The sequence below is a fragment of the Nostoc sp. NMS9 genome (assembly GCF_017114995.1).
Lineage (GTDB): Bacteria > Cyanobacteriota > Cyanobacteriia > Cyanobacteriales > Nostocaceae > Nostoc.
Genome location: NZ_JABXKL010000081.1, coordinates 1 through 57,671, shown reverse-complemented (window position 1 = coordinate 57,671; position 57,671 = coordinate 1). Strand labels below are relative to the sequence as shown.

General features: G+C 42.4%; 58 protein-coding genes and 1 riboswitch (1 of these 59 running past the window's edge). Of the genes, 28 read left to right on the top strand and 30 right to left on the bottom strand.

All coding sequences use genetic code 11. The annotated features are described in order from the left end of the window. Positions 1-759, top strand: the 3' portion of a protein-coding gene (locus HWQ40_RS25985; RefSeq protein ID WP_292783686.1) for an NADH-quinone oxidoreductase subunit M. 738 nt of this gene lie to the left of the window's left edge; the window shows 759 of its 1,497 coding nt (coding positions 739-1,497); the start codon falls outside the window, past its left edge; the stop codon is at positions 757-759. Between the two features lie 126 nt (positions 760-885). Next, a complete protein-coding gene (locus HWQ40_RS25980; protein WP_292783683.1) occupies positions 886-2,193 on the top strand; it encodes a CO2 hydration protein in 1,308 nt (435 codons plus the stop codon). A gap of 135 nt (positions 2,194-2,328) precedes the next feature. Here HWQ40_RS25980 and HWQ40_RS25975 read toward each other — a convergent pair whose 3' ends face one another. The 3 genes from HWQ40_RS25975 to HWQ40_RS25965 all read right to left on the bottom strand — a co-directional run bounded on the left by HWQ40_RS25975 (position 2,329) and on the right by HWQ40_RS25965 (position 4,874). Then, entirely contained in the window at positions 2,329-2,916 is a 588-nt protein-coding gene (locus tag HWQ40_RS25975) for a chromate transporter (protein ID WP_292783680.1), read from the bottom strand. After that, positions 2,913-3,353 (bottom strand): sulfur transferase domain-containing protein, encoded by a 441-nt coding sequence (locus HWQ40_RS25970; RefSeq protein ID WP_292783677.1) that lies wholly within the window; start codon positions 3,351-3,353, stop codon positions 2,913-2,915. The genes HWQ40_RS25975 and HWQ40_RS25970 overlap by 4 nt, the downstream gene beginning before the upstream one ends. Before the next feature lie 258 nt (positions 3,354-3,611). Then, positions 3,612-4,874: an RNA polymerase sigma factor gene (locus tag HWQ40_RS25965; RefSeq protein WP_292783674.1), complete on the bottom strand. Its 1,263-nt coding sequence runs from the start codon at positions 4,872-4,874 to the stop codon at positions 3,612-3,614. A 172-nt stretch (positions 4,875-5,046) separates the two neighbouring features. Here HWQ40_RS25965 and HWQ40_RS25960 point away from each other — a divergent pair, with 172 nt between their 5' ends. The 4 genes from HWQ40_RS25960 (at position 5,047) to HWQ40_RS25945 (ending at position 6,818) form a co-directional block, all read left to right on the top strand. Then, a complete protein-coding gene (locus tag HWQ40_RS25960) occupies positions 5,047-5,406 on the top strand; it encodes a YciI family protein (RefSeq protein ID WP_292783671.1) in 360 nt (119 codons plus the stop codon). 35 nt (positions 5,407-5,441) lie between these two features. Next, on the top strand, positions 5,442-5,885 hold the full coding sequence (locus HWQ40_RS25955; RefSeq protein WP_292783670.1) for a nuclear transport factor 2 family protein: 444 nt from the start codon (positions 5,442-5,444) through the stop codon (positions 5,883-5,885). Positions 5,886-5,907: 22 nt separating this feature from the next. Continuing rightward, positions 5,908-6,318, top strand: a complete 411-nt coding sequence (locus tag HWQ40_RS25950) for a VOC family protein (RefSeq protein ID WP_292783668.1) — start codon at positions 5,908-5,910, stop codon at positions 6,316-6,318. 92 nt (positions 6,319-6,410) lie between these two features. Next, positions 6,411-6,818 (top strand): VOC family protein, encoded by a 408-nt coding sequence (locus HWQ40_RS25945; protein ID WP_292783666.1) that lies wholly within the window; start codon positions 6,411-6,413, stop codon positions 6,816-6,818. 108 nt (positions 6,819-6,926) lie between these two features. Here the strand turns inward: HWQ40_RS25945 and HWQ40_RS25940 are convergent, their stop codons facing one another. The 3 genes from HWQ40_RS25940 to HWQ40_RS25930 form a co-directional block, all read right to left on the bottom strand. Further along, on the bottom strand, positions 6,927-7,367 hold the full coding sequence (locus HWQ40_RS25940; protein ID WP_292783664.1) for a hypothetical protein: 441 nt from the start codon (positions 7,365-7,367) through the stop codon (positions 6,927-6,929). An 83-nt stretch (positions 7,368-7,450) separates the two neighbouring features. Then, positions 7,451-8,305 (bottom strand): DUF72 domain-containing protein, encoded by an 855-nt coding sequence (locus tag HWQ40_RS25935; protein ID WP_292783662.1) that lies wholly within the window; start codon positions 8,303-8,305, stop codon positions 7,451-7,453. A 388-nt stretch (positions 8,306-8,693) separates the two neighbouring features. Further along, complete coding sequence (locus HWQ40_RS25930; RefSeq protein ID WP_292783659.1) at positions 8,694-9,749, bottom strand: LLM class flavin-dependent oxidoreductase; 1,056 nt, start codon at positions 9,747-9,749, stop codon at positions 8,694-8,696. A 240-nt stretch (positions 9,750-9,989) separates the two neighbouring features. On the opposite strand from HWQ40_RS25930, the gene HWQ40_RS25925 reads away from it, so the two are divergent. The 6 genes from HWQ40_RS25925 to HWQ40_RS25900 all read left to right on the top strand — a co-directional run bounded on the left by HWQ40_RS25925 (position 9,990) and on the right by HWQ40_RS25900 (position 17,235). Further along, on the top strand, positions 9,990-11,249 hold the full coding sequence (locus HWQ40_RS25925) for an MFS transporter (protein ID WP_292783656.1): 1,260 nt from the start codon (positions 9,990-9,992) through the stop codon (positions 11,247-11,249). Positions 11,250-11,359: 110 nt separating this feature from the next. Next, a complete protein-coding gene (locus HWQ40_RS25920; protein ID WP_292783654.1) occupies positions 11,360-12,196 on the top strand; it encodes a hypothetical protein in 837 nt (278 codons plus the stop codon). A gap of 519 nt (positions 12,197-12,715) precedes the next feature. Continuing rightward, positions 12,716-13,801 (top strand): aliphatic sulfonate ABC transporter substrate-binding protein, encoded by a 1,086-nt coding sequence (locus HWQ40_RS25915; RefSeq protein ID WP_292783652.1) that lies wholly within the window; start codon positions 12,716-12,718, stop codon positions 13,799-13,801. 62 nt (positions 13,802-13,863) lie between these two features. Next, complete coding sequence (locus HWQ40_RS25910; RefSeq protein ID WP_292783649.1) at positions 13,864-14,913, top strand: MetQ/NlpA family ABC transporter substrate-binding protein; 1,050 nt, start codon at positions 13,864-13,866, stop codon at positions 14,911-14,913. Positions 14,914-15,184: 271 nt separating this feature from the next. Beyond that, the gene (locus HWQ40_RS25905; protein ID WP_292783646.1) at positions 15,185-16,522 is read left to right on the top strand and encodes an LLM class flavin-dependent oxidoreductase; all 1,338 of its coding nucleotides are present in this window, start codon (positions 15,185-15,187) and stop codon (positions 16,520-16,522) included. Positions 16,523-16,689: 167 nt separating this feature from the next. Then, positions 16,690-17,235: a dual specificity protein phosphatase family protein gene (locus HWQ40_RS25900; protein ID WP_292783643.1), complete on the top strand. Its 546-nt coding sequence runs from the start codon at positions 16,690-16,692 to the stop codon at positions 17,233-17,235. 152 nt (positions 17,236-17,387) lie between these two features. Here HWQ40_RS25900 and HWQ40_RS25895 read toward each other — a convergent pair whose 3' ends face one another. The 3 genes from HWQ40_RS25895 to HWQ40_RS25885 form a co-directional block, all read right to left on the bottom strand. Further along, on the bottom strand, positions 17,388-18,599 hold the full coding sequence (locus HWQ40_RS25895) for a hypothetical protein (RefSeq protein ID WP_292783641.1): 1,212 nt from the start codon (positions 18,597-18,599) through the stop codon (positions 17,388-17,390). Between the two features lie 10 nt (positions 18,600-18,609). Continuing rightward, entirely contained in the window at positions 18,610-18,987 is a 378-nt protein-coding gene (locus tag HWQ40_RS25890; RefSeq protein ID WP_292783639.1) for a hypothetical protein, read from the bottom strand. 278 nt (positions 18,988-19,265) lie between these two features. After that, positions 19,266-20,993: a hypothetical protein gene (locus HWQ40_RS25885; protein ID WP_292783637.1), complete on the bottom strand. Its 1,728-nt coding sequence runs from the start codon at positions 20,991-20,993 to the stop codon at positions 19,266-19,268. Positions 20,994-21,549: 556 nt separating this feature from the next. Between HWQ40_RS25885 and HWQ40_RS25880 the strand changes: the two genes are divergently transcribed. The 8 genes from HWQ40_RS25880 (at position 21,550) to HWQ40_RS25845 (ending at position 30,216) form a co-directional block, all read left to right on the top strand. Then, positions 21,550-22,347: a trans-aconitate 2-methyltransferase gene (locus HWQ40_RS25880; RefSeq protein WP_292783635.1), complete on the top strand. Its 798-nt coding sequence runs from the start codon at positions 21,550-21,552 to the stop codon at positions 22,345-22,347. 515 nt (positions 22,348-22,862) lie between these two features. Beyond that, positions 22,863-24,101, top strand: a complete 1,239-nt coding sequence (locus HWQ40_RS25875) for an acyl-CoA dehydrogenase family protein (protein WP_292783633.1) — start codon at positions 22,863-22,865, stop codon at positions 24,099-24,101. Positions 24,102-24,203: 102 nt separating this feature from the next. Next, positions 24,204-25,394, top strand: coding sequence for an LLM class flavin-dependent oxidoreductase (locus HWQ40_RS25870; protein ID WP_292783631.1), 1,191 nt, complete (start codon positions 24,204-24,206; stop codon positions 25,392-25,394). 120 nt (positions 25,395-25,514) lie between these two features. Beyond that, complete coding sequence (locus HWQ40_RS25865) at positions 25,515-25,745, top strand: hypothetical protein (protein WP_292783628.1); 231 nt, start codon at positions 25,515-25,517, stop codon at positions 25,743-25,745. A gap of 348 nt (positions 25,746-26,093) precedes the next feature. Beyond that, positions 26,094-27,167: an aliphatic sulfonate ABC transporter substrate-binding protein gene (locus tag HWQ40_RS25860; protein ID WP_292783625.1), complete on the top strand. Its 1,074-nt coding sequence runs from the start codon at positions 26,094-26,096 to the stop codon at positions 27,165-27,167. A 32-nt stretch (positions 27,168-27,199) separates the two neighbouring features. Further along, positions 27,200-28,234, top strand: a complete 1,035-nt coding sequence (locus tag HWQ40_RS25855; RefSeq protein ID WP_292783623.1) for an ABC transporter substrate-binding protein — start codon at positions 27,200-27,202, stop codon at positions 28,232-28,234. A gap of 61 nt (positions 28,235-28,295) precedes the next feature. Further along, a complete protein-coding gene (locus tag HWQ40_RS25850; protein WP_292783621.1) occupies positions 28,296-28,523 on the top strand; it encodes a hypothetical protein in 228 nt (75 codons plus the stop codon). Positions 28,524-28,773: 250 nt separating this feature from the next. Then, complete coding sequence (locus HWQ40_RS25845) at positions 28,774-30,216, top strand: NAD(P)-binding domain-containing protein (protein ID WP_292783619.1); 1,443 nt, start codon at positions 28,774-28,776, stop codon at positions 30,214-30,216. Between the two features lie 77 nt (positions 30,217-30,293). Here the strand turns inward: HWQ40_RS25845 and HWQ40_RS25840 are convergent, their stop codons facing one another. Both HWQ40_RS25840 and HWQ40_RS25835 read right to left on the bottom strand, forming a co-directional pair. Further along, positions 30,294-30,824 carry a 2'-5' RNA ligase family protein gene (locus tag HWQ40_RS25840; RefSeq protein ID WP_292783618.1) on the bottom strand — a complete coding sequence of 177 codons (531 nt, stop codon included), beginning with the start codon at positions 30,822-30,824 and terminating at the stop codon, positions 30,294-30,296. 39 nt (positions 30,825-30,863) lie between these two features. Beyond that, positions 30,864-31,550: a class I SAM-dependent methyltransferase gene (locus HWQ40_RS25835; protein WP_292783616.1), complete on the bottom strand. Its 687-nt coding sequence runs from the start codon at positions 31,548-31,550 to the stop codon at positions 30,864-30,866. Positions 31,551-31,951: 401 nt separating this feature from the next. On the opposite strand from HWQ40_RS25835, the gene HWQ40_RS25830 reads away from it, so the two are divergent. Continuing rightward, entirely contained in the window at positions 31,952-32,593 is a 642-nt protein-coding gene (locus HWQ40_RS25830) for an HAD family hydrolase (RefSeq protein WP_292783613.1), read from the top strand. Between the two features lie 186 nt (positions 32,594-32,779). Here the strand turns inward: HWQ40_RS25830 and HWQ40_RS25825 are convergent, their stop codons facing one another. Beyond that, positions 32,780-33,472: an HAD family hydrolase gene (locus HWQ40_RS25825; RefSeq protein WP_292783610.1), complete on the bottom strand. Its 693-nt coding sequence runs from the start codon at positions 33,470-33,472 to the stop codon at positions 32,780-32,782. Between the two features lie 321 nt (positions 33,473-33,793). On the opposite strand from HWQ40_RS25825, the gene HWQ40_RS25820 reads away from it, so the two are divergent. From HWQ40_RS25820 to HWQ40_RS25805, 4 genes are all read left to right on the top strand, one after another. Beyond that, positions 33,794-34,891 (top strand): sulfate ABC transporter substrate-binding protein, encoded by a 1,098-nt coding sequence (locus HWQ40_RS25820; RefSeq protein WP_292783750.1) that lies wholly within the window; start codon positions 33,794-33,796, stop codon positions 34,889-34,891. A gap of 186 nt (positions 34,892-35,077) precedes the next feature. After that, entirely contained in the window at positions 35,078-35,332 is a 255-nt protein-coding gene (locus HWQ40_RS25815; RefSeq protein ID WP_292783747.1) for a hypothetical protein, read from the top strand. 323 nt (positions 35,333-35,655) lie between these two features. Further along, a riboswitch (ZMP/ZTP riboswitch) is annotated at positions 35,656-35,740 on the top strand. 37 nt (positions 35,741-35,777) lie between these two features. Beyond that, on the top strand, positions 35,778-36,329 hold the full coding sequence (locus tag HWQ40_RS25810; RefSeq protein WP_292783607.1) for an N-acetyltransferase: 552 nt from the start codon (positions 35,778-35,780) through the stop codon (positions 36,327-36,329). A 92-nt stretch (positions 36,330-36,421) separates the two neighbouring features. Further along, on the top strand, positions 36,422-37,237 hold the full coding sequence (locus HWQ40_RS25805) for a creatininase family protein (protein ID WP_292783605.1): 816 nt from the start codon (positions 36,422-36,424) through the stop codon (positions 37,235-37,237). 61 nt (positions 37,238-37,298) lie between these two features. Here the strand turns inward: HWQ40_RS25805 and HWQ40_RS25800 are convergent, their stop codons facing one another. Next, positions 37,299-37,523: a hypothetical protein gene (locus tag HWQ40_RS25800; RefSeq protein WP_292783603.1), complete on the bottom strand. Its 225-nt coding sequence runs from the start codon at positions 37,521-37,523 to the stop codon at positions 37,299-37,301. 555 nt (positions 37,524-38,078) lie between these two features. On the opposite strand from HWQ40_RS25800, the gene HWQ40_RS25795 reads away from it, so the two are divergent. Next, positions 38,079-39,041, top strand: a complete 963-nt coding sequence (locus HWQ40_RS25795) for a TauD/TfdA family dioxygenase (RefSeq protein WP_292783745.1) — start codon at positions 38,079-38,081, stop codon at positions 39,039-39,041. A 508-nt stretch (positions 39,042-39,549) separates the two neighbouring features. Here HWQ40_RS25795 and urtD read toward each other — a convergent pair. The 13 genes from urtD to HWQ40_RS25730 form a co-directional block, all read right to left on the bottom strand. Beyond that, positions 39,550-40,296, bottom strand: coding sequence for an urea ABC transporter ATP-binding protein UrtD (urtD, locus tag HWQ40_RS25790; protein ID WP_292783600.1), 747 nt, complete (start codon positions 40,294-40,296; stop codon positions 39,550-39,552). After that, the gene (gene urtC / locus HWQ40_RS25785; protein WP_292783597.1) at positions 40,271-41,389 is read right to left on the bottom strand and encodes an urea ABC transporter permease subunit UrtC; all 1,119 of its coding nucleotides are present in this window, start codon (positions 41,387-41,389) and stop codon (positions 40,271-40,273) included. Before urtC ends, urtD begins: the two co-directional genes overlap by 26 nt. 36 nt (positions 41,390-41,425) lie before the next feature. Then, a complete protein-coding gene (locus tag HWQ40_RS25780; protein WP_292783595.1) occupies positions 41,426-42,586 on the bottom strand; it encodes a branched-chain amino acid ABC transporter permease in 1,161 nt (386 codons plus the stop codon). Between the two features lie 154 nt (positions 42,587-42,740). Further along, positions 42,741-44,057, bottom strand: coding sequence for an urea ABC transporter substrate-binding protein (gene urtA / locus HWQ40_RS25775; protein ID WP_292783593.1), 1,317 nt, complete (start codon positions 44,055-44,057; stop codon positions 42,741-42,743). Between the two features lie 493 nt (positions 44,058-44,550). Then, positions 44,551-44,976, bottom strand: coding sequence for an ester cyclase (locus HWQ40_RS25770; protein ID WP_292783591.1), 426 nt, complete (start codon positions 44,974-44,976; stop codon positions 44,551-44,553). Between the two features lie 160 nt (positions 44,977-45,136). After that, on the bottom strand, positions 45,137-46,276 hold the full coding sequence (locus HWQ40_RS25765; protein WP_292783589.1) for an FAD-binding oxidoreductase: 1,140 nt from the start codon (positions 46,274-46,276) through the stop codon (positions 45,137-45,139). A gap of 253 nt (positions 46,277-46,529) precedes the next feature. After that, positions 46,530-47,420: a 2-oxoglutarate and iron-dependent oxygenase domain-containing protein gene (locus HWQ40_RS25760; RefSeq protein ID WP_292783586.1), complete on the bottom strand. Its 891-nt coding sequence runs from the start codon at positions 47,418-47,420 to the stop codon at positions 46,530-46,532. A 4-nt stretch (positions 47,421-47,424) separates the two neighbouring features. Beyond that, a complete protein-coding gene (locus HWQ40_RS25755; RefSeq protein ID WP_292783584.1) occupies positions 47,425-49,470 on the bottom strand; it encodes a bifunctional metallophosphatase/5'-nucleotidase in 2,046 nt (681 codons plus the stop codon). A gap of 182 nt (positions 49,471-49,652) precedes the next feature. Then, a protein-coding gene (locus tag HWQ40_RS25750) for an IS630 family transposase (protein ID WP_292783744.1) occupies positions 49,653-50,608 on the bottom strand; the annotation gives its coding sequence in 2 pieces (ribosomal slippage) (positions 49,653-50,269 and positions 50,269-50,608; 957 coding nt in all). A gap of 609 nt (positions 50,609-51,217) precedes the next feature. Further along, the gene (locus HWQ40_RS25745) at positions 51,218-54,211 is read right to left on the bottom strand and encodes a UPF0182 family protein (RefSeq protein WP_292783582.1); all 2,994 of its coding nucleotides are present in this window, start codon (positions 54,209-54,211) and stop codon (positions 51,218-51,220) included. A gap of 35 nt (positions 54,212-54,246) precedes the next feature. Next, on the bottom strand, positions 54,247-54,630 hold the full coding sequence (locus HWQ40_RS25740) for a type II toxin-antitoxin system VapC family toxin (RefSeq protein ID WP_292783580.1): 384 nt from the start codon (positions 54,628-54,630) through the stop codon (positions 54,247-54,249). Continuing rightward, a complete protein-coding gene (locus tag HWQ40_RS25735; protein ID WP_292783576.1) occupies positions 54,630-54,845 on the bottom strand; it encodes a hypothetical protein in 216 nt (71 codons plus the stop codon). Before HWQ40_RS25735 ends, HWQ40_RS25740 begins: the two co-directional genes overlap by 1 nt. Positions 54,846-54,904: 59 nt before the next feature. Then, complete coding sequence (locus tag HWQ40_RS25730) at positions 54,905-55,096, bottom strand: DUF1902 domain-containing protein (protein ID WP_292783742.1); 192 nt, start codon at positions 55,094-55,096, stop codon at positions 54,905-54,907. 167 nt (positions 55,097-55,263) lie between these two features. Here HWQ40_RS25730 and HWQ40_RS25725 point away from each other — a divergent pair, with 167 nt between their 5' ends. Together HWQ40_RS25725 and HWQ40_RS25720 are read left to right on the top strand one after the other, a co-directional pair. Then, a complete protein-coding gene (locus HWQ40_RS25725) occupies positions 55,264-55,506 on the top strand; it encodes a type II toxin-antitoxin system Phd/YefM family antitoxin (RefSeq protein WP_366934028.1) in 243 nt (80 codons plus the stop codon). Then, positions 55,503-55,811, top strand: coding sequence for a Txe/YoeB family addiction module toxin (locus HWQ40_RS25720; protein WP_292783571.1), 309 nt, complete (start codon positions 55,503-55,505; stop codon positions 55,809-55,811). The genes HWQ40_RS25725 and HWQ40_RS25720 overlap by 4 nt, the downstream gene beginning before the upstream one ends. Before the next feature lie 138 nt (positions 55,812-55,949). Here HWQ40_RS25720 and HWQ40_RS25715 read toward each other — a convergent pair whose 3' ends face one another. The 4 genes from HWQ40_RS25715 to HWQ40_RS25700 all read right to left on the bottom strand — a co-directional run. Beyond that, positions 55,950-56,177, bottom strand: coding sequence for a type II toxin-antitoxin system VapC family toxin (locus tag HWQ40_RS25715; RefSeq protein ID WP_292783569.1), 228 nt, complete (start codon positions 56,175-56,177; stop codon positions 55,950-55,952). Next, the gene (locus HWQ40_RS25710; protein WP_292783567.1) at positions 56,178-56,366 is read right to left on the bottom strand and encodes a hypothetical protein; all 189 of its coding nucleotides are present in this window, start codon (positions 56,364-56,366) and stop codon (positions 56,178-56,180) included. Between the two features lie 8 nt (positions 56,367-56,374). Next, the gene (locus tag HWQ40_RS25705) at positions 56,375-56,641 is read right to left on the bottom strand and encodes a transferase hexapeptide repeat containing protein (RefSeq protein WP_292783565.1); all 267 of its coding nucleotides are present in this window, start codon (positions 56,639-56,641) and stop codon (positions 56,375-56,377) included. Positions 56,642-56,998: 357 nt separating this feature from the next. Then, positions 56,999-57,671: WD40 repeat domain-containing protein (locus tag HWQ40_RS25700; RefSeq protein ID WP_292783562.1), on the bottom strand; the 673-nt coding region annotated here is incomplete at its 5' end.

Here is a 57,671-nt window from a genome sequence, read left to right as displayed (position 1 = left end):
TTAGCAAAGCTGGGAACCTATGGATTGCTGCGATTTGGGTTGGGTATGTTTCCCCATGCTTGGAGCATTATTGCACCGACTTTAGCAATTTGGGGAGCAGTCAGCGCCATTTATGGGGCAGTAATTGCGATCGCTCAAAAAGATATCAAGCGCATGGTAGCATACAGTTCCGTTGGTCACATGGGCTATATTTTGTTAGCTGGTGCTGCTAGTACTCCCTTAGCACTCGTTGGTGCAGTCGCCCAAATGTTCAGCCACGGTATCATCCTAGCCATTCTCTTCCACTTGGTAGGAGTTGTGGAAGCCAAAGTCGGTACACGCGAGTTAGATAAACTCAATGGTTTAATGAGTCCCATACGCGGTTTACCTCTAATTAGCGCTTTACTAGTTTTAAGCGGTATGGCTAGCGCAGGTATTCCCGGTTTAACAGGATTCATCGCCGAATTTATCGTCTTTCAAGGCAGTTTCTCTGTCTTTCCCCTCCCGACAATTTTGTGTGTAGTCGCTAGTGGATTAACCGCAGTTTATTTTGTCATCCTCCTCAACCGCACCTGCTTTGGCAGACTGGATAACTTCGCCTACTATCCCAAAGTTCTTTGGTCTGAGAAAATCCCAGCTTTAATTTTGGCAGCTTTCATCATCTTTTTAGGAGTACAACCCACTTGGTTAGTGCGTTGGAGTGAATCCACAACTACAACAATGGTGGCTGCAATTCCCTCTTGGGAAAAAACTGTCATCTCTGAAGTGGTAAATAATTAAGAGTTTTTAAACGCAGAGAAACGCAAAGTTTAACGCATAGGCGCTTCGCCTTCCCGCAGGGTAGGAGCGCAGAGTTTTTGAATTCGATTCGCTAGAAGTTTACGCAATTGAGTAAATATCATTCCCATGACAGCAATTAAAACAGCAATTAAATTACCTCCTTCAAAACATGAATTTGCTGAAGTAATTCATCGTCTAGAAGCAGGCGGTGCAATGTTACCTGATACTCCAGAAAATTTGATGCAAATCATCGGTTTATATAAAGCTTATGCTGTGCCGATGGATTTTTACTGGCGTGACCTACTTTATATTGCCGAACGCGAATTTTTAAACCCGTTACCGTTCTTTAAATACTTCTTACCCAAAGAGTATTTAGAACGGCATAATCATTACGCTGGCGATGATGCCGATTTACGAATTTGGCGCGGCGAAGCTACTGCACATCCAGAACTTTTGGCATTTATCGAGAAGGGTGAAACTTTTAAAATGCCAAAGTTGTTGCATCACTTGTTGCACGATCGCATTAACATGGAATTTGCTGAAGCTTGTATGCGGGCGATGTTGTGGCACAGAGGTATGGGTGGACAGTTTGACCCTTACCTAGATTCAGACGAATACAAAGCCAACGCTGACCGAGCAATTAAAGCTTACTTCCAAGGGAACCCTGTAATGCTGGGACTTTATAAGCTGTTCCCCGATATGTTTTTGGAACAGTGCCGCCAGATGTCATACTACGCTAATCTGGGCTTATTCTGGGAAGTCATGGCGCCAGTATTCTTTGAAATGTCCGATCGCTATGATGAAGGTACCATTAGCAGTGTTCCAGAGGCGATGAGCTTCTTAGTTAATGGTATATTTGCGATCGCAGGTCGTCCCATTTACCATCACGTTTATATTCGTGGTCAATGCTACGAAATCATCCCCAAATCTAAGGGTTTCATGTGGCTATATGAAGCTGCATTACCCTATGTAGAAGCAGTTTTCTACCGCACTGCACCCTTCCGAGGAACAAAATCTTATAATGCTCAAGCGCGTCAAGTACCAGAAGACCAAAAAGACTTTCACTATGGTATTCTTTACGCTGATGTCTTTCCAGTGGGTACTGCTGGTATTCCCCCGACATTATTAATGCAAGATATGTTGCATTTTTTGCCACCATATCTTGTTGATTATTACAGCCAACATTGCCGGGGCGAAGAAGATATGTTGATTCAGTTAGGAGTTAGTTTTCAACGGTCAATGTACTGTGTCACTTCTGCGGTAATTCAAGCCTTGCGAACTGCACTTTTATATCCTTTAGATGACCAAAATCCCAAGCATTTACAAGCCAATCGAGAGTTTTTTGAAATGCAGCTAAATCGCTTTACCCGTGCTGACTACAATATTCGTGATGCTGCTCGTTTAGGGAGCATTCAAAGTCAAGATTATCGATAAAATATCTCCATCTAAAACCTTTGTAGAGACGTATCACTGCTACGTCTCTACATTCTTTTTTACAAAAATACACTGAAACGAATAAGTGTATAAAGTCAAGCTAATATCTGTTAGTAATCTACAATACTTGCAATTTCATCGAGTGTAGCCCAAGAGTAAAGCAACCCATCCAATGAAGGCGCTACCAAAGACTAGCCATGCAGCATTGATGCGAAAGTGAATGGCTAAAATGGCTGAGACGATCGCGATCGCCAAGCCGAGAAAATCTACAAATGGGTGTTGTAGTAATGTTAAAGTCCCTACCCCCAATTGCAAAGTAGTAACAACCATTAGCGCTACAGCACTAACATTCACAGCATCCAAAAATGCTCTAGCCCAAGAAGAGGCTCGTAAGCGTGGAATTAGGGGATTCAGGGCAGCAACGAAAATAAAAGAAGGTAGAAAAATTCCGATTGTGGCAACAATTGCGCCAGGTATGCCAGCAATGACATAACCGATAAACGTAGCAGTCGAAAGTACTGGCCAGGGGTAAATTGGCCCAGGAATTAGGTTAGTTGCACCCAGCAAATCTAGAAAATGCTCCCTTGTCAACCACTGACGCCGCTTAACCACTTCATCTTCAATCATGGCAATATGAGCAACCGGCCCCCCAAAGCCGATGACGCCCAGTTTAAAAAACAGGTTGGCGAGTTCACCTAAACGACTTGGTGCTGAATTAGTCATTTTTGCTTGGCAATATACTTCTCAAGTAGGAATTGCTTGAGGTGCGGCTGTTCTAAATTTAAACCAAGCTCTTGCGCTTTCTGACTAATTTCCTCATAAGTCAGACTTTCACTAATCGCATTGGCAATCAAGGCAATACCACCAGCCCTTGCTCCAGCAGCACAGTGAATTAAAATTGGTTTGGGTAACTTCTCAATCTCCTGAATTGCTAATTCTGTTTGCTCTTGATTGGGTTCTGAAGGCTTTAATGGGACATTGGCATATTGCAGTCCAGCCGCTTGAGCTTGCTGCTGTTCGTCACTGAGAAAACCTGCTTCATCGGAAGAACGCAGGTTCAGCACTGACTTAAATCCCTCTTGGGCTGCCTGTTTTAACTCCTCAGAAGTTGGTTGTCCAGCAGCGCTCAAGTCGTCACTAACTTTTTTAGTGTTACTCATAATCTTTAAACACACTTTTTCGATAGCTTTATCGTAGTTTATTCTGTAATGGCTGGCTGTATGCCTACTGGGTGCGATCGCGTGAAAAATACTGAGCGACAGCAAAATCTATAACAACGGTTTCATGTTGCTACACTTGAACCGAGCAGACTGGCATGATGAAAGTGCGATCGCATCGCAGTCGGGCATAGCCAGCAAAAGCAGAACGTTTTCGTCAATATAGTAAATAATTCTTCGCCTGTCTGGTGATGCTGGACGTTAGGGCTGAACTTCGCGCAGCCGACGCTCCAGAAAGCGGCGTTCGCTGTCATTAGTAACTAGCATGAGCGCGATCTCGTAGCTCTCTGCAGCTGACGCTGAGGCTCCGATGCGGCGCAGCATCTCGGCACGGGTGGCGTGAAATAGATGGTAGCCATTAAGTTGGGGAGCAAGCCCATCAATGAGTTCGAGGGCCGTCTGAGGAGTCTCTATCATTGAGATCGCCACCGCCCGGTTCAGCGAAACAATCGGCGAGGGCTGCAAGCGTTCGAGCAAATCGTAGAGGCGGACAATTTGTAACCAGTCCGTTTCTTCTGCTTGTGCTGCCTGACAATGTAGTGCCGCGATCGCTGCTTGCACTGCAAAGGAACCAATCTCGCCCCGCAGTGCCTCTTCAACGAGCGGTAGCGCCTCAGCAATCTGCTGTTGGTTCCAGCGACGACGATCCTGATCTTCGAGCAACACCAGATCGCCTGCCTCATCCAAACGGGCATCGCGCCGGGAGTCGTGCAGCAACATCAGCGCCAAGAGTGCAGTCACTTCTGAGGGCGGTTGCGGTGCCATCAACGTCCTCACGAGGCGACCCAGCCGAATCGCTTCTGTGCAGAGGTCAGCCCTCACCATCGTCTCGCCCCTAGTCGTCGCGTAGCCCTCATTGAAAATCAGATAGATCGCCGTCAGCACTGCGTTTACCCGCACAGACAGATCGGTTGTGTCCGGCACTTTATAGGGAATACCTGCATCCCGAATCTTGCGCTTGGCACGCACCAGCCGTTGCGCCATCGTTGCCGTGGGGACGAGAAACGCCCGCGCAATTTCATCTGTCTCAAGTCCGCCCAGCAGCCGCAGTGTCAAAGCAACCTGCGCCTCGATCGCCAGTGCTGGATGGCAGCAAGTAAAGATCAGTCGCAGCCGCTCGTCTGGAATTTCGTCTGTGTCGTAAGTTGGCTCCTCGCGGGTTGGAATCAACCCGGAGGCGGCGTACCATTCCAGTTTTTCCGTCAGCCGTGTCCGCCGTCGGAGGCGATCAATGGCTTTGTATCGAGCTGTTTTGATGATCCACGCACGTGGGAGATCGGGCATGCCGCTGGACTGCCATTGATTCACGGCGGCTATAAAGGCTTCCTGTACCGATTCTTCAGCCACATCGAAATCCCCCACCAACCGGATGAGGATGGCGACGATCCGCCCCCATTCAGCCCGGTAAAGGGAGGCGATCGCTTGGTTTACGTCTGTTTTTGCGTTTGGGATTATACCTGACATAAAAAATTTTTGGCGAGGTGTCGATTTGAGTCAGCACCGTTCGACTTACTAACAAAGGGAAACAAGGGAGGTATACCTTGATCGTACTAAACGATCAAAATTTTTGGTGGAGTGTCGATTTGAGTCAGCACCGTTCGACTTATTAACAAAGGGAAACAACGGAGACAACCCCATGAAATATTTGCTGCTGATTTACCTGGAGGAAAATGCCCTGAGCCAAACCGAACGGGAACATTGTTATGTAGAATCCGCGCAACTGGCACAACAACTTAACTCGAAAGGGCAGTATCTTGCGACCGCCCCGCTCCACCCTGTCGCAACTGCAACCAGCGTTCGGGTGCGCGACGGCAAATCGCTAGTAACTGACGGGCCGTTCGCAGAAACCCGCGAACAATTGGGTGGTTTTTTTCTGATTAATGCTCAGGATCTCGACGAAGCGATCGCGATCGCCGCGCGGATTCCAAGCGCGCGCTTCGGCACCGTTGAAATTCGACCTGTGATTGAAGTTGCAGGCTTGCCAGAGAATTCGTAACTGCACTCAACCTCAACCCAAAAGGAGAGATTGCCATGACAACCAAAAGCACGATCGCAACTAACGAAGTTCAGATTCGCCAACTAATTGCCGAGCAACAACGTGCCATCTGCACCAAGGATGTTGAGCAAATTATGTCCCGTTATGCCAACGAGGTTATCGTCTTCGATGTTAAACCTCCCTTCCAAACCCAAGGAAAAGATGCTTGGGGTCAAGTGTGGTCAGAATGTTTGCCTTACTTCCCCGACACCTTTGAGATTGAAACACGAGACCTCAAAATTACCGTCAGTGAAGACTTAGCAGTTGCACATTGGCTATTTCGCTTCACAGGAACTCAAGACCATCCGGCAATGCAGACGTGGATGCGTGTCACCGCTGTCTGCCAGAAAAATCAAGGCGAATGGCAGATATTACACGAACATCTCTCGGTTCCATTTGATCCAGAGACCTCTCAAGCTGTATTCACGCTCAACCCATAGCCCAATCTACTGAGCCAACGCCATGAAACTCAATCCTTATCTCATGTTCAACGGCAACTGTGAAGCAGCGTTCAAGTTCTACGAACACTGTCTTGGCGGCAAAATTGTCATGATGATGACCCACGGAGATGCACCCTCAGCCGAGCATATACCTGCCGGATGGCATGACAAAATCATGCACGTCTGCCTCGATCTGGGCGATCGCCTCTTGATGGGGTCTGACAGTCCGCCTGGGTATTTTGAAACACCCCAAGGCTTTTACGTGCAAATCAGCGTTGACGAGCTAGCGGAGGCAGAACGCATCTTTCATACCCTGGCAGAAAATGGAAAAGTGAAAATGCCGATCGATCAAACCTTTTGGTCTGTCCGCTTTGGGATGTTGGTCGATCGATTCGGTATTCCGTGGATGGTCAATTGCCAGAAAACTGCTTGACTTGTGGGGAGGTGCTTATAGGCATCTTCCCTGTAAAACCTCAGCGCTTTTTCGCCGATCTTTCACTGTGCAATAATTCAAAAGAAGAACCCATGAGTACTCAAATTTTTGTTAATCTGCCAGTTAAAAACCTCAATCAATCGATCGATTTCTTTACTCAACTCGGCTTTGAGTTTAATTCTCAATTCACTGACGAAACTTCCACCTGTATGATTGTGTCCGAAAACATTTTCGTCATGCTCTTGACCCATGAGAAGTTTAAGACGTTTACTCCCAAAGAAATTTGTGATGCCACAAAAAGCACAGAAGTGCTTGTGTGTTTATCTTCTGATAGCCGAGAACAAGTTGATGAAATAGTTCGCAAGGCTGTCGCCGCTGGTGGAACAACCTACAATGAACCACAAGATCACGGTTTTATGTATGGACATGGATTTGCTGACTTAGATAGCCACATTTGGGAAATTATTTACATGGAGCCAAGCGCAATAAGTCAAGGTTGAAAATGCAATGTTTGAGGAATTCCCATTCAGATGCGATATAACGTTGTACAGCATCTGAATGGGAACCGCTATAGCTGTAATACAAAAATGCAAATACTCCTACCTTCTTCAAATAGCTCTTTGCCGCACATGTCGCCCATCAAACCCTTGCTTAATCCAATTCAGACATTCATATTCAGATTTGAATAACTTTGGAGCTGCAATATTATTCAATAACTCTGGTGGGTAATGGTCATAAAAATATTTATCTCCTTCTTGGAAGATGATAATCAAATTGTTCCGATAAATGTAGCGAGACTTAAAACTATCCCCTCGATGAACAAACTCGGAATTTTGATCGATATGCTCTTTAGCAATATCAATGATATTACTAACGTCACTTCCATAGATTCCTGCCGGATTGTCTGCTTTATGAAATTTGCTTCTGTGCCCAATTTCAGATAGTATTTTATATGAATAAATTTCGTAATTATTCGCCTTACCAAAAACAAATGGAATTATGAGATATCCTTTATATGAGACTGATTTTTCATAAAGAAGACGACTCATCTCAACCTCCTTTTGTGGAATTGCTCTGAAAAAATTCGCTTTAACAGAAAAGTATTACAACACCAATTATCTACTAAATACGATCACCATAAATTGAGTTGATTAGGGGGATGTTCAAGGTTATTCCAAGGTAGGGGTGGAACTAGTGTACCACTTTGTTCCAATAGCTGTTGGAAGTGACGGGCTGTGTTGGGCGATCGCGCTTCTATTGGACAATGGACAAAGAAATAAATTCGCACTCCCATCTGTAACCATTGCTGAATTTGCCTTACCCACTCTTCCATAAATGGCTGATTCACTGATAAATTCGGATGAGAAATAAACCGAATCAGAGTAAAAGGTGCTGTTACACTCAATTGCAACGGTAATTTAGGTTTGCGTCGTTCCGATTGTAATTGGGGATCGTCATCTCCAGTATAAATGGGGCGCGAGTCTAACAGTACCCTTCCGACACCTAACTTTTCTAAAAGCGCCGTCAAATTACTAGCATGGGGTTCCTTGAACCAGTCGGGATGCCGAACTTCCAGCGCTAGAGATGCTTCTGTTCGCGGCCAAGCTTCCAGAAAGTTGGTCAAATCGTCAAGTAATGCAGGTGCATAACTGGGTGGTAACTGGGCAAACATTGGGCCAAGATGCTTACCTAAAGGGCGCATCCCCTCCAGAAATTTTAAAGCAGCTGGTATATAAGGTTGTAGCAACCCTTGATGGGTAATATCTCGCGGTAATTTTAGGCAAAATTCAAAACCTGCTGGTGTTTCGGCACCCCAACGGGTTACAGTTTCTTGGTTAGGCACGGCATAAAAGGTGGTATTACCTTCTACAGTGGTGAAGCGACGACTGTAGAGATGGAGAAAATAGGCAGTGCGAGTGCCTTGGGGATAGAGTTCGCCTACCCAACCTTTATATGCCCAAACAGCACAACCGATAAAAAAGTTCACAGTGCCTAAAAGCCTTGATGTATCATATTCAATTTTACAGGCAGGTTGTAGGGATGGATGAAGCTAGGTCAGATTCCCGATTTGTTAAAATCACAGATTTTTTTCTCAAAAAGCTTGATTGCTTTCTCTTTTCAGTAGATTTAGCAAGCAAAAAGGCATATTGCTTTCTCTTTTCAGTAGATCGCGCATTCATTGTAGATGTCTTATACGACCATCGTTCCTATGCTCAGTTCTACACACTTAAAACCATCACCGCAGAACGAGACAAGTAAAAACCGTTGCCCAACTAACGGGCAATTAGTTAATTATGATCTGCTCCCGGTGTAGCCCAACTAGGCATCGCTCATCACAAATTACCAACCGTTGTCAGGGCGCATTCGGTCAACAACTAAGCAACTTTTTGCAAGTGTTGCACGCGAGGCATAACTTCTTGGGCAAAACGTGTCATCTCCCGAACAAAGGGATTAAATTGCAGCATGAAAGTGTCAATACCTGCATCAACGAAAGCTGCAACGCGAGTTGCAACTGTATCATAGCTGCCAACCAATCCTGCGGCTGTGCCACCATTGCCGCCAACAGCCGGATTTTTAGCGAACAGTTTGAACATGGCGGCTTCTGAGTCAACTCCTTTAGCAACACTTAACTTATATTGTTCTTCCAACTTTTGCAGTGCGATGAGTCGTTCTAGTTCTGCTTGCGCTTCTTCATCTGTAGTCCGGGCAATGACAAAGGCTGACAGACCAAAGCGGACTGGTTGGGGTAGGAAACGTGGTCGGTCCAAAACTTGTTTAATTACTTGGCGGACATCTTCAATCGGCTGACCGTTGATGAAGTAAACATCAGCTTGTTCAGCCGCTAAAATCTGCGCTGGGTCTGATGCTCCTCCCAGGTAGATACGAGGATAGGGTTGAGCAACAGAGAAGGGTCGAAAGGTCAAATCTTGGATTTTGAAATATTCACCCTCGAAGTTCACCCTCTCACCGCTCCACAAAGCTCTAACAACCTGCAACCATTCACCAGAATAGCGATAACGTTCATCATGGGGAGGGAAGGGGATATTAGTACGCTCCATTTCTGGGCGAAACCAAGCACTAATTAGGTTTATGGCAAAACGTCCACCACTTATTGCATCAATTCCCAGGGCCATCTTGGCTAGAACGGCTGGATGAAATAATAAAGGTTTAATCGCGGCGATAATTTCTATACTTTCCGTAGCTTCAGCCAACGCTGCACAAGCTGTCCAAGTTTCCAACTGTTCTAAATCCAGACTACGGGGATTGGCAAGGTGCTGTGCGACTAAGGTTGTGACATATCCTAAGCGTTCTGCTTCTAATACTAGCGATCGCGTGCGTTCATAACTAGCATCAATCGGTTCATCTGGCGTATTGAGAGGGCCAAAGTTACCTCCAACAGGGGCCCAAATACCATAGCGTGGTTCTGACATTTTTACCTCCAAATTAAATGGGGACTGGGGAGATATACCTTGTTTTTTATCCTCACCTATGCAAATCTCATAGTATACTACTATAAATCTATCGATTTACAGTATATTTATTCTAGGTGCAAAAATAGATGGCAGAAGCCAGAAACTCTATCGAGCTTATTGCAGCTGTTAAGCCATTACTATTTCATCCCGCCGTCTTAGCAAAGATGACCTTAGGTATATTAGAGGTATCTACTCAACATGAGTGTGACCCAGAGTTTGCAATCTTTCAAGTCTAGAAACTACCGTCTATTTTTTGGTGGTCAAAGTTTATCTATGATTGGTAGTTTTATGACAGAAACTACCTGTGCATGGCTAGTTTATTCTCAAACAGAATCAGTAGCTTTACTGGGCTTAATTGGTTTTCTGAGCCAGGTTCCTAATTTAATAGTTAGCCCTTTAGCTGGTATTTGGATAGAGCAGTTTAATCGACGTAATATTCTAATTACCGCGCAATTTATCATGATGATTCTCTCGTTAGCTTTAGCAATTTTTGCTTTAACAGGAATAATCAGTATTTGGCAGATAATTTGTGCAAGTATATTGCAAGGTTTACTCAGTAGTGTTGAGATACCTGCTCGCTATGCTTTCATAATGGACATAATTGAAAATAAAGAAGATATTACTAATGCAACCGCTCTCCATTCTTCTTTACTTAGCGGTTCGCGGATTATAGCTCCGGCGATCGCAGGAATTATAATTGCTAGTCTTTCTCCTGGACACTGTTTTTTAATTGATGGTATTAGTTACATTACTATCATTACAGCTTTGTTAGCAATTAAAGTTAACAAGCTAACAATGGTACGCCGGAATTATCAAAATAACATTTGGCAGAATTTAAAAGAAGGCTTTACATATGCTTATTATTTTTTGCCTATTCGCTCAATCTTACTATTGATAGCATTACTCAGTTTTTTGGGAATGCCGTATCTAAGAATTATGCCTGTTTTTGCCATCCAAATTCTTCAAGGAGATTCCACTACTCTGGGTTTCTTAACGGGAGGGTCAGGGCTGGGAGCATTATGTGGTGGCATTTATTTGAGTTACCAAACAAATTTAGTTAGGCTTGGTAAAATTATTGCCTTTGCTCCGGCTATATTTGGTACAGCATTAATTACCTTTTCATTGTCGAGAAGCTTTTGGTTTTCTTTAATGATAGTTCCAATAATAGGTTGTAGCTATATTTTAGAGTATTCATCTAGTAATTCTGTTTTACAAATAATATCAGATGATGAAAAAAGAGGTCGGCTCATGAGTATATATAATATGTCAGTTATGGGAATTATTCCATTTGGCAATTTATTTATAAGTGGATTAGCAAGTATATTTAATGCAACAAATGCTTTAATTTTTGGAGGCTTGTCTTGTATTATTGGTTCAATTATTTTTTACAATATGTTACCAAAAATTGAAAATTTATTGCACCCAATTTATGTTAGTAAAGGAATATTGGATGAATAGCTTATACTTACAGCTTATTGCAAGTAAATGAAGTACATAGGTAGGAAAACAACATTGTTGGGATTTTAGATTTTGGATTAAATTGTTCTCCACTACCCAAAGGAAACTTTATGACAGCAATACTTACTCGTCCAGCTTGGACTACTGATTTAGAACTGGAAATTTTTGACAAACTAATTGATAAGTACGCCCCTCACATTCCGAAGAAGCGATGCCTGCGGCGGGCTACGCCTACGCAAGAACCTAGATCGCCGGAAACTGATGAGGAAAAAGAGAATTTCTACCGCTTCCGTATTGCTGGTGCAGCCCATGACCTGTTTATTGTGCAAGTCTGCGCTAAGATAATTGACTCTTTTCCTGACCCAGAATTACAGCTATTTTTGAGCAGACAAATAGGTGATGATGGCGCACACGCTCAAAATACTCGTTTAAGAGCGCAAGCTATATCGGGACATGATCCAATTGAGGATATCCAAAAGCAGGTGCAGAAGCATTGGGATTATATGGGTGATTTACCCATTCGTAATTGGCAAGGCTTTTTAGCATTTGAGTTGCATTACGAACTTCATATTGTGGCTTTGTTATTCATCAATAGCCGTACCAGCAAAATCAACGACCCAGACTCAGCCAAGTTTGCAGCAGAAATAATCCTGCCAGATGAAGCAGTTCACCGCTTGGGAGTTGTAGACTGGTGGCAACGTAAATTTGATCAAGTTTCACCCGCAGAGAAAGAGGATTTAATCGCACAAGTCATAGAAGCAGATGAAGAAGGTCAACGCCGACGTAATCCTTACCTTCGGGATCATTGGCAGTTGAGCCAAAAAGCTATTGGTATTGAAATTGATGATTTGCCAATACTTTATGATACTTGGCGGCAAGAGGTTCTTTCTTACTTCTTGGATATCCCTATATCTAGACTACCCAAACTTGTGAGTGTGAATGATTGATGATAAAAAACTACGAGCCGATGGTATTGCCGATGAATGACAAAGCTCCTAAAAAAGGAACGATTAACCTCTGCGGTTTACCGTGGTAAGCTGTTAAGTACTTAATTTACACATTGAGACCGCAGGGGAGCAGGGGAGAGGGTTTGAAGTTCTTACCCACAATTTAAATTGTGCAACTTGTATGCACAACAGCTTAACACATTGATTTTTAATATTTTAAAGGATTTTAAACGTTACTAATTATCAAGAAATTAGTAATATTTATGATTGCTAAATTAATTTCATAATATTTTATTTAGGATTGTTAGCTATTATTAATGATTTGTTATTGATGTGAAGTATTTTCCATTTTCGTCGTCAACAACACTATATTTTTACGATTTAATGTATATCATATTTTATCTAATAACAGTAATTTATTTCAAAAAACTTAGATTTTAAATTTGAGCTATAAGTTTGCTTTTTTAAATATAACCTCGATTTTAAACTTAGACTAAAAAATGCTGAGAGGGAAAAAATATGTTCACTCGATTGACAAACCATTTTTTAGATGATATCAAAAAAAGAAGCTTATTTCAACATCACGATATTAAAACTTTTATCCTATTCTTTGTTATTGGTATAGGTTTAAATTTAGCGATCGCTTCTTGTACTCCTAGTAATTCAGCTAATGCACCTGCACAACAACCGCAAGCACCTAAGCTAACAGTGCTAAAAATGGGACATCAAAAAGGAATGGCACTGCTGAATATTGTGAAAGCGCAAAGAAGTTTAGAAAAGCGCTTACAACCCTTGGGTATTTCTGTTACCTGGAATGAATTCTCCTCTACAGCACCTCTATTGGATGGGATGGGTGCAGGTGCGATCGTTTTTGGTGGCGGTGGCGGTACAGGAAGCGTCTTTGCTCAAGCAGGAGATAAATCATTTGTCAGAGTTGCAGCTGGTACAGGTAGCACTAGAGGTTCAGCTATTTTAGTCCAAGAAAATTCACCGATTAAGACTCTTTCTGATTTAAAAGGTAAGAAAGTTGCTTTTGCAAAAGGTTCTGGTCAGCATTACATTATTGTGCGTGCTTTAGAGAAAGTAGGTTTGAAATATGGTGATATTAAACCTCTCTACCTGACACCAGCCGAAGCTTTACCAGCGTTTGAGCGTGGTGATATTGATGCGTGGTTAATTTGGGACCCTTATACTGCTGAAGCTGAACGTAAACTTCGCACTCGTCTATTGGCAGATAATAGCACTGTATTTGGAGACAAAGCTCCACTAGAAAGCCCAAGCTTTTATTATGCTGCTCCAGATTTTGTGCGCGATCATCCAGACATTCTCAAGACAATTTTACAAGAGTTAGAAAAGGCTGGTGCTTGGTCTAGAGACAACTATCAGGATTCCGCCAAACTCCTTTCTAAGCTGTACAAAATTGATTTAAAAACAATGGAAACTGTAGAAAAACGTGGTGGTCAACGTGAGGTATTACCTGTAACAGATGAAGTTTTGAGTGGATTGCAACGTATGGCAGATACTTTCTATGAACTCAAAATTATTCCTAAAAAAATTGATGTCAAAGATAAAAATTACAACTGGTTTCCTGAGCAGAAGTGGTAATTCGTAATTAATTAAGATATAGGTTTTTGTTCATATTTTGATTGATTATAGTAGGCGATAGCATGAAATTTACCATCAATACTAACCGTCGATTCTTTTTAATAGCCGTTACATCATTTGCGGCTTCTACAGTATTTTCTAGCTGTAGTTCACCCCAAAATAATTCTGCTGCTAATACAACTGCAAATCCATCAGCAGCCCCAGTTGGGAATACATCTACAACTGGAGCCAAGGACAAAATCAACGTTGGTGTAACACCAGTTCCAGCCGGAGAAATTTTAGAGTTTGTCAAAAAGAATTTAGCACCGGAAGCTAGGCTAGACATCGAAATAGTTACTTTTAATGACTTTGTGCAGAATAACACTGCCTTGAAAGATGGGGTAATTGATGCCAATTATTTCCAACATATTCCTTTTATGGAGGACTATGGCAAGAAACATAATTTCGAGATGTATGCCTTTACTCCCCACAGTAGACTGAAACGTCGGGCTAAAGTGGAAGAATTGATTTCACTTGTTGGATTGACAGGTAAGGCTAATGCTTATCCGGCACAACTTTCTGGCGGTCAAAAGCAACGGGTAGGTATTGCTAGAGCTTTGGCTGGAGAACCAAAAGTTTTACTTTCTGATGAAGCGACATCAGCACTTGATCCGCAAATTACGAGGTCAATTTTGGATTTATTGCGCGACTTGAACAAACGGATGGGTTTGACAATTTTACTGATTACCCATGAAATGGGTGTAGTCAAGCAAATCTGCGATAGTGTCGCTGTACTCAATGCTGGCAAGATTGTGGAAAAGGGATATGTTAGCGATTTAATCGCCAAGCCAGAATCATTTCTTGCCCAAGAATTTTTTCCCCATCGCAATGGTTATAAACCAAAGCCTGGTGCAGTTATTGCCACGATCGCCTTTGCAGGAGAACAAGCTAGTCAAGCGATTTTCGCCACCCTAGCCCGTAATTTTGATGTGGATGTCAATATCCTCAGTGGGAGTGTGGAAACAGTAGGCGATCGCCGAGTTGGTCAGTTTCACATCGAATTAGAAGGTCAAAAGGTAACTCAAGCTTTGAAATATTTACACGAAGCAGAATTTGAAGTAGAAGTGCATTGAATTGGGAACTGGGAATTGAGAAAAAAATCAAAATTAAATCTCACTTTTTCAATTACAGAATTTCCTTTCTGATCTATATTAAAAATTACGAATTACGAATTATTATCATGTTTTGTCCAAAGCTTGCTCGTCGCTATTTTTTCCTGACAACAATGATTCCAACATCAAAAAACTAAATCAATTGGTTATTGATCCCAAATTGAAGGATTATATCAATAACTACTTCAAGGGTACGATCGCACCTGTATTTTAAACTTAATACGGAGGACTAATGAGCAGATTGAAGCAATTAAAACTAGGTGCTTTTATGCGCCCGGTAAGCATACATACAGGCGCTTGGCGCTATCCTGGCGCTTTGCCTGACGCTAATTTCAACTTCCCAGCGCTGAAACGATTCATCCAGAAACTAGAGCAAGGCAAGTTTGACGCATTCTTCATGGCTGACCACTTAGCGGTGTTGGATATGCCAATCAACGCACTGAAGCGCAGCCATACTGTCACATCCTTTGAACCTTTCACCCTACTTTCTGCCCTTGCCAGCGTCACCGAACACATCGGGCTGGTAGCCACCGCTTCCACGACCTATGACCAGCCTTACCACATCGCTCGCCGCTTCGCGTCTCTCGACCATATTAGTGGCGGTCGCGCTGGCTGGAACATCGTCACCACAGCCAATCCAGACGCAGCGCTCAATTTTGGATTAGAAGAAGAGATAGAGCATGATGAACGCTATCGGCGGGCTAGAGAATTTTATGATGTTGTCACGGGTCTTTGGGATTCCTTTGCTGACGATGCGTTTATTCGGGACGTGGAAGCAGGGATTTATTTCGACCCTGCAAAGCTTCACGTTTTGAATCATAAGGGAAAATATCTCTCGGTGCGAGGGCCATTGAACATCGCCAGACCTGTCCAAGGCTGGCCGGTAATCGTTCAGGCAGGCGCATCCGAAGCCGGACGGCAATTAGCCGCCGAAACCGCCGAGGCTGTGTTTGCACCTGCTAGTAATCTGGAAGCTGGCAAAGCTTTATTTGCAGACATTAAGGGACGGGCGCAGGCGAAGGGACGTGACCCAGACAGCATAAAAATCCTTCCAGGTGCTTTAGTCATCGTTGGGGAAACCGTCGCCGAGGCACATGCCAAGCGTCTTCATTTGGACAGCCTAGTACATTATGACAGTGGGATCGCCAGCCTCAATAGTGCGCTTGGCTACGATGTTTCGGGTTTTGAACCCGATGGCCCCTTGCCAGAAATCCCACCGAATAACGCTGGTCACTCTTCACGAGAGAGAGTAATAGCCTTAGCGCAACGTGAGAACTTGACTATTCGACAACTGGCGCAACGCATTGGCAGTTACGGTGGGCTGGCTTTCGTCGGCACACCCCAAACCATTGCCGATGAGATGGAGCAATGGCTGATTGAGGAAGGCTCTGACGGTTTCAACATCATGTTCCCTTTTCTTCCTGAAGGGTTGAACGATTTCGTTGACAAGGTTGTGCCAGAACTCCAACGGCGTGGGATTTTCCGCAAAGAGTATGAGGGTAAGACGCTGCGTGAAAATCTCGGACTAGCGCGCCCTGCTAACCGCTTTTTTCAAGCCAGTCTAGTGTGAGCTGCGATCGCTGTTATCAGTTATCAGTAAACAGTAGATGCAACGGGATTGTTCTGCTGCGCCAATAGCATGACCTATATAGAATATTCAACTTTCGCTTTGTCGAACTGAATTGATAGAAAACTTAAGCGTTAAAATCAGTCATTGAACAATTCGATGCACTCGATATGTACAAGTTTGCTTCAGCTTCGGAGAACGAACCCATCGTGTTTGGCTGTGCTCAACCAGGATATAGCGATGAGCAAGTTAACAAGTGGATTGAGTTCATGCACAATCAAGACGTCAAGCGTGTCTGCTGCTTGCTGACTGAGTATCAACTCATTCGCTACACAAATTTACTTGAAGCTTACCGACAGACCTTCGGAATTAACCGGGTTTGTTGGACACCGATCTATGATTTTGATTTTGCCAAGCCGCAAATTCTGATTCACCAAATTCTACCGTTCCTAGCTGCTGCCAACCAGAATGAAGAGAAAGTTGTTGTTCATTGTTCTGGTGGAGTTGGACGCACAGCGCATATTTTAGCGGCTTGGCTTGTGGCTTTCCGAGGACTCTCCAATCAAGCCGCGATCACAGCCGTCAAAAAAACTGGGAAAAATCCCTATGAAGCAGTTATCGCCGCCCCTTTCAAAGGTCGCAACCCCTGGAAAGTAGCTGCTGAACTCAACCTGCTATTAGATGAGTGTAGTCGATTGAAAGATAAGTTAGCTTGATACTGCCCCTCGACAGATACTTTCCAACTACTACCCCCACCCGAAACGCAAGCGGCAGAACGGCAAAGTTGAGCCGACACAGATAACACCGAAACGTAGACTGACAACCTTTCGGCGTTCGGCTCCAACGCCGTGTTCTGCGGCTGGTTAATTCAATCAGTTTTTGCTGCAAGTTTACTAACGATGAGTTCATTCAATAAAACTGGAAGTAGCTCTAGTCCGAATAAAATCAAAATTCCAGTTACCAGAAGCAAACCACTGCCTAATAGCATTTCAATCAGTAGAAAAGGTGATAATCTCTTTATAGAAAAGCATGTCAGAATCAAGAAAAATGTTATTATTAACCTCAGCGTTCCTGACTTAAAAACAACGTCATCTTCTAATAATTGACCTCCCAACTGTTGTGCTTCTATTAATTTACTAAAGTATTTATAACGCCACTCAGGCAGAACTCCTGGAATTGAAAACAATTTATTTAATTTTTCGAGCAGATCCTTTGGGAAATGCTTGATAGCAAAGAGATCAGCAACTAATTCGTCATCTCGCTCATTAAGCTTCTGATCCGACTCGATTGCAACAAGATAAATAATATATGGAAGTGCAGGTAGGGTTGACCAGAAAATGTTGCTACTGATTATAAGAAGGAAAATAAAAATACCGAAAGCATTGGCTGTAGCAACGAATGATCTCCTTCTAATTCCCCAAGAGTACTTCGTCATATGCCCAACTTCATGATAAAGATAGAATAACCCTGAAGTTGTCAACTTGCCAGGAGGATCTCTGAGAAAGACTACTGAACAAGGATTGTATGGTTGAGAGCCTTTTCTCTGATTTCGTGAAATTGACGAGAACGTTAATGGAGCTACAAACCCTTTTCTCTCTCCTGCCTCCAATCCAACTACGCGAGGGTTCAGTACAAAGATATTTCCTAAAGGCTGATCACTGAAGGTTGAAAGTACCCGGCTAGTTTTCATCTGAGCAATTTCCTCAGGTGAAATATAGTCTTCAAAGCTATACTCGGTTAGACTAAAGTTATCTCCTATATCTTCAGCTAAGTACTGGTAAATTTCCTTGACGGTATATAGCGAATGCAACCCTTCTGCCACTAACTTAAGTAAACCATGAATTAGTAGCGCTAATACAACTCCAATGAAATTCGTAACGCCAGGACGATAAAGGAAGTTAACTAATTGAATAAATACAAGTGGAAGATGAAATCCGACTATTATGGGCAACCCGATAAACCAAAAAAAACGACAGACCAAACTCTGTTCATCTATTTTAAAGTTAATTGTATCAAGAAGTTCCTTGAATGATGAAGGTCTCCAAGGATTATCAGAGTTTTGCTGCTCAAAATCGGTCATGTCTAAGAACTCAATTTTTGGGCTTAGTTTGATCAACCACTTGTTGAATAATCTGATCGAATACCTCTGTATCCATTTTGTCTTGCTTGTCTTCATCAACCGAAGCCAACAGTTCTTGCTTTACTTTAGCAACAGAAATACTTTGGTGTTTACTACGAAAACGATCAATAATGTCTAGCAATGCAGAAATCCCTTCGGCAACTGCACATAAAAAAAGTATGGTTGACCCAACTTCAAAGTTTGAACCTCTTCTGCTAGAAATAACATCAATATTCTTACCAGCAACTGTTGTTTGGGCAATATTCTCAACCGTTGATCTACCTGCTAAATCGTACTCTATTGGGTAGAATTCTTCAATTAACTCAACGATTTCATTAGTATCTCTCATGATTTATACTCCTGGGAGGTAAACAGTTTACAAAGAAACTTTAAAGAACCTTTTTTGGAAAATCTGTCTGAAGTATTACCAACTTGCTATTTTCTATCAAGATTTTAGCTCAAAAACTTTAATATTTCTTTCATCAAAAAACCTCTGTTGAGTGGAAATAGTCGAAGCAGCAGAACGACCCGCTTCACCCGCCGCTAGTGACTTCTCGAACTCAACCAACCATCTTTATACGGTCGGTGTGCAAGCGGATTGTTATACGGCTGATCGATTACCTGCCATTAAAAACCCTCGGTATCAACACCGTATTTCGCAGCTATCTGTAGCACCTCATGCCAAGAATCTTCGATTTCTGATATATCTGAAATATCTAGCTTATAGGAATCTAGTGAAAAGTCTGATAAATTTGGTATGGACTTAGAGATATGTGTAAACCAAGCAAAATTGTGTCGGACAAAAGCCTGTTGAAACTCCAACGGACAATCTTTAAGACTAATTTGATGCATTTTGTCTGCTAAATCTGAATAAGATTTTAGGATCGGAAGGAATTCTGATAACATATAATCTCTGAAGTCCTTATCCTGCGTATGAGTTTGTATTAACTGCTCAATAGTCTGTTTGTTTACGATTCCATTCTTCTTATCCTGCTCAAGTACCTGCTTAATTGCATCAGCATAACGCTCAATTACTGCTTTAGCTTTTGCTTCTTCTACAACTTTCGCTAATTCTTGATCATAAATTTGCTGCTCCTGCTTCTGCACAACTTTTAGTTGATTAGGGTGTGAATCTAACCATTTTCTGGTCAAGCCCTCGCGTACAAACTCAGCAGTCAACTTTGGTAGTTGAAGCTCATAGTAGGGATCAAAACTTAGGTAATACAAATCAGCCAAATAAGACGCGAACAGTTTATTGCTTGAAACAATCATCTTCCGAACAAGCCGAAGGGCTTCTATCTCACCTGTACCTCTTGACATCAAATCTTTCTTAGCATTTTCCCAGTTCCATTCTTCACTTGCTACAAATGAAACTTGCTCGCTTTGAATTCCCCAAAATCCTATCCGAAAAGTACATGCATAGTCAGTGATGTCCATATAGAGGATCGCTGTAGGTATGGGAGCTAGAACTCTATGCAACTGCTCTACGTTGAGATCGTTAATAGGTCGCTTAAAGTAACCACTATAAAATCTAATTGGATGCTGTCGATTTTGTTCAGGATAGTATTTAGCTAGAAAGGCTTCTAAGCCACGTAGTTCAAGCTCAAGATTGTTACGAATAGAAGGCGAAACGTCTGAACTGATGGCTGGAGGTGAGAGTAAGATTAATAGTGTGTCACTTTTTTTGCTTAATAAATCCTCAGTTTCCTGACGACTTAAAATACCATTCCAATTTTCTAAATCCCAGTTAGATTGAATTTCGGTTAGTTTCAACTCAATTTGTTTCGCTTGAAACTCACGTATTGAATCGCGCATTAATGCAACTAATTCTTGCTTTGTCCTAAAATCTTGTTCTTGTGCATCGCGCTTCCTTTTAAAATCTTGTTCTTGTGTATACTCATAAAGTTTACGCTTACCTTCAGAATTGGAGAGTAAATCTCTAAGACGTTCTCGCAATCCTTCACCTATCCCACGAGCAACATCCCCTATTCCTTCACCTATCCCACGAGCAGTATCTCCCGCACCTTCACCTATCCCACGAGTAAAAGCTCCTACTCCTTCGCCAATTCCTTTCAACATAGGACTTAGATAATCATATTCTAGGCGAGGGAGAAGATTAAACGGTGTTATGTCTTGACTGTCAACGCTCTCAGTTGATTGAGCCAATGCCGTAGGTAAGTTTCCAATACCAAACAGATGGAGAATACTCGTTCCTATGCTCACTCCTATAAGCTTCTTTAGAAAAGCGCGACGAGCCAGAGATGTTATTGTAATAGACGGTTGTAGCAGTTTCATGAAGTCCAGAAGAGTAGCCCCAATATCATTCAACGACAACTTAATTCTAAATGGCGACATACAACGAGAACTGTCCCTACCGATAACCTAAGTCGTATAACTATTTATTATACGGAAACTTTCCGTATAATCTTTTTTCAAATCCTAATATATCAAGCATTACAGCTACCTTCTTTCTGGATATACGGAAAACTTCTTTTTTAAACCCCTATTTTGGATATTATACAGAATTTTTCCGTACATCCACCCTTTACGGGATGATTATATGGAATTTTCCCGTGTATTCCGACGTAAAAACCACGATGATTTACACCCATGTACTTAATAGGGGTGGTAAAGCTGTTCGCAGTCCGCTTAATTAGAACTACTGGCATATATTTTGCATGAATTTTGAACACCTAAAATGGTACAAAGTTAATACCCTACTTTAAGACCCCTAAGTGAAGAAGTTTTATCAGGACAGCAGAAGATTGCGGACTTGTTTTATGAACAAAAATTCATCACAAAGAAAATCAACGTTAGGGATGCGACTCTCTCTCGTGAACAGTATGCTGCTTTTACTCCAACAGATGTCAAGCCTTGAGCATTTGTCAATTTATGGTACGACCACAAACACATGACAGATGAAAGAAGTCACTTAAGAACCACTTTTAATCAAGTAGCACTGTTGTATGACCAAGTTCGACCAGGATATCCAGAAGCGCTTTTTGACAATGTGGTGTCTCTCTCAGAAATCACTCCAGACGGAAGGATATTAGAGATTGGTTGTGGTACTGGTCAGGCAACTGTGCCCTTTGCCCGCCGGGGTTATCGTATACTCTGCATTGAGTTGGGTGAGAATCTTGCTACGGTTGCCCAAAAAAATCTGGCTGCTTATCCGCAAGTAGAAGTGCGTAACATCGCTTTTGAGGATTGGGTGACCCAAGAAAATGCTTTTGATTTAGTGATTTCGGCGACTGCTTTCCATTGGCTTGACCCAAGTATTGCTTACAAAAAAACTGCTCAAGCCCTCACATCTGAAGGAGCGATCGCGCTATTTTGGAATGAACATGTATATAGTGATGCTAGTAATGGCTTCTTTGAAGAAGTACAGGAGCTATATCAAAGTTTAGCTCCTCAACTGGTTAAAGACGATGAGCCTCCTTTGCGTGAGCAGAAAGTCCCTAATAAAACAGGTGAGATTGAGCAAACAGGTTTGTTTGGTAAAGTAGTCTATCGCTCTTATCGATGGGATGCAACATACAACAGTGCAAGTTATCTCAACCTCTTAAATACTTACTCCGGTCATCTAAATTTAGATCGGATTACAAAAGCGCGTTTTTTCCATGCGATCGCTGAATTAATTAATACCAAGTTCAATGGTCAAATTACTAAAGGTTACTTAACTACTTTATACGTAGCCCACCTATTGTAATCTTATCTAAATCTTTTTGCAGATATGATTAAACAGTTACGTTTTGTAAGGGGGACTGTTACCCAAACACAAACACCTGTTGTATATGGGATTTTAAACCCCTTTGAGTAGGATAAAAATTGTCCTTGAAGAAGTTCACAAATTAGGCAGGCGTAGGCGACTGGCGTTTTCCTTGGACTTACTCCGTAGACGCTTTTGGGCTTTCAACTTTGAGTCTTTCCTGCAAAAAGACGTTAAAACAGATTGACAACTTGGGGAAAATTTGGGAGTATCAAACTACGGTAATTCGGTAGATTTTTAGTGCTTTATAAAACTTAAATACATCTAAAACCCTTACAGAGGAATGGTTTTTGTCGAGTGCAGTCGGTGGCTTGAATATGTTACCAGATGTAATCGCCTCAAGGCTGGAAACATTCTTCAACTTTGTAGTGCTAAAGTCGCGTCACCCAGAAATAGCAATTGCCTGACCACTCACCAACATAGATTTTCCACAGGATATTCGGAGATAGAAACTAATGATTAAGAGTCCAGAGAAACTTGCAGATACGACAATTCAGTTTTCGGCTCCGGTGAGAGCAAACTCGCCGGAACTTCAGCAGCTTTTTGATTTTATTGCTCTGGGAGCAAGTGAGCGCGATCGCGATCGCATCCTTCCTTATAATGTGGTTGAATTGATCCGGCGTTCCCGGTTGGGTGCATTGCGAATCCCCGTTGCCGAAGATGGTGGTGGTAGCACTGCACGCGAACTATTCGAGGTCGTGATTAGACTGGGGGATGCTGATCCAAATGTCGCTCACATTGTGCGGAATCATTTCTCAGTAACAGAGCGGATTTTGCGTTCTGAGCGCACCCAGAGGAATCGCCGATGGCTCAAGGCCGTTGCTGATGGTGCAATTATTGGACTCGCTACAACTGAACTGGAAACCAAGCGATCTGGTGGCGGCCAAGTCGTAAATACAAAATTAACACTCGATGGCGACGGCTATCGGCTGAATGGTACTAAGTATTACAGCACTGGCAGCCTTTACGCAGACTTGATTTTCGTGCGTGTGTTAGTACCCGATGACACGAAAGCATTTGTACTCATTCCTACCAACCGCGAGGGGATTGACCTTGTGGATGACTGGGATGGCTTCGGGCAAAGACTTACAGGCACAGGAACAACTACTTTCACTAATGTCCGTGTAGAGGTAGATGAAGTAATTTTTGAGACAGACACAGACAAAGACAACCTGCCATATAACATTGTTCCGCAATTATTCCTGACAGCAATCAACGCTGGCATTATTCGTAGCGTTCTGCGTGATGCAACAACCCTCGTTCGTACCAGACCCCGAACTTTCTACCATGCCGTAAGCGAGCAAGCTTCAGAAGACCCAATCTTGCAACAGACTGTCGGGCAGATTGCCGCCAATGCCTTTGCTGCCGAAGCGATTGTTTTAGCAGCAGCTGATGGTCTCGATCGCCTTCCTGCTGCCCAAGCTCAGGGTGAAGAGGCAGAGACGGCTGCGGCACTGGCAACTTCTTTGAGTGCATCCAAAGCCAAATTGATTGTTGATGACCTAGCACTACGTTCGGCCACCTTGCTGTTTGAAGTGGGTGGGGCTTCCACAACAAAGAAAAGCTCCAACTTTGATCGTCATTGGCGCAACGCCCGTACCTTATCCTCACATAACCCAAATCACTTTAAGGCTCGTGCGATCGGCGACTACGAGATCAACGGTACACCATTGCCGCAACGAGGATTCTTCTAATTTTGTTCAGATCCCTGACTTCTAACATGCGGGAAACCACTTTATGAGTATTTATTCAGAAGTCGGGGATCTGGCAGCCAACCGAAACCGTTGAGAGGAACTATGAGTGCAATCGATACTACTTTTTTGAGAGCAAGTAAAGAGGCGATCGCCTCTCCAACAGACTATCCCCAAAGCCCATTATCCCAAGCTCTCCGGCAGCCAGTACTGCTAGGGCTGTTCTTACCGATTCATCACGGTGGTTGGAGTTCTTCTACCCTACCGCGTACTACAGACTGGTCATTTGATTACAATGCCAAACTGACCCAAAAGGCTGAGGAGCTAGGTTTTGACCTGATTTTTGGCTATTCCACATGGCAGCCGAAGGGCGGACAGGGGCCAACTCGCACAGAAGCAGGTTTAGATGCCTTCATTGCTACTGCTTCCCTTGCTGCCATTACCTCACGCATTCTATTAATCTCAACCATTCACGTCCTCTACGGGCCTTGGCATCCCATCCATCTAGCTAAATTTGGTGCGACACTTGATCACATTTCTAAAGGTCGCTGGGGAATTAATGTTGTCACTGGACACCGGGCTTATGAGCATGAACTGTTCGGCTGGAGCCAGATCGAACACGATCGCCGCTATGAACTCGCTGATGAATTTGTCACCGTCCTCAAACGACTCTGGTCGGAAACAGAGAATTTTTCTTATAAAAGTCAGAGTTCTTGGCAGTTTAAGGATGCCTACATCAGCCCCCGCCCGCTTTATGGTCGCCCCATCTTAGTGAACGCCACTGGCTCGGATGCTGGTATCGAGTTTGCGGGTCGCCATTCTGATATCGTATTTATTACCAGTCCGGCTGGCGGTGACATAGAAAGCGCCTTGTCGTCGTTACCCGCCCATACAGCCCGTGTCAAACAATCGGCGATCGCTAATGGTAGACAAGTCCGCACTCTCCTAAATCCGCTTATTGTCGTGCGTGAAACTGAAAAAGAGGCAGAAGAATATGCCCAGGCGATTATCGACCATGCAGATTATCAGTCAATTGCTGGACGTTCAGGCGTCAGCAGCGATGCACACGCCTGGAAGAGGCATCAAAAGGGAAATCTGCGTTATGGCGTTGGTAGTGCGATCGGCGGTAATGTGCAGCTAATCGGTTCACCCGAACAAATTACCGAGCAAATTTTGCAACTGAATAAAGCTGGTGTCGATGGCTTCCAGCTTGCCTTCTACGATTTTGAGCCTGATCTGGATTTCTTCGGTAAGCGCGTTCTACCACTACTGAAACAGGCTGGACTTAGACTCTAAGTTCTCTAACCTAGCTAATACCAATTCTCTAAAATCGGCAACACATTCAAAATTTGACCTTCTTAATTACGAATTACGAATTGGTATTCCGCCCTGTTTTCAACTTTTAGAGGTGCATTAATGCAAGGACAAGAATTACTACAAAGCTTGTTGCAAGCCACTAGTGAAACTTTTTACATGGTGGGTATATCTACCCTGGTTGCAATAGTATTAGGCTTACCTTTGGGCTTGTTACTAGTGATGACAGACCCCGGAAACTTGCTAGATTTTCCCCAAGTGCATAAAGTACTGGGTGCGATCGTCAATACTGGACAATTGTTGGCACTTCCATCGGTAGCACAGCCGCTTTAGTTCTCCTAACTCTCGCCGCCATTCCATTTTTTGGTCGAAGAATATAAGGGAAGGCTCATACCAGTTTTTTAGAGATTGTCGCTCAAATCGAATAATTTTTTGATATTTGTATCTATGGTTCTTTTAGAGTTTATTTTCTCACTACTTGAGTGTAGCTTCACATAGAAATACCTCCGCTAAATTCTCATAGTCAAAGATAAAGAAATATTGATTGGATTTGAACAACCCATCAAAAGGTGATATCTTATCTGTATATTTCAGTAAGTCGATCGGTTTACCGTAGTTTGTTCACTATTATCATAGATATAGCTGCTTAAACTCCTAAAAATTGATATCAAGGATTCAATTGTGGTGAATTATTTAAAAGAACACCGCTTTCAATATAAACAAAAATGTTCTGCCAGTATAATCTTTGCGATCGCAACGTCTTTTCTTGCTTTGATAGCTTCTAGTTGCAGTCAACAAACAGCTATTAATGTCGCAGCTAACTCAGATTCCTCTTCAAAAACTCTCACTACCAAAACTACAGAGAAAAACAATGTGATTCGCTTGGGTTACCAAAAAGGCGGGATTATTCCTATTGCGCGTCAACGGGGTGAGCTAGAGCGTCAGTTAGTAACGCAAAATATTAAAGTTGAATGGAGTGGGCCATTTGACCGTTGCGCTACGCTTTTAAGTTCTCTCAATGGTAATTGGGCAGATATTGGCGGCTGTGGTGATATTCCTTCCATGTCTGGAATTGCTGCGGGGCAACCTCTTTGTATTGGCTCTGTACAGCGTCCTAGTCCAGATTCTTTGAGTAATGCCATCTTAGTTCGTGGTGATTCTCCCATTCGTAAACCGGCTGATTTAGTAGGTAAAAAAGTTGCTGTTAATCAAGGTGGTGCAGGCGAATATCTGTTATTAAAAGTTTTGGAAAAAGAAAAGATTCCTAAAGAAAAAGTCCAGCGAGTTTATTTATCACCGAATGACGCTGCACCTGCTCTATATCAAGGTTCTGTTGATGCATGGGCAGTTTGGGAACCTTATATTTCCATTGCCCAATTAGAACATAAGGCGCGAAGAATCACCACTACACACCCTGCTCCTACCTACGGCATTATGGTTGTTCGTGGTGATGCAGCTAAAGAAAATCCTGTAGCAGTGAAAGCTGCTCTTACTGCTTTGAGTGAGGATGGCGAATGGTTAAATCAACATACTAATGCTGCATCAGATTTTTTAGTTAAAGAGCTAAAAGTCTCTGATACTGTAGCCAAGCAAGTGACGAAAAATCGAGGACCAGAGTCTTACGTATTTCCTAATACTGGGGATATCGCCAATCTTCAGAAAACAGCTGACTGGTTACTAGAGCAAAAAATTATTCCGCAACGAGTAAATATTGCTACAGCAGTGTGTCCGTTAGAAACTACTGCTGTTAGGTAGGAAAGATGACAAGAATATACCCAAAAATTAACATGTCTACCAATTGGCTGCGGCAGAATTTTTTCTTCTCTGTGGGTTGCTTGTTAGCTCTAGCAACAACAGCTTGCTCAGAGGTTAAGTCTACCAGTCCGGCAACGATCGCTGCTAATCCTGGCCCATCCCAAATCGCAGTATCGAATACAACTCAATTGCATGTTGCTAAATATAAAGGTGGCTGGGACTTAAATTTAAAGTGGGCTGGACTAGATAATTTCCCTTATCAAACTCAATTTACTGAGTTTACTGGGGGTAATTTGATGGTACAGTCAATCAATGCTGGTGCGATTGACTTGGGCTCAGCTAGTGAAATTCCGCCGATTTTTGCGATTGAATCGAAAGCATCTGTAAAAATTATTGCCACTCTCAAAGGGCCGACGGTTGGTCAAGTTGTACTCGTACCCAAGGACTCGACTGCCAAAACGATCGCTGACCTCAAAGGTAAGAAAGTAGGTTACGTTAAAGCTACGACTGCCCACTACTTCCTGATTAAGATGTTGGAAAAAGTTGGGCTGACGATGAAGGATATCAATGCAATTCCTTTATCAATACCCGATGGACTTTCAGCTTTTCGTAAAGGACAGCTTGATGCTTGGGCTACCTACGGTTACTCCATCCCCCAAGCCAAAAAAGAAGGGGCGCGGGTACTGGAATCTGCAAAAGATATTTTGAGCGGTAACTTCGTGATTATTGCTTCACCCAATGCGATCGCCGATCCCCAAAAGAAGGTTGCGATCGCTGATTTTCTCTGTCGTTTGCAAAAATCCCAAACTTGGCGGGAATCTAATCTCAAGCAGTGGTCGAAGAATTATGCAAAGACCATTGATGTTGATGAAGGCATCGTTTATCAGGATGCCCAGCAAGGTCAACAACAGCGTCGTCAACAAGTACTTCCTGTTTCTGACGCAGCTATTGCTTCTCAGCAAAAGGTTGCTGATACCTTTTTTCAAGCAGGTGTAATTACCACAAAAGTTGATGTGAAACAACTTTGGGACAGCAGTTTTAACGAAGATATTGCCAAATGCCAATAATTGCAGCAAGAAGTAAAAAGCTAAATGTCAAAATCACCTTATTTTTAATAGGGGTAAAAATATGTTTCATGGAATAGAAAGAGAATTATTAAATGGAGCACCTTGGTTATTTGGACAACAGTCTCAATTACCACATCATCTCCAATTAACAGATCAGCAAGAACATGAGATCCGTGATATTTGGGAATTCCCACCACAAGAATCTGCTGATCGTGAGCGTGTTCTTAAGCAGGAGATAAAACGGTTTGGGATTTTCAGCAAACTAAAAAGTTTTTCTTTAAAGGCGTAGGCGTAGCCCGCCGCAGGCATCGCCAATAAATTAATAGAAAATTTCAACTAATTTGCAATGTGCAGTACAGCTTTGCTGGGGTAGCTTCTTTCAAGTATTTGGGTGACATCAGCACCGCTTCGCTAACAGTCAGTAATTATTTTATTTGTAAAGTTTAATATTAGATAAACTAATTATTAGTTTCTCATAATATTATGCTTTTCAGTATCACTAATCTCGGTAAAATCTCATTTCATCCTCAAATACCGACATGACAACAACGACTGACCTCGATTTTGCCGCACGTGAGGCGTTGCGCCTACTCGGCCCCGATCCCGAAAACTGGGTGAGCGATCACTCAGGCATTGACCACAATGTGACGATAGTAGGCGGTAGTGGCAGTGGCAGCACCTTCGCATTTGCCCTGCGGCGTGCCGGCATTGGTCGCGTGATAGTCATCGATGAGGCTGAGGACGAAGCCCATGCAGGCGTGTGGCTGACGCGAGCGCGGATGAAAAAGCTACGCACACCGAAAAACCTACCAGGGCCAGAACTGGGCATTCCGGCGCTATCATTTCAAGCTTGGTACGAGGCGCGGCACGGTGTTGAGGCATACGCAGCGCTTGACCGCATTCCACGAGTGGCGTGGGCTGAGTACCTCAGCTGGTATCGGCATTTTCTGGGCATTCCAGTTCGGTATCAGACGAAGTTGGTGCGGATTGAGCCGGACACAGATTTCTTTCGTCTACACTTAGAAGTGAACGGTGTCGCGCAGGTGGAAACCACACGTAAAATTATCTTCGCCAACGGTGTAGCTGGCACTGGTGGCCCAAATATACCGCCTGTATTGGCATCTCTGCCACGCACCTTATATGCACATACCGCCGATGAAATCGACTTCAACAATCTGCGTGGTAAAACAGTAGCAGTGCTGGGTGCTGCGGCCTCGGCCTTTGATGCGGCAGGAGTGGCATTGGAATCAGGCGCTAAGGCAGTACACCTGTTCGCACGGCGATCAGCGATCGCATCTGTGCCGGTGAATCGCGTGCGAGGTTATCCTGGCGCTTACTATAACTATCCGCAACTACCTGATGCAGCTCGGTGGTTCCAAGCTTGGCGGTTTAATCAGGTTGGCTCTACGCCACCACCAGACGCAATCGAGCGGGTAATAGCGTTCTCTAACTTCCACCTGCATCTATCCGCACCGTGGAAAGCCGCTCACAACCAGGGCAATCGCATCGTCGCTCAGGTAAATGATGATGTTTTCGAGTTCGATTTTGCGATCGCTGGTACTGGCTACTTTGTTGACCCGACAAAGCGGCCGGAACTCGCCGAATTTGCACATCACATCGCCCTCTGGCGCGATCGCTATGAAGCCCCAGCCGACCAGCGTGACGATCAACTCAGCACCCACCCTTACCTTGGCAGTGCCCATGAATACCAAGAGAAAGTATCTGGCAACGCCCCCTACCTGAAGGACATCCATGTGTTCAATCCTGCTGGCTTCGTAAGCTTCGGTCTGCCCATCGGTGACGTACCCAGTATCCGACGCGATGTGCCAGCAGTAGTGGCACGTATCAGCCACGACTTATTCTTCGCTGACTGGTCATTACACGAAGCCCGGATCACTAGCGGCAACATTTCGCCGGACTTCGACACATCATTGTATGCAGATGCAGTGTGGAAACAGCAAGCCAAGGTGCCAGTCAGCTAAATCTGCGTAGCGTTTATAATTCACGCCTAATGTGAATTAAAATGGTCTGCAACCAGATGCAATCGCTATTTATCACTCTAAATCAACGTAATCTTTTCAATCGTACCGACTCTATTATTTTCGTACCAAATCACATCAAGCTTTTCCACTCTGCCGGCGATCTCAAACGACTGTGCATTTAGCTTGTCAACTACACGCTTGCACTCTTGGAGGTTACGAGAGTTAGCAATTCCAATCTGGGGAATGAATGGGATGTCTTGACGTAACTCTTTAGTTAGCACTCCTGTATATAGGCGATCGTGCAGCTTAACGATGTTGCTATAACCTTCGTCAGGCACTAGGAATACGTGCGTATACTGGCTGAAAACATCATTGCTCAAGACGGCACACCGAATAACAAAGTCAAAAGCTTGGGTTTGTTGCGTTACCTGCTGCACATGGTTAATGAATGGTGCTTCTAAAAAATTGAAAGCGGGAAACACCAAGGTAAAGTGGGGATTAATAACTTGTAAATACAGTTCATCGTGCTGCTTTCGCACACTCTGAATCCAGGCGAAGTCAAAAGCAGAAATCGTCGCATAGTTCACAACCAATAAACTTCGCACCATTTTTGAGTACAATCACCAACATCTGTTCAGGATAATACTTCAAGGAATGTCTTGCACCTGCCACAATCCCAAGCTCTTATCTTTATATAAGCCACCTCCCTCAGTACATTGTTCATGTATCAGTAGTAGAGGTGTAGGAAAATTAAAAGGTTGTTTCTCCAAATTTAGTAAACGCCAGTCACCTGTCGTGATATCCTCGTTATCTTCACAATTAAGGAAAGTAGTTGTTAGTAGATAATCAATATGGCTACTTTTAATATTATCGAGAGCAAAGAAAATATCTGCTATTGAAAGATGCACAAAGCAATCTCGGCATAGCAATATGTTTGCTCTTGGTAGAGGGTCGCTTGTTAAATTCAATGTTAGAAACTGACACTTTTTACTTCCGTAACGCTTCTGGTTCTCAGTAATCAGTTCAGGTACAATATCTGCGCCGATGTAATTTGAAATAGGTAAGTCTATGAACTGCATCCAACTGAAGTCTCCGCAAGGGAGATCGAGGAGTATCTCCACTTGTAATGTTTTAAGTAATGCTGGAAGTTGAGCTTCAATCTGTTGTGTTTGTCTTCTACTAGCACCCTCCCCTGAAATTGAATTAGCTCCACGCCAATGATTCGTTTGGAAGATGTGCCGGAAGGTATCGCCGGCCAGTAAGTTCACACCTAGATATGTGAGCTTCTCAAAGTAGTAAGGATCAAAAGGAACATTGTCTCGCCGTTTGTTCATGATCTGATAAACTGTAGTCCTTAATGCAAGAGTTCATGAAGGACTTTCTTGCTGAAGGAAGAAAGTATTACATTATCTCCAAGCAATGTATCGGCTAAATCACGCCTGATGTGAATTAAAAACGCCTCTTGTACCGTAAGGGTTTTGAGATTGTCCAAAATCATAATTTTGGAATTATCAACGCAATTACAAAGGTTCCAACACTTAATTCACATTAAACGTAAATCACAAACATAGACAGTGGTCATAAATTAATTGGGGACACTGATTGAAAGGAAAATTATACCTTAATCTACGGTAAACTGCTATAGTTGCTGTAATATGCAATAATAAGTTTGATTCTAACAATCTTGATGGGTATAGCTTATGAATTCTCCAATTAATCTTGAACTTGAATACGAGTGCTAACAGAACTGGTTATTTTTGACTGTGATGGAGTGTTGGTAAACAGCGAGACATTGAGCAATCATGTTCTTGTCCAATTTCTCGCAGAGTTAGGACTAACACTGAAACTTAAAGAAGCTATTTCATTATTCAAGGGTTGTAAAATGGCTGATTGTGTTGCTGTCATTGAGCAAAGGCTTGGAAGAATGATGCCGCTAGATTTTGTAACTCAGCTTCGTGAGCGTACTGCCGAGGCATTCGAGCGTGAACTGCTGAGTGTGGAAGGAATAGAGGCATCTCTTGACAAAATCAATTTACCTGTCTGTGTTGCTTCCAGTGGCCCACCCGAAAAAATTAAGTTAGCGCTGCGTGTCACTAATCTGCTACCTCGATTTGAAGGACGTATCTTTAGCTCCTATGAAATTGGCAGTTGGAAGCCAGCACCTGACTTATTTTTACATGCAGCTAAAAATATGGGAGTTCAAGCTCCATATTGCACCGTTGTAGAAGACAGCGTTTTGGGTGTGCGTGCAGGTGTTGCCGCTGGTATGAAAGTCTTGGGTTACACCAATCCGAGTGAGGCTACTTCTCTTGAAGACTATGGAGCACGAGTCTTCTATTCCATGTATCAACTACCTTCTTTACTATCACAGCATTAAAAAATTGGTATAACTGTCAATTCTTCTTTGCAAATAAATCAGAACTTTGGAATAAAAATGATGTGCTAATTGGTGTTCAAATATCGAATTATCCTTCTTGTAAGGAGAGTTCCGACTCATGAACAAAATTCGGTAATGTTTGGTAAAAATCAACAATACAGTTTAGTTTGGGCTTGATGCCTGCTTCTATAACATTAACTCTGATAGTTCAGTCAGCCGATTAATTCGTTTTATAATCCGAGGAGATGCCTGCAAATCCCCGTGAAGACGATTAAGCCAAACTCCTATTAATCCGGCATCTCTGGCCGCTAACGCGTCTAGTTCAAGGTTATCTCCAACATAGACGCTCTGTGTTTGTTGTACTCCCAGTTTGGCACAAGCATACTGGAAAATCTGGGGCGCAGGCTTGGCAAATCCCGCCACTTCTGAGGTAACAACGACATCCAGAACAGGCAGAATACCGCATCGTCTAAGTATTTCAACTTGCTGCGCCTCCTGACCGTTTGTTACTACCCCAATCTTGTATTTCTGTAACTGTGCAAAACACTCATGGACATCATTGAATAATTGGCACATACTCACGTAATGTTTCCAATACTCCGCGAGCAACGCATCAGCATCCACATCTGAAAATTGATAACCGTATTTCGAGAATGCTTCTCGCAGTCTGCCTCTGCCCGATTCCTGAAATGTGACTTGTTTTGCAAAGAACTTTTTGTACCATTGTCGGGTTAAGGATATCCATTGTTCTTGAAATACATTTAACTCATATTTAGCATCGGGTATGACCTTATCAAACAATGCACCTGCGGCATCCCTAATTGCTGCATCGTGATCTATGAGCGTATCGTCAAGGTCAAAAAATACGGCTCTAATCATATATTTATTTCGCTATACGGGACAGCTTAAACATTTTGCAGAAGATTTAAAAGTCAGAACGTTAACAATCATCCTTTGCTGCCGCAGCCCTAAAGAAGTGCGAACACTAAAGCTCTTGTTTGTTTTAGCAACGTTAAGCCTCTTTGTATGCGTAATCAATATACAACTTGTTTAAATTTAGGTTAACTAAAGGTTATGCAATGAATGTCAACTATCTTATAATACCTCTAAACTACAGTAAATCTCTCGGCTTACCGAATTTAATAGAGGAGGGAAATTTTGAGAAACAAGCGGCAGCCTACTTGGAAGTTAAACAGATATATCACTAAACAAGTTCAGACTCGTACTGTTAAAGCTTGGCAAGCTATAAGAAGCTGGGGGTTTCTATCCCTATTTTTGGCGGGAGTAAGCTTAAGTATAGTGATGAGTGCTTGTTCTTCGGCTAATGTTGATAAAACTGGTAATACTATTGCCAATTTAGGTCGTGATGTAAACCTAACGTTTGTTTCTTATTCAGTTACAAAGGCTGCATACGAGCAAATTATTCCACAATTTGTAGAAAAATGGAAAAAAGAGCATAACCAAAATCTGAAGTTTACTGAAAGTTATGATGGGTCTGGTTCTCAAACCCTGAATGTGATTGATGGTTTAGAGGCTGATGTGGTACACCTGTCACTGGCCCTTGACGTTGACAAACTGGTTCAGACAGGTTTTATTCAACCGGGTTGGGAAAAAGAAGCACCAAATAATGCAATTGTGACCCAATCCGTAGGTGCGATCGCTACTCGTGAGGGGAATCCCAAAAATATTAAAACATGGACAGATTTGACAAGACCAGGAGTGAGCGTACTGACAGCTAACCCAAAAACATCTGGCGGTGCGCGATGGAACTTCCTGAGTTTATGGGGTTACGTAACAAAAACTGGTCAGGATGAGAAGCAAGCATTAGATTTTACTTCCAAAGTTTATAAAAATGTACTTGTGCTGCCCAAGACTGCTCGTAATGCCAGCGAATTGTTCTTTAAACAAGGTCAAGGGGATGCTTTACTCAACTATGAAAATGAAATGATTTTATCAAAACAAAAAGGCGAAAAGTTCTCATATGTTGTCCCTGATGTGAATATATCTATTGATAATCCAATTGCTGTGGTAGATAAGAACGTCGAGCAACATGGGACTCGGAAAGTTGCAGAAGCATTTGTGCAATATCTGTATACACCAGAGGTACAACGAGAATTTGCCAAAATAGGATTTCGCCCTGTGAATAATACGATTGCAAAAGAACTGGGTAGCAATTTTCCTAAAGTTAAAACTCTGTTCAAAGCAGAAGATTTAGGAGGATGGAACAAGATTCAGCAGCAATTTTTTAATGAAGGTGCTATTTTTGATCAAATCCAAGCTCAGAATTCTTTAAAGTAAATGGGTAAAAATTTTCAGAATTTTTACAACATAGATGATTAGAAATGTAGACCATAAGGCATATTAGAGAAAAGCTTATGGTCTAAAATCTTAAATAAATATTCAAGCAAAAACTACTATTTAAAGAGCTTGAGTTTAACTAGATTGACTATCATGAAGAGAAAATTAATAATGGGAACTAGAATTATGCAACAGCTTAATCAACAAGACAAAGACAAATTTATTTCCCCTCGTAGTCGTTACTATGGTCAGGTTAAGCCAGAAAACTTAGTGTTTAATGCAAATTTACAAGAATTTGCTGAAAAAGTAGGCATTATCACTAGTTTAGAAACCAATGGGAAGCTCTCGGCTAATGAGGCTTACAAACAGATTAAATTACTTTGGAAACAACTGAAGTGCAGTAAAAAACAACTCTTAAATAGTAATGACCCACCAGCATAATCATGAAATTATAGCAATCCGGAATCATTCATGAGAAAATACTGAAGAGATTTGTAAGTAATATTTGTCACAAAAAGTGTTGATGGCAATGTGGATGCGTTAGCGAAGCTCACCGTTCGCGTAGCGTCTCGCAGAGAAGGTATCGCGGTTAAGAGGAAGTCGAAAATAGCAAAGATAGCATGAAGTCAAACGAGCGAGAGCGCCTTTGGCGCACACTTTGCGAACGCAGTCAAAATGTTGCTATCAAAATATAAACCTCCAAAGTGACGGAAGAAGGATATATTTAATATTGTTGATGGCTAAAAGATTAGCTAAAACCATCAACCTCCTCATGTGACTGGCGATTTAAGTAGAAAAAACTACTAGGGAGCATGGGGAAATCTGATGCCGAACGCCTGGGCAGCCACTTTATGTAAGGCAATATGTGTCTTTAGAGGAACTGTTTATGGTTAGCGATAGCAAACAACTCTGTCTCCAACACGCCAGCATATCTGAGGTTCCATCCCTTCACAAAATCTTGGTGGCTTGCGGTCTTGATATGAAAAACCGCTTCGGTTTGAGTCACTGGATGGCGCCAAATTATCCGCTTGAGCAAATGCTCCACGATGCTATGGAGCAGGATGTTTACGCCGTTACAGTCGGCGAGAACCTAGTGGGCACTTTCACACTTGAGATGATGACAACAGTTCCATTGAGCTACATCAAGTATGGAAACATTCTTTGGCAGATATCAGATGTTCCGGCAGTGTATGTACATAAACTAGCAATACTTCCATCTTGGCAAGGCAAAGGTATAGGAACATGGTGTATGCAAGCTATTGAGAAGCTTACCATTGAGTGCGGTTACTCTGCTGTACGGTTGGATGGAGTGAAGACACACCTAAAGCTCTTGTCTTTCTATAAAAGTCGAGGATATCAACAAGTGGGAGAACTAATTTACAACTCAGATGTGTGGGTTGATGCAATTGTTTTTGAGAAAGTTTTAGTATTTCTGTAGCAATCAATTCTACAATTTCTGTTTCTACTGCATTTGCAGCCGTTTTAACTTTAGTAGACTCTACCGTATTATTTCAAATACCCTTCTAAACAATGTCAAAGTGTTACTGGCATGAACTCACAACGGTTGATTTCCGAAATCTCGATAGTAGCAATATAGTTATCCTGCCGATAGGCGCGATTGAACAGCATGGGCCACATTTGCCAGTTTGGACTGATACACGTATCGTCAACGGAATAATCGAGTGCTTCTTGACCGAGGGCACTGATTCAGCTAATGTACTAGTTCTCCCAACGCAGACTATTGGTCAAAGCCTGGAACATCTGGATTTTCCCGGCTCTTTGGCGCTTTCTCCTGATATACTCTTGGAAATTTTAAAACAACTTACGGCAAGCCTCACAGCAGTTGGTATCCGGCGGCTCTTAATTCTAAACTCTCATGGCGGCAATCAATCCGTCATTAGCGAAGCAATTCTAGCACTACGCCGCCGCTATAGTATGCTGGCAATTGCAACAAGTTGGTTTGCCCTTGGCGTTCCTAAAAGTATTTTCAATGACTACGAGATGAGTCTTGGTTTGCACGCAGGTGCTATCGAAACATCACTAATGCTGCATCTCGAACCGGATTTGGTCAGGCGGGATCAGATGAAGCAAGCAAAACTGAAACCCTTTGTCTTAGAGTCAAAAGATTCGCTTTTGAGTCCATTCGGCCCAGCAAACTTCGGCTGGCTGAGCCAGGATATCTGTGAAACTGGTGCTTGGGGCGACGCAACCATTGCCACTGCTCAAAAAGGTGAACAAATTCTTAAACATATTGTAGGTCGTCTCAGTGAGTTGGTTGAACAAATCGCTCAGTTTGATTTAAGCCATCTCCAACCTGCTGCCGTTGACCCACTACAGCAAGGATGATCTTTCACCTTATCGATTTTGCCGATACATCCTATAGCAATCTAAATCATTTGTGAAAATTCTATATTTCTTTCTTCTTTCTTCCCTTTGCGTCCTTGGCCGCCAAAATGGTGCTTTGGCAAATCAGAAATTTCCAAGAGCCTACATGGTTTGCTAATTTATCAGCAAGCTGTTGTCCGCGCGTTAATTGCTCTATCGATGCGTCTGAAGCTTTCTGTGCGACTTGAGTGTTTTGAAGTGCTTGTACATCAACGCTATTTGACAATATTTTTTTGCTTGTATTCATACTAGACCTGTTTAGTTAATCAGTATGTGTTTGGCTTGATACTCTAAAATTAAGCTTTCCCGCCAATAGAAGCAAATATTCTTTTTTTAAAAAACGATAAATAGAAGTAATTGCTCGTGAGAAGTATTTGAAGGCGAGGGAGAATCCCAGCGAGGGCTGCGCCTACGCAACTGGTAATGATTGCCAGTCCCAAAATTACAGACTAAACCCTCATTCTCATTCGTTCTTAAAAGGGAACTCTTAACGGGCAACAGGTGAAGCAGGTGCTAACAGCGGGTCTTGCGACTTGTACCGCTAAAGCGCAACAGCACCAAGTCGTTGGCGCAGCCTCTCGTAGAGAAGGGCATCAGTGTCTCAATTCCGAAGATCCTAGCTGCAAAAACACAGGAAATTCTTAAATAGCAATACATACTACGGCAAATCTATCGGAATAATGTATGATACTCTCAGTTCTACTCCCAGCACAGGAATATTGCTATCAGATTATTGGCAAAATTCCAAAGAAAACAGGCGAGTGTGAACACCACCCTACAGATTAAACTCTGGAGAATCCACATGGGCTACAAACATATAGAAGTTAAACAAGTTGCTGGTTTCATCGGTGCCGAAATTGGTAGCGTAGACCTTTCCCGTCCTCTTTCTGACGAGCAAGTCCAAGAAATCCGTAAAGCGTTATTGAAATGGAAAGTTGTGTTCTTTCGTGGTCAGAACATCGATCATGCTGCCCAGGTTGAGTTCACATCTCGTTTCGGTGAAGTAACTTTCGCGCATCCACTCGGAGAGCCTGAACCAGTCCCGGGATTCCCACAGATTAAACCCGTAGATCGTAAGCTCTATGAGAAGCAGTACGGTTTTCGCACTGGTGGTCCTTGGCATACAGATGTAACGGCAGCTATTAACCCACCAGCAGGGTCAATTTTACGCGCGGTTAATGTCCCCAGCTTCGGTGGTGACACTCAGTGGAGCAATCTAGTTGCGGCTTATGAGGGACTGTCAGCACCCCTACGGGCGCTAGCAGACACATTGAAAGCTGAACATCGCTTTAATGGGGGCGGGTATCAGCCCCGCAACGGCAAATTCGACGAGCGCATTGCTGTTAATCCACTAGTCTCAATCCACCCAGTAGTAAGGGTTCATCCTGAGACTGGCGAACGTGCGTTGTTCGTTAACCCTGGCTTCACCTCGCACATTATTGACGTGTCACCACAAGAGAGCAAGCTGTTACTTGAGTTGTTCTTCAAGCAAATCACCAAACCTGCCTACACCACCCGTTTCCGTTGGAACAATGGTGATATCGCGTTCTGGGATAACCGGGCCACTGTACATTTAGCTCCTCAAGATTTAGATCATTTGGATGTTGAGCGTCTCTTATATCGCACCACCATTACTGGTGATGTTCCAGTTGGAGTTGATGGTTTCCGCTCCCAAGTGGTTCAAGGTGAGGTGTTCAACGCAGAAGTACCAACTGTCTTTAAGCAGAAAGCTGAGTCTAAGGAACCACAACCAGTGCTTTCGTAAACCTGAGTTCTGTTAGCTTTCTTCTCTACGAGAGGCCGTCTCTTGAATTCCCCCTTTTTTAGGGGGAATAAGGCGGTAATGATATCTTTTGCCGAGCATGGAGATGTATATATATCGCAGTTTTTCAAGCAGAGAATGAAAGTCTAAGCCCTTCTTTTTAAGGAGGCTTTAAAAGTATCTAACTATATCACTAAAAACTTTTCAAACATCTTTTTAGAGATAAAAGGGAGAAAAACTAGTATAATCACTGCCTAAACTTTTGCCTAAAGGTATCAACATTAATATCAAGTAACCAGTTATCAAAAAAGTGCAAATTGGCAAATATTTGATATCCAGACGTGATTTACTCTACGCCTTGTGGAGTGTGACTCTTTGTATCGTTGGAGACAACAGTGAAAAATCTTTGAGATGTACCACAGTCAATTTCCAGGCTTGGGAATAATCCTTAATTTACCTGACTTTCAGCCTTAACTGAACCGTATTGGCATAGAAAGGGCAATTGAGTTTTTCATTCTTCCTGTTTTCCCAAATACACTTCAATTACACGAGAGTCATTTTGCACTTCTTCAAAATTTCCTTCGCACAGCACCGAACCTTCATGTAACACTGTTACTTTCTTGGCAATTTGACGCACAAATTCCATATCATGTTCAATTACTAAAATTGAATGACTCTGCGCTAGTGCTAAAAGTAGTTCGCCGATGTTGTATGTTTCTTCATCTGTTAAACCAGCAACAGGTTCATCAACGAGTAATAAGTCAGGGGACTGTGCTACTAACATCCCAATTTCTAAACGTTGCTTTTCTCCGTGGGAAAGTAAAGCTGCTCTGATATCTGCTTTCGGCGTTAAACCAATGGTTTCTAATAATCCTTTAATATTATTCTTTTCAACACTATTAGAACCTTCAAACAAAGTAGAAAAGACATTTTTATTCTTGTTACTAGTAATTTCTAGATTTTCACGAGGTGTTAAATTTAAGTAAATTCTGGGTGTTTGAAACTTGCGCCCAATTCCCAATCGGGCAATTTTATATTCAGGTAAAGAACGCAGGTTTTTACCTTTGAATAAAACTCGCCCAACCGTTGGCTGAACTTTCCCCGTAATCACATCGAGAAACGTTGTCTTTCCCGCGCCATTCGGGCCAATTACTACCCGTAATTCACCCACATCCATACTAAAGTTAAGCTGGTTTAAAGCTTTAAAACCGTCAAAACTAACAGTTACGTTTTCAGTTTCCAATATTTTCGCGTTCATGTTGTACTTCGGGGTCTTCTTCCAAGGTGGGATATGTAGCAATTTCTTGACGACGGTGGAAAAGAGAAATATTCTGACTACGCAACCATCCCACGATGCCGTCAGGAAGGACTGTGACGACTATCAAAAATAGTGCGCCTTGGAAAAATAGCCAGATTTCGGCAAATTGTTCGCTTAAAAAAGTGCGGGCATAATTTACTAACAAAGTTCCGACAATCGCGCCAATTAAAGTAGCGCGTCCACCTACAGCTACCCAAATCACCATTTCAATCGAAAAGGCAATATCCATTGCTCTGGGTGATACAGAACCACTCTGAATGGTGTAAAATGCTCCTGCTATGCCTGCGATCGCACCTGAAACCGCAAACACCACCACCTTAAAATCTGTAGGGTCATAGCCAGAAAATCTTACCCGACTTTCATCATCACGAATCGCTATCAACAATCTGCCAAAACGTCCAGTTGTCAACCAGCGACAAATCCCATAGGTGGCTGCGAGAAACACTACCGTCAGCGTGTAGAAAATAAACTGCGTTTTCGTATCGCTCACACTTGCCCCAAACAAGGTTGTAAAATCTATCAGTCCGTTCGTACCGTTGAATAGTTTTTGCTGACCATTAAAGAAGTTGAAAAATACAATAGTTCCGGCTTGAGTCAAGATAGAAAAATAAACTCCCTTGAGACGATTTCGGAAAACTAAATATCCCAACAATCCCGCCAATAACCCTGGAATGAGTACCACCAAAGCTATTGTTACAGGAAACGAATAAAAAGGTTGCCAAAAGGCGGGAAGTTCTGTAACCCCATAAAGTCCCATGAAATCAGGCAATTCTCCAGTAGGGACTTGCAGTTTCAGGTACATTGCGATCGCATATCCACCCAAACCAAAGAAGATACCATGTCCCAAACTTAGTAAACCAGTATAACCCCAAATCAAATCGATACCCAAAGCTGCGATCGCCAGCGACAAAAATCGTCCCAACAAATTCAGGCGAAACTCCGTAAGCAACAGTGGCATAACAATTATAAGGAAGAGTGCGATCGCAACCACCACACCCACCTCAATTAATAACCCTCCTCCCCTATTCCTCATTCTTTCTTCGCGTCCTTTGCGTCTTCTCGGTTCGTTTTAAACATCAACAGTACGTCCCTTCTGCGGAAAAATCCCCCCAGGCTTCCACTGTAAAAACACAATAATCAGCGCAAATACCATCACCTTCGCCATACTCGTCGTCGCAAAAAAAGTAAACAAATCAGCCAAAGGTTTAACAGAACTCAACAACAAAGCCAAAGTACCAGAACCAATTAAAAAATTAGCCGTACCAATACCCAAAGCAGCCACAATCGTCCCAGCTAAATTCCCTACACCCCCAACGACAACAACCATAAAAGTATCAATAATATAGTTTTGTCCCGTATTTGGCCCTACAGAACCAAGCAAACTAATCGCACATCCAGCCACACCAGCTAAACCAGAACCCAATGCAAAAGTAATTGCATCAACCTTTTGAGTTGGGATACCCAAACAAGCGCTCATACTCCGGTTTTGCGTCACAGCCCGAATTCTTAAACCCCAGCTAGAACGTTGTAAAAATAAATAAATTCCCGCCACACAGATTATTGTTAAAGCAATAATAAATAATCTGGCAAAGGGTAATTGCACACCACCTAAAGATATCCCTGCTTGTAACCAAGTCGGTGCTGTTACATCTACATTTTGAGCGCCAAACCAAGGTTGAGTCACAGCTAACTGATAAGTTTGACTCAATAAATTGCCCGTTGTGATTGTCACTCCCAGCGATAATAAAAATATCACCGCCACAATCCAGTTACGAACTCTTCCCAAATCAGTGCGGGAATTTAAAATCCATAAACCTCCAAAAAACAGCAGAGAAAATAAGCCTATGCCAACTATCAATACCCAATTCACGCTGCGAACAAACTGCTGAAAAATTAAACTTACTCCCCAAGTTGCTAGTAGAGTTTCTAATGGGCGTCCATAGAGATAACGAATCACGCCTCTTTCTAAAATTAATCCCACAGCAGCCGTGAATATAAATGCAATAATCAAAGCCAAAAATATATAGACTTCAAACCACACCCCACCTAATTGCTTACATACATTTTGCACAACATAAGTTGTATAAGCACCAAACATCATCAATTCACCATGCGCCATATTGATGACGCCCATCAATCCAAATATAATCGCCAGTCCCAACGCAGCAATTAATAATACCGCGCCAATACTAATACCATTAAATACAGCTTCTAAGAATCCTGCTAACACTTATTTCTCCACAAACTAATTAGTAATTAGGTTGCCTCGTTCCCAGTCTGAGACTGGGAATGCCTATTAGGAGGCTCTGCCTCCTGACTCGCGGCAAAGCCGCAATGAGCAGCATTTCCAGGTTCTACCAAGAAACGAGAAAATTATGAATTATTTAGGTTTTCTTGTACTTACCACCCTTAGCAGGGTCACTCCAATCACAAGCAAATCCCTTAGTTTCTTTGACAAATTGATTCCAAGGAACTGGCTCAACTGGTGCAGGAGTAGCATAGACAATATCAAATAAACCATCTAGCCTTACTTGACCAATTCGCACAATTTTAGATATGTGATGATTAGCATCCATTGTCACCTTACCTTCAGGTGCATCTATGGTTTGACCATAAGCCGCAGCACTTACCTTAGCTATGTCTGTAGTACCAGCTTTTTGTACTGCTTGCTTCCACAAATAAACTGCAATGTATGCTGCTTCCATTGGGTCATTTGTTACCCGATTTTCACCGTATTCTTTTTTGAAAGCTGCGACAAACTTTTTATTAGCAGGTGTATCTACTGTTTGGAAGTAATTCCAAGCAGCATAGTGACCTTTGAGATACTCTACACCAATTGCTTTAACTTCTTCTTCAGCAATACTGACAGACATGGAAGGATATCTTTCTGGTGTCAATCCAGCACCTTTCAATTGTTTGAAGAAAGCAACGTTGCTATCACCATTTAGAGTATTGTAAATTACACCTCCATTAGGCAAAGCTTGCTTAATTTTAGTGATAATTGGTGTAACCTCCGTGTTCCCAAGAGGTAAATAGTCTTCACCAACTGTTTTTCCGCCTAAAGCTTCTAGTTGAGCTTTAATAATTGTGTTAGCAGTCCGGGGAAAAACGTAGTCAGAGCCAACTAAGAAGAATTCTTTGCCCTTATTTTTTAACAGCCAATCAACAGATGGTTCAATTTGTTGATTTGGCGCAGCGCCAGTGTAGAAAATATTTTTAGAACACTCTTGACCTTCGTATTGCACAGGATACCAGAGCATGTGGTTTTTGCTCTCGAATACTGGCTTAACGTTCTTGCGGCTAGCAGAAGTCCAACAACCAAAGACTACAGCAACTTTATCTTGATCGATTAGCTTGGTTGCTTTTTCTCTAAAAGTATCCCAGTTAGAAGCACCATCTTCGGTAATTGCTTCAATTTGCTTACCTAAAACACCACCAGCAGCGTTAATTTCTTTGATTGCTAACTTTTCAGCATCAACAACGCTTTTTTCACTAATAGACATCGTACCACTCAGAGAGTGCAAAATACCTACTTTGATGGTGTCACCAGCAGTAGCCGCCGCTGGTGAAGCCGTAGGAGGTGCGGCTGGACTCTCTGTCGCAGTTGGAGAATTATTCGCGCAAGCTTTCAAAAAAAAGCTGCTTCCAAAAGTTAAAGAGCCGTAGATTATAAACTTGCGTCGGTTAAATTGTCTTCTCATCTTTTTATGAATTTTCCTGTTGATGAATCAGCCAACTTATAGAAAGCTGACAATATCAATCTTTAAAGTGTGATATTAGTGCGATAGTTTACTAGTAAAAAGTGACGCCTTATACAAAAAAGTTTGTTTTTGTAATAAAAAACAAACTTTTTAATATGAAGCTTTATTAACTTTATAAAGATTCTCATATCTATGCAATACGTTATGGAAGAACAAAACCTTTCTCTTCCACGAACATCTTTGATTCTAGACAGTTAAAAACTGCTAAGTATCTAGGCATAAATAAATTTAAAGTTTGTAGTAAGGATTTTAGTCCTGATAATCCTTGCTCTGAGCGATAAATCGCTCACTACAAACTAGGAGTTTATTTTATATTTAATTATGTCTACCTACTTATCTCTTTTCAAAATTCTGGTCTGTGCTGAACAGATAGCTGGTTAACACAGCAATAGTTTTAATCATTAAATCAGGTTAGAATATTCCACCTACACTGCTATTGCTCAGATATTCCTGGTTCAATCCGTGCCCCAAGCTGAAGAACCCGTCCAAGATCGTCAGCGTTTCGCCAGGTTTCAATTATCTTTCCGTCGGTAATATAATGAATGAACGTAGCAGTGAATGTCTGTTGACGGCCACGACTAGGTATGCCAAGAAAACTCTCCTGGATGCAGGTATTAGTCGCGCGCACAACAACTTTGTCACCTTCAGCGATTACGTCTTCAATTGTCCATTTCTGCTGGATAGGCCCAAATGAACCAAAGAGTTTGCGTACCCCTTCAGGGCCAAGAGGAAGTCCTGGTAAACCACCGTGCATTTTCCAAGTCGGGGCGGTTATCTCACAAATTTCTTCGATCTTATGCTCGCTAATAAGTTCAATCCACCGTTGAGCAATTATTTTGTTGTCCTCAATGGAAGACATTGCTGCTATTCCTTTACTGAAAATTAGGCGAACTCTAATTATTTATTTAGACAGACAAGATGCACTATTGTCAATTAACCAAGTATGAGATTGAATTAAAATCAGTGCAGCGTTTAATGTGTCAGCATCAGTAATATTTGTGTTTTTCGCTGTGGGGCTTTTAGATTAGCATTTGTGTAATAATTTCATCTTCCTGTCCAGTTACAAAATTAGCAAAGCGCTTTGCCAAAGGTGGTATCAGTACTAGGGGATTGCTAAATCCAGAGAAAACATGAACACCTTTAAATTCGGGAATAGCACCAATTAAGGGGAGTTGATTGCTACTAAATGCGACTAAGCAGTGATACCAAGTCCCTGGTAGATTCTCCAGTGCTGGTAAAATTTGACCAACACTTTTTCGCAACCATTTTTCGCTTACGTCTGAGTTTACCTTGGCTTGAGGATCTGCGATCGCACGGCTAATTTGACCGATGCGGATACTACCATCTTGAAACTGAATCGCACCCACATCTAAAATCGCTGGTACTAATTCATTACCAAGTTCATCCCATAATTCATCAACTTGAGTAGATTCAGCTTCTAGTTGAAACCGTTGTTGATTCGCTGGCATAACTAAGGTGCGTAACCTGACATCAACGGGTGAGGTTTCAATGATTTCTTCGTGGGTAAAATACAGCTTGATGGAAACACCAGCAGATTTGAGAAGCTGGCGGCTGAGTCCACCCGCACAAACGACTACGTTAGCGCTGTGGAAAGTTGCACTGGTGGTTTTTACACCATCTTGCAATACTTGCAATACTTGGGTAATCTGCATTTCACCCCCAGCCCGCTCAAAAGCTTGGATGTAAGCTTGTGCTGTTTTTTCTGGGTGAATATGACCGTGTTTGACAGTTAAAGCCCCAGATATCGCCTCTCGATTTAGCTGTGGTTCCAACTCACAAGCTTCTTGGATACTGAGTAAACGGGGTGGAATGGCAAACTGATTATATAATACAGCAGTTGTTTCTGGGTCGTTATGGGCTGAAATAGTCAGTAATAAATCTAATTCCCGAAATTGGATATCAGCGTCTAACTCTTGAGATAGGATATGGTAACGTGCGATCGCTTCTTTGCACAATAGCCGAGTTAGTGGCGTACTACCCGACCAATAGGCAAGCCCACCATAACTATAGCGAGTTGCATTCTGTAGTCTGCTGTATTGCTCCAACAAAAGTACAGAAAAGCCAGTTTTAGCCAGTTCATAAGCGAGTGCAGCACCCGTAATTCCGCCGCCAACCACAATCCAATCGTAGGTTTTCATATTAAATATCTTTCTTAATTACGAATTACCGAAGAAAGGCAGAGGGCAGGAGGCAGGAGGAAGAAAATATATTTTTTGCCCACAGAAGAGCGGGTTTAGAGCAAGTAAATTTATTTATGAAAAACAAAAAAAGATGTACATAGTGACGCGCAGCGCATATTTACAGCGTCCTTATTAAATCCCCTAAATTTATTTATGGGGATTCCAACTGAGCCTCCTGCCTTCTACCTTTTGCCTTCTGCCTCCTGCCTCATTACGAATTACCATAAGTTGCTTGTAAACGTTGTAAAAGATATTCTCCCGCAAGGATAGGGGGATAGATAGGCGATTGTTCTTTCTGGCAACTCTCCAAACAAGTAATTTCTGTATCATCATTAGGATGACAGAAAAAAGCCATAGAATACCGAGACTGATTTACCCTATTATCAGTGGGAATCATCACTCGATGCTTAGTTGAGCAAAACAGATGATTTGTCCACCGTTGCATTAAATCGCCAGTATTGACTATTACAGTATCAGGAATTGCAGGTGCGGCAATCCACTCTCCAGATGCTGTCTGTACTTCCAACCCACCAATGTCATCTTGGAAAAGCAAGGTCATACTGCCATAATCAGAATGCTCACCAGCACGCACCTGTCCGGGTTTTGGTGGTGTCTGCAATGGTGGATAGTGTAATAGTCGCAAGGTATGATTTGGTTGATTATGTCTTACAGTAAAAAAATCTTCTGGCAATTCCAACGCCAACGCATAAGCTTGTAATATCGTGTTAGCAAGTTCTGTACAATTATCATAGAAGGTGACAAGAGAAGCATCTATCCCTACCGCTTGTTTGTTTACATTAAATGCCTCTTTTAAGTCGCCTGGTTGATTGGGGTTAAGACGTTCTCTCTCAATCCCAACGTAACCCATATTACTAAATTCATCACTCCAAGCTTGCTTTTGCTTAACTTCTAAAGGTAAATTGAAAAAAGATTTACTGTGAGTGAATACTTCCTTGATTAGGTCTTTTGATATTCCTGAATTTTGCAAGTATATGAAGCCAATTTCATGACAAGCTTCATAGATTTGTTTGATGACAGCTTGCCGAGTTATTGCGTTGCCCTTAGTAAAATTAGTGAAATCAATTACTGGAATTCTGACCATTGATTTAAAACACCACATCTTTACGCAACTTCAGATTTTGAATACGAGTATCTTCGGTAGCTGGTACATCCTCCTGAGCAAATGGAATCTGCTTAAAGTTAGCAGCCAAATATTCTGCTAATGCATCTTGTTCAGAACCATCAGCAGCAAAGGTGGCTAAACCTGTGCGTTTGCTCTTATCAACATCTTTTGATGTCAAATCAACCCGTTCAGTTTTGGGAAAAGGATAACCATCACCACCATTTGCTAGAAAGTTTAAGGTGACAGCGCGGAAGATGCGATTAGAGTCACCCACTAACTCTGCATTTTTCACCACTACATCAATAATTTTGCCTTTTCCATCTTTGATAGCTAGGGATTTAACACGCTTACCTGCTGGCAAGTTCGGGTCAAAGCTAAAGGCTAATCCCGCGACTTGGGGAAAACTGCCAGGGGTAGCACCCGGCGCTATGGCTGCTACACTGTGTTCAATTATTGCTACTAGTTCTTTAGCATTAAAAGTAACTAAAGTCAAGCTATTGTTAAACCGTAAAGCATTGGTAATATCAAGTTGGGAAATTTCTTTTTCTTTCTTGCCTGCTACAGGATTTGCTTGGGGTGGCAGTTTGATAACATCCTGTGAGCGAGTCGAACCTGCGGGAAAGGTATAGGTACCAATATTGTCACGGATACCACCACCATTTTTGATAGAAATGACAGTTTTAGGATCGTATCGTTTAGCGATCGCTAAATTAGCTTCGGCTGTCAAATTCCCAAAATTGGTTTCTTGGGTGCGGACATCACCCCGCCAGCCGTTAAGGAAAACGTTGCTTTTCCCAAAAATCTGACCATCTTGGGCAATAATCACTTTTTTGAGTGCTTCTGTAATGGCAACAATTTTGGCGTCGGGTTTCCCACCCACAGCTGCTACACCTTGGGAATCAGCCGCATAAGCACCGCTGATTTTAGGGTCAATACTTTTAGGAATAATCACTCCCTTGGCATCAAAGTTAACTACTAGACGACCAACATAGCGATAATTTCCATCGGTATTAACTACCGCTATCGGATTACCGTCTGCGGCTTTTTTGATGATTGGATAAGTTCCAGCAGATTTATCACCCACTCGCAGACGGTCTGTTTTGTCAGCTAGTAAGGTATTGGAACCACCAGCAACAATAATATCTACTCCCTTGAGGAATTTTGCTAGCTTTTGCTCAATGGCAATTTGCTGCATGTGTGCCAATAGAATAACTTTGTTAATCTCTGGGTTTTTTGTCAGCAGAGTATCAACAGAAGTTTGAATTTCAGCAGCTAAGGCGGCGATATCTGCGGTATCACGGTCATTAAATTCTTTAGGCAACACACTCACACCACCGGGAGAAGAAATAGTCCGCAGTGTGGGAGTTGTCGCCCCAACTACAGCAATTTTTTCACCATTGACGGTAATAATGGTGCTACGGGCAATTTTATTCGGAATTTTACTTGCCTCTTGTCCATCAGCAGTAACTAATTTTGCTAGGTCTTTATCAGTGCTGAAGTCTAGATTTGTGCTGAGATAGGGAAATTTTGTACCTGGGTAATCTTCTTTAGCACGGAGTAAGTCGGCAACAACACCCGTACCTAAGTCAAATTCGTGATTACCAAATGCGATCGCACCAAAACCAAGAGCATTTAAAATTAAAATATCTCCTCGTCCCTGACCACCAAAAGCTGTGTCACTGGCAAATAAGAAGGGACTGGGAATATAAGCATCTCCAGATGAAAGGATTAAGGTATTAGGATAATCAGGTTTACCATCACGATTAGCATCTTGATTTTTCAGTGCATTCAACACCGCCGAAAAGTTCGGTGCATCCTTTAGCGCTGGGACACCTGCTTCTTGGTCGGAAGTATGTAAAAGTTGTAGTGTGAACCCTGACTTCTGTGCTGTTTTAACTTGCACCATACCACCAGTAGTTCCTAAAAATAAAAAGATGCTAGATATAGTCAGCCAACTTAATCGGCTAGTCCTTAAATCTCGGCGATTAAACTTACTGAAAAATCGACTTTTCCGATCTAAAAAAGACATAATAAATTTTCTAGTTCATCAGTGGTGAATAATTTTTTAGTGTATTATCAATATCCCATAAGAAATATTTCATAAGTTAATTTTAATATTCATCTTCACATCTGATTGGAAATTACCCATGTATAGGAAAAGATTATATAGGACTAGCCCTTTTAAGGTGAACGTTTGTACTATAGCATTTCCTAGTCTAGTGAGGTACAGTAACAACAGTGAGTAAACCAGTTGTGAATATCTTTTAAAGATACTTTATTAAAAGCTTCTTCAATTGCTTTAGCTAAATCTACGTAATTTCTTGCACCGAGAGAACGTAGTATACTTTTAATTTTTGACCAGCAATTTTCGATTGGTGAAAAATCGGGAGAATAAGGTGGTAGATAAATGAGATTTGCTCCTGCTGCTTGAATCAATACTTCAATCTCTTTATTTTTATGAATCGAGTAATTATCCATAACAACATAGGCTCCTGACCAAAGTTTTGGCACTAGCTTTTGAGAGATAAATGCCTCAAAGGTCAGTCCATCTGTCGCACCAATCAGACTAATTTGAGTAATCACACCTTTGAAAGCAATAGCACCAATTAAGGAGACATTTTTTCCTCGTTTAATAGGACGTTTACCTCGCGCTCGTTTTCCTTTGGGCGCACGGGCAAACAGTCGTACTAAAGATAAATTAACGCCAGATTCGTCAATGAAAATCAGGTCTTGGGCTAAAATACCTTGAACCGTTTGCCAGAATTTTAACCTTAGTAATTGAACTCGTTCACTTTCTTTTTCGGTAGGGTGTAGTGTTTTTTTTTGAGCTTTAGGTTTAACTTTTGCAGCATCCTATCTAGAGTTGAGCGACCAATCAAAACTCCTGTTTGTTGTTCTAGCAGGCAACGAAGTTCATCTAAGGTTGCATCATTATTAATCGCTACAATTGAAGACAAAATGTTTAACTGTTCTTCTGAAAGCTTTGTTGGTGTTTGTTGTATGCGAACTTTCGGAGCAATACTTCCACTCTCTCGATATTGTTTCAGCAATTTTTCAACAAAACTCACGGCTACTTGAAATCTTTTTGCTAGCTGACGCTGAGATGTTTTACCCTCAAAGTACGTATTGATAATCTTCTGACGTAAGTCGAGCGAGTATGCCTTCATTTCTATTTGAGTAAAATGCACAACCTATTTCTTTATCGTACCTCAGTAGACCGGGAAACGCTATATAAAATAAATGATGTTTTTAACCCAATTTTGGTACTTTGGCTCAGGCGATCGCTTAATTTACAGTCCAAAAATTTGGAGGTGAATGCATAAATTCCTTGTTCAATTCCAGCCGATGCCTTAAATGCCGTAAAAATTTTGATAGTACATATGCTCACCTTGAAAGGGCTGGTCCTATTTATCTTTGAGTCGGCTCTTGCACTTAAAGAAGAATCACGTAGCAATCGCCAGCGATAACCATTGGTTGCGATCGCATGAATCGAGGGATGCAAAAAAATCTAAAATTTGATCATCTGCAACTTAATTGATAAAGTCGAGCAAAGGGTTATACCATTTCTTTGTAAGGCTGCGCCAAACCCTCTTAACTTCTTCTTTCTTTGTGTCCTTTGCGTCCTTTGCGGTTCGTTTTTCTTTCTTGTACTTAAATATGGTTTAGCGCATCTTCATACAGAATTGGTATTAGTCCTAAAACTATGTCTGTTGCAATTTTGTTAACGGCGATTGCTCACTTTCGTCTGATATGTAACTTTTTAGTCTTAAAATCACTTAACTTGGCGGCGCTGCTTCTTCAAAGGGACGAATAATCGCCGGGGCTGGTGTAACCTCTGGTTTAAAAATTGCCTGCAATGCTTGTTCTAAGGTTTGTGCCATGACAATCCGGTTTTCGTAAGCCACCACTACCCGTACCAAGGTTGGCAGACTATTCTGTGTGGCTTCTAGATAAATTGGCTCGACATACAGCAGCGATTGCTCAATGGGAATTACTAGTAGATTGCCTTGAATAGCTCTCGAACCCTGGCGATTCCACAAGGAAATTTGCTGAGAAATTACTGGGTCTTGGTTAATCCGCGCCTCGATTTGCTCTGTTCCGTAAATCAGGCGTTCTTTAGGAAAGACATATAGCACCAGCTTACCGTAGTTTTTGCCATCCGATCGCGCCGCTAACCAAGCAATTAAATTAGTCCGTTGTTTGGGAGTGTAGGGTAAAAACAGAAGAAATTCTTCAAAGTCTACGGCGGGTAAACTAGTAATCAAATAATACGGCTCTACCGGACGGGGTTCACTACCATAGATTTCGTTAGGAATCTGCCACTGGTCTTCCCGGTTGTAAAATACTTGGGGGTCGGTCATGTGGTAGGTCATCAACCGCTCAGATTGAATTTTGAAAAAGTCCACCGGATATCGGGTATGACTGCGGAGATTGACTGGCATTGTACTGAGCGGTTTGAACATGTTGGGAAATATCGCTGACCAAGTGGCAATAATCGGATCGCTCTGATCGGCAATGTAAAACTTCACAGTGCCGTGATAGGCATCAATCACTACTTTGATAGAATTGCGAATGTAATTGATACCATCGCTACCAGTGTCTGAGTAGGGATAGCGATCGCTCGTTGTGTAAGCATCAACAATCCAATAAAGATAACTAGGATTACTTGGGAAATCTTGATTAGCAGCAGCAGCAACTAAATAAGGGTCGCTGTCAAATTTCAGGAAAGGTGCGATCGCTTGAATTCTTTCCTTGACATTTCGTCGCAGTAGCACTCTTGTATCTGGCAAAAAGTCCCGCGTCAGCACCATCTGCCAATCTTTCAAATACATGGCAAATAGCCACCGTCGCCATACTGAACCGATTTCAACACCACCTAGACCCTCGTAAGAGTTGTAAACATTGTCACTACCGCTAGGATAGTCTAGCTCTCTAATTCTTGTGCCAGTCATTACATAAGTATTGGCGATTTCACCGTAATAAATCCGGGGTTGTCCAATCGGAATACTTTGACGAACGGCTTCATTAGAAGTTGTGAGAGCGCTACTATTACCGCTAATATCTTTAACAAAATATTCTGGTAGCCCACCCGGACCAACTGTATTAACTGGACTAACAGTAAACCCGAAACCGTGGGTATAAATTAAATGGCGATTAACCCATGTTTGAGCTTCCTGTGGTACAGCACTGTAATCTAATTCTCGTGCGGCAATCAGTACCTGCCGCCGTTCTGTTGATTCAACTGCTTCCTGCTGCGTTACTGGCGGCTTTTGAGGGGCAGGTGGTCGGCGTGAAGTTACATCTGTTTTGAGAGTATATCGATCAATATCGGCATCGGGGAACTGATAATACGGGCGAATCTGTTGCAGTTGACGGTTAGTTTCTAAGAGTGGTCGCTCATCCCACAGGCGAATATTCCGAATTGTCGAGTCATTCTTTTGAATATCAGCTTCAGTCAGTGTTCCTTGCGGGTTGAAGCTTCTAGAATCGATCGCCTCTAAATCGAATGCTTGACGAGTTAAGGCAATAGTCCGCTGAATGTAGGGTTGCTCTCGTTGCAACTCATTAGGTTGGACAATTAAATATTGCACCACAGTAGGTAAAACAACATCAGCAGCTACAACTAATACTAGATAAACCCCCAACCCGTAAAATACAAAGCTACGATACTGAGATTTGGGTTTCCAGAAAAACGTTCGCCAAAGGAGGTAAAAGGCGATCGCAACTGCCACAATGCCCAAGACGGTGTAAGCTGGCAACTGGGCTGTGACATCGGTATAGCTAGCACCATAACTCACACCACGGCTAGAATACACGAGTTCATAGCGACTTAGCCCATAACTCAAAGCTACTACCAGCATCAATAAGCCACCCATACCGAATAAATGACGCTGCTGCTGCGGTGAAAAACCAGGGAAAATTCCCTGACTCAAACTATCCCCCGACAAGAGATAAGTGAGAGTAACGGCGACGAAGCCATACAAACATAATCCCATCAGCCACAGTTCTAGCAGTTCCCAAAAGGGTAAGGAAAATACGAAAAAGCTGATATCTCGACCAAATAAAGGCTCAGTGCTGTTGAAAAGGGTGGGGTGAAAATATTGCAGCACCTTTGGCCAGTGTCGGAATATGATGAAGGCAAAAATCGGACTGGAGAGAATTGCGATCGCAGTCAGTAAAAATTGAGGATAGATTAAGATGGCGATCGCTACTCCCCCAATTAAACCGAGATACCAGACTTGAGAGACAATCTGCCTCAACAGTTGCCAGATTGTCTCCGGTCGAAATAGGGTGGGAACGGGTAGAATAGCCTGATTAACTGGAGAATGCCAATAGAAAAGAGCAATTTGACCATAGTGAACCAGCATTAACCCAATCAACAAGCTTAGAACCAGAGTTAAGGGTAATAACCAGCGCAATTTTAATGCTTGAAAGCTTTGTGGCCCTAGTATCCGGGTTTCGTTGCGTCTTGGATAATTAGGACTGAGAAAATTTGTTAATTCACTGTTGAGTTCTGCTTGCTCAATCTTTAGAGACTGGGAATATTTTAGCCGTTGTGCTAAAGCCAGGTTTAGCAGTAGATAGACAACAGTTATCCCAGCCACGACTACCCACAAAACACCACGAGTCACCAGCCTCAACAAAAACACTTGCAGATAGCCGACTTCCCGAAACCAAAAAATCTCTGCTCCCAGGCGGGAACCCAGATCCAACAGTAGCCACAGCCCCAAGAATACAATTAATAGTCTAAAGCCCCATTTCCAATACATTAATAACTAATTTAAGAAGAACGCCAATTCTCTATTTACAAGCTAGGTACTCTTTGAAACTCTCGAACATTAGATGTTACAACAATATGATTGTGAGTTAGTGCTGTTGCTGCGATCGGTACATCATAAGAACCGATAGGAGTACCTGCTGTTTTCAAAATACTTCTAATTTGGGCAGCAAGTTCTGCTTCTTCCACACCAAAAGGTAAAATTGTAATCAAACCTAATAATGCTTCAATCAATGATTGGATTTTCAAGGCACGTTGGGGATTGATTGCTAATCCATACTTCACCTCCATTACTGTTAAGGAGGAAATAAAAATATCAGTGGGAGTAGTAGACTTTAATAGGTTGAGAGTATTTTCTTCTCCCTTGACAAAATCACTAATTACGCAGGTATCGAGTAAATAACCCATCATTACAACTGGATTTCGTTAGGTGGTAGCAGTTCGTCTCGGTAGGACTCAAAAATAATACTTTCTACTACACCTTGATGTTGCATAATCGTTTCTGGCCAAGTCATGAGTTTTGTTTCTAAGAAAGTAACAAAGACTCTGCTCTCAATAATACCTTGTGGCGTTTCAGCTAGTTCGATTTTGCCATTTTTATAAATTCCTTCAATAGTTCGTAGCATTATTGCTTACCTCCTATCTAATTTCTAGTAGCATCTATTGCTGCTCTAGTGGGGCTTGGCTAATTGTATCGAGTGCTTGTTCCAGAATGATTATACATAATAAGTTCTGGAATTATTTCTCGCAGCTTTTGCGTCAGAACCTCAATCGTAGAAGCTTCTGTTACTAATCCAGGTACGTCATCACTAGTTGCTACCCAAACTTCTGCGTCTGAATCCCAAAATGCTTCAACCTTAAATGTGATTTGTGCCATCATTGAGTGCTTACAACGTAGTTCCAGTTTAGAACATCCGAGTTCTCAGGGTAAGCCCAGACGCATCATTAGACTACAAGCGATGTCTACGACGAGCTACCCTACGCATTTTTGCTCTAAGTTCGTAGATAAACTAAAGTAAAGTTATCGTCAGCTAAAAAAGCATGATGTCTTCACTTCCCGTCAACGACGCTCAAAATAATTTACAAGAACTGATAGACCAAGTTGCAGAGCAGGGTAAGCCTGTGATCATTCAGGGTGAACGTGGTAATGCGATTCTGCTTGCAGAAAAAGACTGGTCTGCAATTCAGGAGACTCTTTACTTGTTATCTATACCTGGAATGGGAGAATCTATAAAAGAAGGACTAGCAATTCCGATCCAAGAATGCGATGAAGAGTTGGATTGGTGAGTCAGTGCAGTAATGGAGAGCCACTTCCGAATTCTGAAGAAGTGAGTTGGAGGTTGGTTTACACAAAACAAGTGCAAAAAGATGCCAAGAAGTTAGCTTCTAGTAATTTAAAGGAAAAAGCTGAGGAGTTGCTTGTAGTTCTTAAAAAAAATCCTTTTCAAAATCCTCCACCTTATGAAAAGCTGGTTGGTGATTTATCAGGTGCGTATTCTCGCAGGATAAACATACAGCATCGGTTGGTATATGAAGTCATCGAATCCGAACAAGTAGTCAAGATAATTCGGATGTGGACGCATTACGAGTAAGTTTTAGGTAGTTGATGAGATGATTTAATTTTGGGGTTGACCCGAACTTGATATTAATTATGGTTGACTCTTAAATAATCGCCCTTCACTTACCATTATTGAGCCATAGATTTCGGATGTTGCGGTTCTGCAAATTATTTATACTGTCCAATTTTGTGTCACCAAACCTGTTACTTGACTAAAATCACGATTATTTCGGGTCAAAAGTACCAAATTTCGTGAAATAGCAATTGATGCAATTCGCAAATCCATTGTAGCGACACGAACTCGCTGCGCTTTTAGTCCATCGAAAACTGTTGCTGCACTAGTATCGAATGGTAGAACTGGAGCAACTGAGAAACCTTGAAGAATCTCCAGCAGTATCATCTATCCTCGAATTGTATCAGCCGATGTTTGGGCACGATTAATAAAGGTATTAGCACCAAGAACTTGTTCGTGAAGACTAATAATGGAAAATGCAAAATCTGCGGATGAGTGTTGAGCAATTCGAGCCGTTAAGTTCGCGTATTCCAAAGCAGAACGCCGTTGTAAAAAACTTATATGGTCGGTATCCAAAAGATACTTCACGTTTGGTCAGTGGTTTCGTCTGTGGGTCTATCAGCGTGGCGCAAAGACTCACCATACTCCAGAACTTTCAGGAAAACTTGCTCATCCGAAATTGAACCCGTCACTTTCTCAAGCCAATTGCTAGGAGTGGGAGCAGCGATAAGCAAACGTTTAAGTTCGGCAACTGTCTGCTCAAGATTTACCAAACGTTGCTCAATGGTAGTTTCATCTAGCATAATTTTTGAGTAGTGCAAAAAATCAACGGCTGGCATCATGTCAATCATAGCTGACTATGGATCTGCAATAATTTTCAGATATTTATCCTAAGTGGTTGTAATTCATGTATCTGTTAATTAGGGTTGACTATTAATAATTACCCTTCACTCAGGATGATTGAGCCTTGGATCTCGGATATTGCTGTTCTAAGCACGAACTTCCGAGTTCAGAGGTCGAAGTTCCGAGTTCAAAGGTCGAAATTTCGAGTTCAAAGGTCGAAATTTCGAGTTCAAAGGTCGAAGTTTCAAGTTCAAAGGTCAAAGTTCCCAGTTCAGAGGTCGAAGTTTCGAGTTCTGAAGGTGAAAAGTGGAGTTCTGAGCCTCAACATTGGAGATTAGAGGTTTATTTTTCCTGTTTTCTTCTTATTAATCCCCGCTTTTAACTTCTTCTTTACTCCAAACATATTTGCGGCAGACTTCGCAGGCGGCTTTTGCCTCCTCAGTTTGCGGGTTGGTGAAGATGGGATGATAACGCAACCTGTCACAGCAGACTTGTAACCATACACGCCAGTCAGCCCGCCACAACCGGACTCTGCCGTCTTCACCGCCACTGACAATCGTCTGCCCATCCGGGCTAATGGCGACAGAATTCACCCTACCCTGATCACCACCGAAGGGTTCAGCCAAGGGCCGACCTTGGAAATTCCACAACCGGACTGTGCCGTCATCACCGCCACTGACAATCGTCTGCCCATCCGGGCTAATGGCGACAGAATAGACCCTACCCTGCTCACCACCGAAGGGTTCAGCCAAGGGCTGACCTTGGAAATTCCACAACCGGACTGTGCCGTCTTCACCGCCACTGACAATGGTCTGCCCATCCGGGCTAATGGCGACAGAATTCACCCTACGCTGATTACCACCGAAGGGTTCAGCCAAGGGCTGACCTTGGAAATTCCACAACCGCACTGTGCCGTCATCACCGCCACTGACAATCGTCTGCCCATCCGGGCTAATGGCGACAGAATAGACCCTACCCTGCTCACCACCGAAGGGTTCAGCCAAGGGCTGACCTTGGAAATTCCACAACCGCACTGTG

Bases quoted from the DNA above. Each gene is read 5' to 3' on its own strand.
- urtD (WP_292783600.1), bottom strand. From the start codon at position 40,296: ATGAACGCGAAAATATTGGAAACTGAAAACGTAACTGTTAGTTTTGAC.
- HWQ40_RS25945 (WP_292783666.1), top strand. From the start codon at position 6,411: ATGAGTACTCAAATTTTTGTTAATCTGCCAGTTAAAAACCTCAATCAA.
- HWQ40_RS25950 (WP_292783668.1), top strand. From the start codon at position 5,908: ATGAAACTCAATCCTTATCTCATGTTCAACGGCAACTGTGAAGCAGCG.
- HWQ40_RS25980 (WP_292783683.1), top strand. From the start codon at position 886: ATGACAGCAATTAAAACAGCAATTAAATTACCTCCTTCAAAACATGAA.
- HWQ40_RS25975 (WP_292783680.1), bottom strand. From the start codon at position 2,916: ATGACTAATTCAGCACCAAGTCGTTTAGGTGAACTCGCCAACCTGTTT.
- HWQ40_RS25885 (WP_292783637.1), bottom strand. From the start codon at position 20,993: ATGTCGCCATTTAGAATTAAGTTGTCGTTGAATGATATTGGGGCTACT.
- urtA (WP_292783593.1), bottom strand. From the start codon at position 44,057: ATGAGAAGACAATTTAACCGACGCAAGTTTATAATCTACGGCTCTTTA.
- HWQ40_RS25755 (WP_292783584.1), bottom strand. From the start codon at position 49,470: ATGTCTTTTTTAGATCGGAAAAGTCGATTTTTCAGTAAGTTTAATCGC.
- HWQ40_RS25855 (WP_292783623.1), top strand. From the start codon at position 27,200: ATGTCTACCAATTGGCTGCGGCAGAATTTTTTCTTCTCTGTGGGTTGC.
- HWQ40_RS25915 (WP_292783652.1), top strand. From the start codon at position 12,716: ATGTTCACTCGATTGACAAACCATTTTTTAGATGATATCAAAAAAAGA.
- HWQ40_RS25795 (WP_292783745.1), top strand. From the start codon at position 38,079: ATGGGCTACAAACATATAGAAGTTAAACAAGTTGCTGGTTTCATCGGT.
- HWQ40_RS25900 (WP_292783643.1), top strand. From the start codon at position 16,690: ATGTACAAGTTTGCTTCAGCTTCGGAGAACGAACCCATCGTGTTTGGC.
- HWQ40_RS25705 (WP_292783565.1), bottom strand. From the start codon at position 56,641: ATGATTGACATGATGCCAGCCGTTGATTTTTTGCACTACTCAAAAATT.
- HWQ40_RS25730 (WP_292783742.1), bottom strand. From the start codon at position 55,096: ATGGCACAAATCACATTTAAGGTTGAAGCATTTTGGGATTCAGACGCA.
- HWQ40_RS25920 (WP_292783654.1), top strand. From the start codon at position 11,360: ATGACAGCAATACTTACTCGTCCAGCTTGGACTACTGATTTAGAACTG.
- HWQ40_RS25880 (WP_292783635.1), top strand. From the start codon at position 21,550: ATGACAGATGAAAGAAGTCACTTAAGAACCACTTTTAATCAAGTAGCA.
- HWQ40_RS25965 (WP_292783674.1), bottom strand. From the start codon at position 4,874: ATGTCAGGTATAATCCCAAACGCAAAAACAGACGTAAACCAAGCGATC.
- HWQ40_RS25805 (WP_292783605.1), top strand. From the start codon at position 36,422: ATGTCAAAGTGTTACTGGCATGAACTCACAACGGTTGATTTCCGAAAT.
- HWQ40_RS25940 (WP_292783664.1), bottom strand. From the start codon at position 7,367: ATGAGTCGTCTTCTTTATGAAAAATCAGTCTCATATAAAGGATATCTC.
- HWQ40_RS25815 (WP_292783747.1), top strand. From the start codon at position 35,078: ATGCAACAGCTTAATCAACAAGACAAAGACAAATTTATTTCCCCTCGT.
- HWQ40_RS25765 (WP_292783589.1), bottom strand. From the start codon at position 46,276: ATGAAAACCTACGATTGGATTGTGGTTGGCGGCGGAATTACGGGTGCT.
- HWQ40_RS25930 (WP_292783659.1), bottom strand. From the start codon at position 9,749: ATGTCAGAACCACGCTATGGTATTTGGGCCCCTGTTGGAGGTAACTTT.
- HWQ40_RS25875 (WP_292783633.1), top strand. From the start codon at position 22,863: ATGATTAAGAGTCCAGAGAAACTTGCAGATACGACAATTCAGTTTTCG.
- HWQ40_RS25770 (WP_292783591.1), bottom strand. From the start codon at position 44,976: ATGTCTTCCATTGAGGACAACAAAATAATTGCTCAACGGTGGATTGAA.
- urtC (WP_292783597.1), bottom strand. From the start codon at position 41,389: ATGAGGAATAGGGGAGGAGGGTTATTAATTGAGGTGGGTGTGGTGGTT.
- HWQ40_RS25895 (WP_292783641.1), bottom strand. From the start codon at position 18,599: ATGACCGATTTTGAGCAGCAAAACTCTGATAATCCTTGGAGACCTTCA.
- HWQ40_RS25840 (WP_292783618.1), bottom strand. From the start codon at position 30,824: ATGGTGCGAAGTTTATTGGTTGTGAACTATGCGACGATTTCTGCTTTT.
- HWQ40_RS25970 (WP_292783677.1), bottom strand. From the start codon at position 3,353: ATGAGTAACACTAAAAAAGTTAGTGACGACTTGAGCGCTGCTGGACAA.
- HWQ40_RS25905 (WP_292783646.1), top strand. From the start codon at position 15,185: ATGAGCAGATTGAAGCAATTAAAACTAGGTGCTTTTATGCGCCCGGTA.
- HWQ40_RS25925 (WP_292783656.1), top strand. From the start codon at position 9,990: ATGAGTGTGACCCAGAGTTTGCAATCTTTCAAGTCTAGAAACTACCGT.
- HWQ40_RS25835 (WP_292783616.1), bottom strand. From the start codon at position 31,550: ATGAACAAACGGCGAGACAATGTTCCTTTTGATCCTTACTACTTTGAG.
- HWQ40_RS25725 (WP_366934028.1), top strand. From the start codon at position 55,264: ATGTCTTCACTTCCCGTCAACGACGCTCAAAATAATTTACAAGAACTG.
- HWQ40_RS25850 (WP_292783621.1), top strand. From the start codon at position 28,296: ATGTTTCATGGAATAGAAAGAGAATTATTAAATGGAGCACCTTGGTTA.
- HWQ40_RS25825 (WP_292783610.1), bottom strand. From the start codon at position 33,472: ATGATTAGAGCCGTATTTTTTGACCTTGACGATACGCTCATAGATCAC.
- HWQ40_RS25960 (WP_292783671.1), top strand. From the start codon at position 5,047: ATGAAATATTTGCTGCTGATTTACCTGGAGGAAAATGCCCTGAGCCAA.
- HWQ40_RS25910 (WP_292783649.1), top strand. From the start codon at position 13,864: ATGAAATTTACCATCAATACTAACCGTCGATTCTTTTTAATAGCCGTT.
- HWQ40_RS25810 (WP_292783607.1), top strand. From the start codon at position 35,778: ATGGTTAGCGATAGCAAACAACTCTGTCTCCAACACGCCAGCATATCT.
- HWQ40_RS25715 (WP_292783569.1), bottom strand. From the start codon at position 56,177: ATGATACTGCTGGAGATTCTTCAAGGTTTCTCAGTTGCTCCAGTTCTA.
- HWQ40_RS25845 (WP_292783619.1), top strand. From the start codon at position 28,774: ATGACAACAACGACTGACCTCGATTTTGCCGCACGTGAGGCGTTGCGC.
- HWQ40_RS25735 (WP_292783576.1), bottom strand. From the start codon at position 54,845: ATGCTACGAACTATTGAAGGAATTTATAAAAATGGCAAAATCGAACTA.
- HWQ40_RS25740 (WP_292783580.1), bottom strand. From the start codon at position 54,630: ATGATGGGTTATTTACTCGATACCTGCGTAATTAGTGATTTTGTCAAG.
- HWQ40_RS25800 (WP_292783603.1), bottom strand. From the start codon at position 37,523: ATGAATACAAGCAAAAAAATATTGTCAAATAGCGTTGATGTACAAGCA.
- HWQ40_RS25865 (WP_292783628.1), top strand. From the start codon at position 25,515: ATGCAAGGACAAGAATTACTACAAAGCTTGTTGCAAGCCACTAGTGAA.
- HWQ40_RS25890 (WP_292783639.1), bottom strand. From the start codon at position 18,987: ATGAGAGATACTAATGAAATCGTTGAGTTAATTGAAGAATTCTACCCA.
- HWQ40_RS25870 (WP_292783631.1), top strand. From the start codon at position 24,204: ATGAGTGCAATCGATACTACTTTTTTGAGAGCAAGTAAAGAGGCGATC.
- HWQ40_RS25760 (WP_292783586.1), bottom strand. From the start codon at position 47,420: ATGGTCAGAATTCCAGTAATTGATTTCACTAATTTTACTAAGGGCAAC.
- HWQ40_RS25955 (WP_292783670.1), top strand. From the start codon at position 5,442: ATGACAACCAAAAGCACGATCGCAACTAACGAAGTTCAGATTCGCCAA.
- HWQ40_RS25745 (WP_292783582.1), bottom strand. From the start codon at position 54,211: ATGTATTGGAAATGGGGCTTTAGACTATTAATTGTATTCTTGGGGCTG.